The organism is Microbacterium sp. (assembly GCF_044340635.1).
GTDB lineage: Bacteria > Actinomycetota > Actinomycetes > Actinomycetales > Microbacteriaceae > Microbacterium.
This window is the reverse complement of the sequence record NZ_JBIITF010000011.1, coordinates 1-56355: the sequence shown is the minus strand read 5'-3', so window position 1 is coordinate 56355 and position 56355 is coordinate 1. Positions and strand designations below refer to the sequence as shown.

Annotated in this window: 55 protein-coding genes, 1 pseudogene, 1 riboswitch and 1 other annotated feature (1 of these 58 only partly in view); of the genes and pseudogenes, 30 read left to right on the top strand and 26 right to left on the bottom strand. The window is 67.4% G+C overall.

The features are described 5' to 3' along the window. Positions 1-665 carry the 5' portion of a mannose-1-phosphate guanylyltransferase gene (locus tag ACIQ0W_RS10870; RefSeq protein WP_396642794.1) on the bottom strand. Its footprint begins 448 nt before the window's first position, so only the first 665 of its 1113 coding nucleotides appear in the window; it begins with the start codon at positions 663-665; its stop codon lies beyond the left edge, outside the window. Positions 666-843: 178 nt separating this feature from the next. On the opposite strand from ACIQ0W_RS10870, the gene sdhC reads away from it, so the two are divergent. The 15 genes from sdhC to ACIQ0W_RS10795 all read left to right on the top strand — a co-directional run bounded on the left by sdhC (position 844) and on the right by ACIQ0W_RS10795 (position 14506). Next, positions 844-1272, top strand: coding sequence for a succinate dehydrogenase, cytochrome b556 subunit (gene sdhC / locus ACIQ0W_RS10865; RefSeq protein WP_081766302.1), 429 nt, complete (start codon positions 844-846; stop codon positions 1270-1272). Then, on the top strand, positions 1272-1727 hold the full coding sequence (locus tag ACIQ0W_RS10860) for a succinate dehydrogenase hydrophobic membrane anchor subunit (RefSeq protein WP_036298414.1): 456 nt from the start codon (positions 1272-1274) through the stop codon (positions 1725-1727). The genes sdhC and ACIQ0W_RS10860 overlap by 1 nt, the downstream gene beginning before the upstream one ends. A 41-nt stretch (positions 1728-1768) precedes the next feature. Then, a complete protein-coding gene (gene sdhA, locus ACIQ0W_RS10855) occupies positions 1769-3574 on the top strand; it encodes a succinate dehydrogenase flavoprotein subunit (RefSeq protein ID WP_396642793.1) in 1806 nt (601 codons plus the stop codon). Continuing rightward, entirely contained in the window at positions 3574-4356 is a 783-nt protein-coding gene (locus ACIQ0W_RS10850; RefSeq protein ID WP_396642792.1) for a succinate dehydrogenase iron-sulfur subunit, read from the top strand. Before sdhA ends, ACIQ0W_RS10850 begins: the two co-directional genes overlap by 1 nt. 7 nt (positions 4357-4363) lie before the next feature. After that, positions 4364-5578, top strand: a complete 1215-nt coding sequence (locus tag ACIQ0W_RS10845; protein ID WP_396642791.1) for an MFS transporter — start codon at positions 4364-4366, stop codon at positions 5576-5578. A 9-nt stretch (positions 5579-5587) separates the two neighbouring features. Beyond that, positions 5588-6832 carry a YihY/virulence factor BrkB family protein gene (locus ACIQ0W_RS10840; protein ID WP_232711649.1) on the top strand — a complete coding sequence of 415 codons (1245 nt, stop codon included), beginning with the start codon at positions 5588-5590 and terminating at the stop codon, positions 6830-6832. 52 nt (positions 6833-6884) lie between these two features. Beyond that, on the top strand, positions 6885-7733 hold the full coding sequence (locus tag ACIQ0W_RS10835; protein WP_396642790.1) for an exodeoxyribonuclease III: 849 nt from the start codon (positions 6885-6887) through the stop codon (positions 7731-7733). Between the two features lie 67 nt (positions 7734-7800). After that, positions 7801-8805, top strand: coding sequence for a tryptophan--tRNA ligase (gene trpS, locus ACIQ0W_RS10830; RefSeq protein ID WP_100814137.1), 1005 nt, complete (start codon positions 7801-7803; stop codon positions 8803-8805). Between the two features lie 37 nt (positions 8806-8842). Further along, complete coding sequence (locus tag ACIQ0W_RS10825) at positions 8843-9406, top strand: GNAT family N-acetyltransferase (RefSeq protein ID WP_396642789.1); 564 nt, start codon at positions 8843-8845, stop codon at positions 9404-9406. A 70-nt stretch (positions 9407-9476) separates the two neighbouring features. Beyond that, on the top strand, positions 9477-10352 hold the full coding sequence (locus ACIQ0W_RS10820) for a DNA-formamidopyrimidine glycosylase family protein (protein WP_396642787.1): 876 nt from the start codon (positions 9477-9479) through the stop codon (positions 10350-10352). 80 nt (positions 10353-10432) lie between these two features. Next, a riboswitch (FMN riboswitch) is annotated at positions 10433-10579 on the top strand. 68 nt (positions 10580-10647) lie between these two features. After that, on the top strand, positions 10648-11688 hold the full coding sequence (gene ribD, locus ACIQ0W_RS10815; protein WP_396642786.1) for a bifunctional diaminohydroxyphosphoribosylaminopyrimidine deaminase/5-amino-6-(5-phosphoribosylamino)uracil reductase RibD: 1041 nt from the start codon (positions 10648-10650) through the stop codon (positions 11686-11688). 1 nt (position 11689) lies between these two features. Continuing rightward, positions 11690-12337 carry a riboflavin synthase gene (locus tag ACIQ0W_RS10810; RefSeq protein WP_396642785.1) on the top strand — a complete coding sequence of 216 codons (648 nt, stop codon included), beginning with the start codon at positions 11690-11692 and terminating at the stop codon, positions 12335-12337. After that, positions 12334-13608 (top strand): bifunctional 3,4-dihydroxy-2-butanone-4-phosphate synthase/GTP cyclohydrolase II, encoded by a 1275-nt coding sequence (locus ACIQ0W_RS10805; protein ID WP_036299292.1) that lies wholly within the window; start codon positions 12334-12336, stop codon positions 13606-13608. The genes ACIQ0W_RS10810 and ACIQ0W_RS10805 overlap by 4 nt, the downstream gene beginning before the upstream one ends. Then, positions 13605-14087 (top strand): 6,7-dimethyl-8-ribityllumazine synthase, encoded by a 483-nt coding sequence (gene ribH, locus ACIQ0W_RS10800; protein WP_100814142.1) that lies wholly within the window; start codon positions 13605-13607, stop codon positions 14085-14087. The genes ACIQ0W_RS10805 and ribH overlap by 4 nt, the downstream gene beginning before the upstream one ends. Positions 14088-14152: 65 nt before the next feature. After that, on the top strand, positions 14153-14506 hold the full coding sequence (locus ACIQ0W_RS10795; RefSeq protein ID WP_036299296.1) for a hypothetical protein: 354 nt from the start codon (positions 14153-14155) through the stop codon (positions 14504-14506). 10 nt (positions 14507-14516) lie between these two features. Here ACIQ0W_RS10795 and ACIQ0W_RS10790 read toward each other — a convergent pair whose 3' ends face one another. The 7 genes from ACIQ0W_RS10790 to ACIQ0W_RS10760 all read right to left on the bottom strand — a co-directional run bounded on the left by ACIQ0W_RS10790 (position 14517) and on the right by ACIQ0W_RS10760 (position 20859). Then, on the bottom strand, positions 14517-15347 hold the full coding sequence (locus ACIQ0W_RS10790) for an ABC transporter permease (protein ID WP_036299298.1): 831 nt from the start codon (positions 15345-15347) through the stop codon (positions 14517-14519). Further along, positions 15344-16201 carry an ABC transporter permease gene (locus ACIQ0W_RS10785; RefSeq protein WP_036299300.1) on the bottom strand — a complete coding sequence of 286 codons (858 nt, stop codon included), beginning with the start codon at positions 16199-16201 and terminating at the stop codon, positions 15344-15346. The genes ACIQ0W_RS10790 and ACIQ0W_RS10785 overlap by 4 nt, the downstream gene beginning before the upstream one ends. After that, a complete protein-coding gene (locus tag ACIQ0W_RS10780) occupies positions 16198-17139 on the bottom strand; it encodes an ABC transporter ATP-binding protein (RefSeq protein ID WP_396642784.1) in 942 nt (313 codons plus the stop codon). Before ACIQ0W_RS10780 ends, ACIQ0W_RS10785 begins: the two co-directional genes overlap by 4 nt. Positions 17140-17301: 162 nt before the next feature. Continuing rightward, positions 17302-18300, bottom strand: coding sequence for a VOC family protein (locus ACIQ0W_RS10775; protein ID WP_396642783.1), 999 nt, complete (start codon positions 18298-18300; stop codon positions 17302-17304). Between the two features lie 33 nt (positions 18301-18333). Next, positions 18334-19395, bottom strand: coding sequence for a 4-oxalomesaconate tautomerase (locus tag ACIQ0W_RS10770; RefSeq protein WP_396642782.1), 1062 nt, complete (start codon positions 19393-19395; stop codon positions 18334-18336). Then, positions 19382-20107 (bottom strand): 4-carboxy-4-hydroxy-2-oxoadipate aldolase/oxaloacetate decarboxylase, encoded by a 726-nt coding sequence (locus ACIQ0W_RS10765; protein ID WP_396642781.1) that lies wholly within the window; start codon positions 20105-20107, stop codon positions 19382-19384. Before ACIQ0W_RS10765 ends, ACIQ0W_RS10770 begins: the two co-directional genes overlap by 14 nt. Further along, entirely contained in the window at positions 20104-20859 is a 756-nt protein-coding gene (locus ACIQ0W_RS10760) for a PIG-L deacetylase family protein (protein ID WP_304686007.1), read from the bottom strand. Before ACIQ0W_RS10760 ends, ACIQ0W_RS10765 begins: the two co-directional genes overlap by 4 nt. 154 nt (positions 20860-21013) lie before the next feature. Between ACIQ0W_RS10760 and ACIQ0W_RS10755 the strand changes: the two genes are divergently transcribed. Continuing rightward, positions 21014-22417: an aminomethyl transferase family protein gene (locus tag ACIQ0W_RS10755; protein ID WP_396642780.1), complete on the top strand. Its 1404-nt coding sequence runs from the start codon at positions 21014-21016 to the stop codon at positions 22415-22417. A gap of 87 nt (positions 22418-22504) precedes the next feature. Here ACIQ0W_RS10755 and ACIQ0W_RS10750 read toward each other — a convergent pair whose 3' ends face one another. The 3 genes from ACIQ0W_RS10750 to ACIQ0W_RS10740 form a co-directional block, all read right to left on the bottom strand. Then, positions 22505-22972 (bottom strand): HtaA domain-containing protein, encoded by a 468-nt coding sequence (locus tag ACIQ0W_RS10750; protein WP_396642779.1) that lies wholly within the window; start codon positions 22970-22972, stop codon positions 22505-22507. 6 nt (positions 22973-22978) lie between these two features. Beyond that, positions 22979-24463 (bottom strand): aldehyde dehydrogenase, encoded by a 1485-nt coding sequence (locus ACIQ0W_RS10745; protein ID WP_396642778.1) that lies wholly within the window; start codon positions 24461-24463, stop codon positions 22979-22981. A 151-nt stretch (positions 24464-24614) separates the two neighbouring features. Further along, complete coding sequence (locus tag ACIQ0W_RS10740) at positions 24615-25913, bottom strand: PucR family transcriptional regulator (protein WP_396642777.1); 1299 nt, start codon at positions 25911-25913, stop codon at positions 24615-24617. Between the two features lie 215 nt (positions 25914-26128). On the opposite strand from ACIQ0W_RS10740, the gene ACIQ0W_RS10735 reads away from it, so the two are divergent. Continuing rightward, the gene (locus ACIQ0W_RS10735) at positions 26129-27070 is read left to right on the top strand and encodes a hypothetical protein (protein ID WP_396642776.1); all 942 of its coding nucleotides are present in this window, start codon (positions 26129-26131) and stop codon (positions 27068-27070) included. Between the two features lie 61 nt (positions 27071-27131). Here the strand turns inward: ACIQ0W_RS10735 and ACIQ0W_RS10730 are convergent, their stop codons facing one another. The 3 genes from ACIQ0W_RS10730 to ACIQ0W_RS10720 all read right to left on the bottom strand — a co-directional run bounded on the left by ACIQ0W_RS10730 (position 27132) and on the right by ACIQ0W_RS10720 (position 29967). Next, entirely contained in the window at positions 27132-27662 is a 531-nt protein-coding gene (locus tag ACIQ0W_RS10730) for a flavin reductase family protein (RefSeq protein WP_396642775.1), read from the bottom strand. 13 nt (positions 27663-27675) lie between these two features. Continuing rightward, a complete protein-coding gene (locus tag ACIQ0W_RS10725; protein ID WP_396642774.1) occupies positions 27676-28878 on the bottom strand; it encodes an acyl-CoA dehydrogenase family protein in 1203 nt (400 codons plus the stop codon). A 123-nt stretch (positions 28879-29001) separates the two neighbouring features. Continuing rightward, the gene (locus ACIQ0W_RS10720) at positions 29002-29967 is read right to left on the bottom strand and encodes a LysR family transcriptional regulator (protein ID WP_396642773.1); all 966 of its coding nucleotides are present in this window, start codon (positions 29965-29967) and stop codon (positions 29002-29004) included. 206 nt (positions 29968-30173) lie between these two features. Here ACIQ0W_RS10720 and ACIQ0W_RS10715 point away from each other — a divergent pair, with 206 nt between their 5' ends. The 3 genes from ACIQ0W_RS10715 (at position 30174) to ACIQ0W_RS10705 (ending at position 34503) form a co-directional block, all read left to right on the top strand. After that, entirely contained in the window at positions 30174-31448 is a 1275-nt protein-coding gene (locus tag ACIQ0W_RS10715; RefSeq protein ID WP_396642771.1) for an ABC transporter substrate-binding protein, read from the top strand. A 178-nt stretch (positions 31449-31626) separates the two neighbouring features. Next, entirely contained in the window at positions 31627-33543 is a 1917-nt protein-coding gene (locus tag ACIQ0W_RS10710) for an FAD-dependent monooxygenase (RefSeq protein WP_396642770.1), read from the top strand. Positions 33544-33588: 45 nt separating this feature from the next. Continuing rightward, positions 33589-34503 (top strand): MarR family winged helix-turn-helix transcriptional regulator, encoded by a 915-nt coding sequence (locus ACIQ0W_RS10705; protein WP_396642769.1) that lies wholly within the window; start codon positions 33589-33591, stop codon positions 34501-34503. A 5-nt stretch (positions 34504-34508) separates the two neighbouring features. Here the strand turns inward: ACIQ0W_RS10705 and ACIQ0W_RS10700 are convergent, their stop codons facing one another. Next, on the bottom strand, positions 34509-34985 hold the full coding sequence (locus tag ACIQ0W_RS10700; RefSeq protein ID WP_396642768.1) for a MarR family winged helix-turn-helix transcriptional regulator: 477 nt from the start codon (positions 34983-34985) through the stop codon (positions 34509-34511). Positions 34986-35116: 131 nt separating this feature from the next. On the opposite strand from ACIQ0W_RS10700, the gene ACIQ0W_RS10695 reads away from it, so the two are divergent. Beyond that, the gene (locus ACIQ0W_RS10695; RefSeq protein WP_396642766.1) at positions 35117-36034 is read left to right on the top strand and encodes an SDR family NAD(P)-dependent oxidoreductase; all 918 of its coding nucleotides are present in this window, start codon (positions 35117-35119) and stop codon (positions 36032-36034) included. A gap of 5 nt (positions 36035-36039) precedes the next feature. Then, positions 36040-37677 carry an AMP-binding protein gene (locus tag ACIQ0W_RS10690; protein WP_396642765.1) on the top strand — a complete coding sequence of 546 codons (1638 nt, stop codon included), beginning with the start codon at positions 36040-36042 and terminating at the stop codon, positions 37675-37677. Positions 37678-37689: 12 nt separating this feature from the next. Here the strand turns inward: ACIQ0W_RS10690 and ACIQ0W_RS10685 are convergent, their stop codons facing one another. The 3 genes from ACIQ0W_RS10685 to ACIQ0W_RS10675 form a co-directional block, all read right to left on the bottom strand. Next, positions 37690-38472, bottom strand: coding sequence for an NAD(P)-binding domain-containing protein (locus ACIQ0W_RS10685; RefSeq protein ID WP_396642763.1), 783 nt, complete (start codon positions 38470-38472; stop codon positions 37690-37692). 37 nt (positions 38473-38509) lie between these two features. Beyond that, positions 38510-39391 (bottom strand): IclR family transcriptional regulator, encoded by an 882-nt coding sequence (locus ACIQ0W_RS10680; RefSeq protein ID WP_396642762.1) that lies wholly within the window; start codon positions 39389-39391, stop codon positions 38510-38512. Between the two features lie 88 nt (positions 39392-39479). Beyond that, entirely contained in the window at positions 39480-40850 is a 1371-nt protein-coding gene (locus ACIQ0W_RS10675) for an aminomethyl transferase family protein (RefSeq protein ID WP_396642760.1), read from the bottom strand. 241 nt (positions 40851-41091) lie between these two features. Between ACIQ0W_RS10675 and ACIQ0W_RS10670 the strand changes: the two genes are divergently transcribed. The 5 genes from ACIQ0W_RS10670 to ACIQ0W_RS10650 are packed head-to-tail and all read left to right on the top strand — an operon-like array spanning position 41092 to position 45767. Next, complete coding sequence (locus ACIQ0W_RS10670; RefSeq protein ID WP_396642759.1) at positions 41092-41874, top strand: ABC transporter ATP-binding protein; 783 nt, start codon at positions 41092-41094, stop codon at positions 41872-41874. Next, on the top strand, positions 41861-42571 hold the full coding sequence (locus tag ACIQ0W_RS10665; protein WP_396642758.1) for an ABC transporter ATP-binding protein: 711 nt from the start codon (positions 41861-41863) through the stop codon (positions 42569-42571). Before ACIQ0W_RS10670 ends, ACIQ0W_RS10665 begins: the two co-directional genes overlap by 14 nt. A 3-nt stretch (positions 42572-42574) precedes the next feature. Next, positions 42575-43456, top strand: coding sequence for a branched-chain amino acid ABC transporter permease (locus ACIQ0W_RS10660; RefSeq protein ID WP_396642757.1), 882 nt, complete (start codon positions 42575-42577; stop codon positions 43454-43456). Continuing rightward, positions 43456-44508 (top strand): branched-chain amino acid ABC transporter permease, encoded by a 1053-nt coding sequence (locus tag ACIQ0W_RS10655; protein WP_396642756.1) that lies wholly within the window; start codon positions 43456-43458, stop codon positions 44506-44508. Before ACIQ0W_RS10660 ends, ACIQ0W_RS10655 begins: the two co-directional genes overlap by 1 nt. Then, a complete protein-coding gene (locus tag ACIQ0W_RS10650; protein ID WP_396642755.1) occupies positions 44505-45767 on the top strand; it encodes an ABC transporter substrate-binding protein in 1263 nt (420 codons plus the stop codon). Before ACIQ0W_RS10655 ends, ACIQ0W_RS10650 begins: the two co-directional genes overlap by 4 nt. A gap of 81 nt (positions 45768-45848) precedes the next feature. On the opposite strand, the gene ACIQ0W_RS10645 is transcribed toward ACIQ0W_RS10650, so the two are convergent. Next, positions 45849-46508: a GntR family transcriptional regulator gene (locus ACIQ0W_RS10645; protein WP_396642754.1), complete on the bottom strand. Its 660-nt coding sequence runs from the start codon at positions 46506-46508 to the stop codon at positions 45849-45851. Between the two features lie 251 nt (positions 46509-46759). Here ACIQ0W_RS10645 and ACIQ0W_RS10640 point away from each other — a divergent pair, with 251 nt between their 5' ends. Next, the gene (locus ACIQ0W_RS10640; protein WP_396642753.1) at positions 46760-48712 is read left to right on the top strand and encodes an ABC transporter ATP-binding protein; all 1953 of its coding nucleotides are present in this window, start codon (positions 46760-46762) and stop codon (positions 48710-48712) included. A gap of 97 nt (positions 48713-48809) precedes the next feature. Here ACIQ0W_RS10640 and ACIQ0W_RS10635 read toward each other — a convergent pair whose 3' ends face one another. Next, complete coding sequence (locus tag ACIQ0W_RS10635; protein ID WP_396642837.1) at positions 48810-50624, bottom strand: phosphoenolpyruvate carboxykinase (GTP); 1815 nt, start codon at positions 50622-50624, stop codon at positions 48810-48812. Between the two features lie 154 nt (positions 50625-50778). Here ACIQ0W_RS10635 and ACIQ0W_RS10630 point away from each other — a divergent pair, with 154 nt between their 5' ends. Beyond that, a complete protein-coding gene (locus ACIQ0W_RS10630) occupies positions 50779-52218 on the top strand; it encodes a helix-turn-helix domain-containing protein (RefSeq protein ID WP_396642751.1) in 1440 nt (479 codons plus the stop codon). Between the two features lie 50 nt (positions 52219-52268). Here the strand turns inward: ACIQ0W_RS10630 and ACIQ0W_RS10625 are convergent, their stop codons facing one another. From ACIQ0W_RS10625 to ACIQ0W_RS10605, 5 genes are all read right to left on the bottom strand, one after another. Further along, positions 52269-53120, bottom strand: a complete 852-nt coding sequence (locus tag ACIQ0W_RS10625; RefSeq protein ID WP_396642750.1) for a DUF4436 family protein — start codon at positions 53118-53120, stop codon at positions 52269-52271. Positions 53121-53173: 53 nt separating this feature from the next. Continuing rightward, complete coding sequence (locus ACIQ0W_RS10620; RefSeq protein ID WP_396642749.1) at positions 53174-53740, bottom strand: isochorismatase family protein; 567 nt, start codon at positions 53738-53740, stop codon at positions 53174-53176. A gap of 38 nt (positions 53741-53778) precedes the next feature. Next, a complete protein-coding gene (locus ACIQ0W_RS10615; protein ID WP_396642748.1) occupies positions 53779-54078 on the bottom strand; it encodes a hypothetical protein in 300 nt (99 codons plus the stop codon). A 24-nt stretch (positions 54079-54102) separates the two neighbouring features. Continuing rightward, positions 54103-54498 (bottom strand): hypothetical protein, encoded by a 396-nt coding sequence (locus tag ACIQ0W_RS10610; protein WP_396642747.1) that lies wholly within the window; start codon positions 54496-54498, stop codon positions 54103-54105. 228 nt (positions 54499-54726) lie between these two features. Then, positions 54727-54858 (bottom strand): hypothetical protein, encoded by a 132-nt coding sequence (locus ACIQ0W_RS10605; RefSeq protein ID WP_396642745.1) that lies wholly within the window; start codon positions 54856-54858, stop codon positions 54727-54729. On the opposite strand from ACIQ0W_RS10605, the gene ACIQ0W_RS10600 reads away from it, so the two are divergent. Next, positions 54857-56121 (top strand): IS3 family transposase gene (locus ACIQ0W_RS10600; protein WP_396642744.1). Its coding sequence is split into 2 segments (ribosomal slippage): positions 54857-55148 and positions 55148-56121, totalling 1266 coding nucleotides; the frame shifts between segments, so codons are not numbered across the junction. The two genes, ACIQ0W_RS10605 and ACIQ0W_RS10600, sit on opposite strands and share 2 nt — an antisense overlap. After that, positions 55141-55269 (top strand) — a sequence feature (AL1L pseudoknot). (Overlaps the previous gene by 129 nt.) A 15-nt stretch (positions 56122-56136) precedes the next feature. On the opposite strand, the pseudogene ACIQ0W_RS10595 reads toward ACIQ0W_RS10600, so the two are convergent. Continuing rightward, a pseudogene (locus tag ACIQ0W_RS10595) lies at positions 56137-56355 on the bottom strand (IS110 family transposase); the annotation flags it as partial.

Below are 56355 nucleotides of genomic sequence, written 5' to 3'. Positions count from 1 at the left end.
GGCTCGTTGCGCTCGAGCTCGGCCAGCAGCACATCAGCGCGCGAAATGAACATGCCCGCGTTCCAGAGGTACGACCGGTCGGCGAAGTATTCCTTGGCGGTATCGAGGTCGGGCTTCTCGACGAATCGTTCGACAGCGGCGGCCTCGGGCGCGCCCTCGACGACGAGTTCGTCGCCCTTCTTGATGTAGCCGAAGCCGACGGATGCCTCGGACGGCTGAATTCCGATCGTGCAGATGTACCCGTCGCGCGCGACGGCGACGGCCTGCTGCACCGCGAACTCGAACGTGCGCATGCCACGGATCACGTGGTCGGCCGCGAACGAACCGATGATCACGTCGGGCTCACGGCGCGAGAGCACCGCCGCCGCGAGGCCGATCGCCGCTGCCGAATCCCGCGGCTCGGACTCGAGCAGAACGTTGGCGTCGGGTATGCCGGGCAGCTCGGCTTCCACGGCCGCACGGTGGGCGCGACCCGTGACGACCGCGATGCGGTCCTCGCCCGAGAGCGGCGCGAGCCGATCCCAGGTGTCGCGCAGAAGTGTCTGCCCCGAACCGGTCAGGTCGTGCAGAAACTTCGGGGCGTCAGCGCGCGAGAGCGGCCACAGTCTGCTTCCCACGCCGCCGGCCGGGATGACGGCGTAGAAGCCTTCTATCGGTTGTGCCATGCAGTCAGGGTAGCCGCGGCGCTCCCCCGCCATCGAACCCGCGCAAAGTCTCTCGATGTCGAGATAGTTAGGATGGCCTAATCGCCGCACCCGCGCAGAGCGGGAATAGGATGTTCGTAGCGCTCGAGCCGCGTCAGCCCGGCGCATCCGTACCTCGCACCGATCAGGGAGGACGACCGTGTCCGCAGACACCCGCCAGGCACTGTCGATCTCAGAGACCACCTCCAAGCGCCCGGCCGGCACGCTCTATCGCGGCCGTGAGGGCATGTGGTCCTGGGTTCTACACCGCATCACCGGCGTCGCCATTTTCTTCTTCCTCTTGGTGCACGTGCTCGACACGGCACTCATCCGCGTCTCGCCCGAGGCATACGACGCCGTCATCGGCTTCTACAAGAACCCGATCATGGGTCTTGGCGAGGTCGTCCTGGTCGCGGCGATCGCGTACCACGCGTTCAACGGCCTGCGCATCATCGCGATCGACTTCTGGTCGAAGGGCGCGAAGTACCAGCGCCAGATGTTCTGGATCGTCATCGGGGTCTGGGTCGTCACGATGGCCGCCTTCACACCCCGACATCTCATCAACGTCTTCGCGGGAGGTGGTGAGTGATGTCCAGCAACACCCTGGCCGCTCCCCGTTCGCCCTACGCTCGACCGAAGCGCCGCGGCGTCAACCTCGAGAAGTGGGGTTGGGTCTACATGCGTGTCTCCGGCGCGATCCTCGTCGTCCTGATTTTCGGGCACCTCTTCGCCAACCTGATGGTCGGCGATGGAATCCACGGAATCGACTTCGGATTCGTTGCGGGCAAGCTCGCAAACCCGCTCTGGCAGTGGTGGGACGTCGCGATGCTCTGGCTCGCGTTGATCCACGGCGGCAACGGCATGCGCACCATCGTCAACGACTACGTCACGCACCAGACCGCGCGCCGCGTGCTGGTGTGGGCGATCGGGCTATCGGCCGGATTCCTCATCATCCTCGGCACCCTCGTTGTCTTCACCTTCGACCCCTGCATCGGGGTCACCGAATCGAGCACCCTCTGGGAGACGTGCCAGGCCGCTGCCTGACGCACGATCCCCCAACGACCCCTCTCAGTAAGGCACCCCCTGTGACGACGACCGTGACCGGCACCGACCGCAAGACCGACGTGCACCACCATCAGTTCGACATCGTCATCGTCGGCGCCGGCGGTGCCGGCATGCGCGCGGCGATCGAGGCAGGGCCGCACGCGAAGACCGCGGTGATCTCGAAGCTCTACCCCACGCGCTCCCACACGGGCGCCGCGCAGGGCGGAATGGCCGCCGCGCTGGCGAACGTCGAAGAGGACTCGTGGGAGTGGCACACCTTCGACACCGTCAAGGGCGGCGACTACCTCGTCGACCAGGACGCGGCCGAGATCCTCGCGAAGGAGGCGATCGACGCGGTCATCGACCTCGAGAACATGGGCCTGCCCTTCAACCGCACGCCCGAGGGCAAGATCGACCAGCGTCGCTTCGGCGGCCACACTGCCGACCACGGCAAGACGCCGGTCCGCCGCGCCTGCTATGCCGCCGACCGCACGGGCCACATGATCCTGCAGACGCTGTTCCAGAACTGCGTCAAGCTCGGCATCAACTTCTTCAACGAGTTCTACGTGCTCGACCTGCTGACATCGAAAGACGCCGACGGCAAGACCCAGACATCCGGTGTCGTCGCTTACGAGCTCTCCACCGGCGACCTGCACATCTTCCACGCCAAGGCGGTCATCTTCGCGACCGGCGGCTTCGGCAAGATCTATAAGACGACCTCCAACGCGCACACCCTCACGGGCGACGGCGTCGGGATCGTCTGGCGCAAGGGCCTGCCCCTCGAGGACATGGAGTTCTTCCAGTTCCACCCGACAGGGCTCGCCGGCCTCGGCATCCTTCTGACGGAGGGCGCTCGAGGCGAGGGTGCGATCCTCCGAAATGCGAGCGGCGAGCGCTTCATGGAACGCTACGCGCCGACCATCAAGGACCTCGCCCCGCGAGACATCGTCAGCCGTTGTATGCAGCAGGAGGTCGCCGAAGGTCGTGGCGCGGGCCCGCACAAGGACTACGTCCTGCTCGACTGCACGCACCTGGGCGCTGAGGTTCTCGAGACGAAACTCCCCGACATCACCGAGTTCGCGCGCACGTACCTCGGCGTCGACCCGGTCGTCGAGCCGGTTCCCGTCATGCCGACCGCGCACTACGCGATGGGCGGCATCCCGACAAACGTCGCAGCCGAAGTGCTCGCCGATAACAACACCGTCGTTCCGGGGCTCTACGCCGCCGGCGAGTGCGCGTGCGTTTCGGTCCACGGCTCGAACCGGCTCGGCACGAACTCCCTGCTCGACATCAACGTCTTCGGCAAGCGCGCCGGCAAGAACGCGGTCGAGTACGTCAAGACCGCCGACTTCGTGCCGCTCCCGGAAAACCCCGCGGGCGCCGTTCGTGACCTGATCGAAGGTCTGCGCGCCGGAACGGGCACCGAGCGCATCTCTGTTCTGCGCAAGACGCTGCAGGAAGAGATGGACAAGAACGCCCAGGTGTTCCGCACCGAGGAGTCCCTCACCCATGTGCTCGGCGTCATCGAGGAGCTGCGCGAGCGCTTCTTGAACATCCACGTCGACGACAAGGGCAAGCGCTACAACACCGACCTGCTCGAGGCCGTCGAACTCGGCTTCCTCCTCGACATCGCCGAGGTCGTCGTCGTCACGGCCCGCAACCGCAAGGAAAGCCGCGGCGGGCACATGCGCGATGACTTCCCGAAGCGTGACGATGAGGTCTACATGAAGCACACGATGGCCTATCTCACCGGTGATCCGCACTCCTCGAAGGCGGACGACCACATCTCGCTCGATTGGAAACCCGTCGTGATCACGCGCTACCAGCCGATGGAGAGGAAGTACTGATGTCCTCCACGCTCGTCGTAGAGACGACCGACGCCCAGGCCGAAACCGAGGACGTGAACGACACGGGCATCCAGTCCTTCCTGGTGACCTTCATCGTCCGCCGCTTCGACCCCGAAGTGGACGACGAACCGCGCTGGGTCGACTACGACGTCGAGCTCTACTCGACCGACCGTGTGCTCGATGCCCTGCACAAGATCAAGTGGGAGGTCGACGGTTCGCTGTCGTTCCGCCGATCGTGCGCCCACGGCATCTGCGGATCCGACGCCATGCGCATCAACGGTCGCAACCGGCTGGCCTGCAAGACGCTCATCAAGGACCTCGACATCTCGCAGCCGATCTATGTCGAGGCGATCAAGGGCCTGCCGCTCGAGAAGGACCTGATCGTCGACATGGAGCCGTTCTTCGCGTCGTTCCGCGAGGTCAAGCCGTTCCTCATCTCGAACACCGCACCCGAGCCGGGCAAGGAGCGCGTGCAGTCGATCGTCAACCGCGAGATCTTCGACGACACCACCAAGTGCATCCTGTGCGCCGCGTGCACCTCGTCGTGCCCCGTCTTCTGGACCGACGGACAGTACTTCGGCCCGGCCGCGATCGTCAACGCGCACCGCTTCATCTTCGACTCGCGTGACGACGCGGGCGACATGCGCCTCGACATCCTGAACGACAAAGAGGGCGTGTGGCGCTGCCGCACGACCTTCAACTGCACGGATGCCTGCCCGCGCGGCATTCAGGTGACCCAGGCGATCGCCGAGGTCAAGCAGGCTATCCTCCGCGGCAAGTAGCCACCTCGTGACCGGCGCGCCTCTTCCCGAGATCCGCCGGTCACGTGTTGCGGTGACGGCCGCGTATGCAGCGCAGGGCTTCGGTTATGCCGTCGTCGTCACGTCCCTGCCGTCCTTCACGGGGCGTCTCGGCATCGACGACGTCGCTGTGTCGCTCATTGTGCTGCTGGTCTGCGCCACGGCGGCCGGCGGCTCGGTCGTCGCCGATCTGCTCGCGCGCTGGCGAGGAAGTCGGACGGCCCTCGCCGCGGGATTGATCGTCCAGGCCGCCGCGTTCGCCGTGGTCGCGCTCGGTCCGCCCTTGCCCGTTTTCGTGGCCGCCTTCGGTGTCTACGGGCTCGGTCTCGGCGCGGTCGACGCATCCGCCGCCATGCAGGGTGTGCTCATCCAGCGCCGCTACCGCCGCGACATCATGGGCGCCTTCTTCGCCGCGTACACCGCGGCCGCGATCGTTGGGGCACTCGTTGTGGCAGGATCCGCCGCGATCACGATCGGCCCCGCCCTGGCGCTCGCCGCCGCCGCCGTCGTCGCGGTCGCGGTTGCCGCCAACGGCACGCGAGCCTTCGACCGCGCCCGCGCCGCCGCACCGGTCGGTGAACGACCGCGCATCCCGCTCCCCCGTCGCGGAATCTGGCTGTTCGGATTTGTCATTCTGGTGGCATTCACCCTCGATTCCGGTGTCAGCACCTGGAGCACGATCTATCTCAACGACGATCTCGTCTCCGGTGCGGCGATCGCACCGCTCGGTTATGCCGCCTACCAGGTCGCGATCCTGGTGACGCGTCTCACGACGGACCGCGCGACCGGACGGTGGGGGCGCACCGCGGTCGTCGTGAGGGCGACGGCGGTCTCCATTGTGGGGCTGGTCCTGGTCGCGGCACTCCCGTGGACGATCGCGGCGATCGTCGGATTCGCTCTCGCGGGAGTTGCGGTCGGAGCGCTCGTGCCGCTGTCGTTCACGTCCGCGGGGGCGCTCGCACCCGCCCGGGGCGATGAGGTGATCGCGCGCGTCAACCTGTTCAACTATGCCGGCGCGGTCCTCGGGGCGGTTCTGCTGGGACTCCTCGCCGATGCCCCCGGACTCGGCGTCGCCTTCCTGCTTCCCGCCCTGATGCTGGTGCCGATCCTGTTCCTCGCTCGGCGTTTCGGTCGAGCGATTGCGGCGACCGAGCCATCCGCCGGCGCCTCGGCATATGCGGACGGCGCCGATCCGAGTCGCTAGCCTGGGGGCGTGAGTTCCCGACGATCGTCCGACCCCGAGGTGTATCCCGACGGCCCGGACGATGAGGGCGCGGCGGGCCGCACTGACGACGACGACGCCGGACGCTGGGAGTCCGCGCAGGAGACGCTCCGGCGCCACCTCGAAGAGCCGGTGCAACGCGCGACGCAACTGACCCGGCGGACGCTCGCCTGGTTTCCGATCCGGGTATGGCGGCACTTCCTGCGTCACAACGGGTTTCTGCTCGCGGCAGGGGTGAGTTACCAGTCGCTGTTCGCGATCTTCGGTGTTATCTACCTGGCGTTCGCGGTGGTCGGGCTGTGGATCGGTGCGAGTCCCGCGGCGATCGATCGGATGATCGACATCATCAACGAGTACATCCCGAACCTGATCAGCGAGAACGGGCTGGTCACCCCGGAACAGGTGGAGTCTGTCACCACCGCCACGGCGACGACCCTCGGCATCACGGGGGCCGTCGCGCTCGTCGTCGTCGTGTGGACGGCGATCGGATTCATCACCTACGCCCGCCGGGCCGTGCGAGATATCTTCGGCCTCCCCTTCGATACCCGCTCGTACGTCCTCTTGAAGGCCCGCGACTTCCTCGCGGCCGTGATCCTCGCCGTCGCACTTCTCGTCGGCTTCGCCGTCAGCGGCATCGCCACCTGGGCCCTGACGCTGCTGTTCACCCTTTTCGGGATCGGGGATCTGAGCGTGCTGTCGAACGTGACCGCGCGAACGGTGTCCCTGCTGGTCTCGTTCGCGATCAACGGGGCCGCGCTGGCCGCACTGTTCCGGTTCCTGACGGGGGCGGCACTCGCCTGGCACCGGATCTGGCCGGGCGCCCTGCTCGGCGGTGCAGCAATCACCGTGCTGCAGGTGGGCGCTGGTGTGCTCCTGATCTACACACCCTCGAACCCTCTCCTGGCCACCTTCGCTGTGCTGATCGGGTTTCTGCTGTGGTTCCGCCTGATCGGCATCGTCATCCTGGTCGCGGGGGCGTGGATCGCGGTCGGCGCCGCCGATCGAAACCTCGCACTGACGGAGCGCACGGAAGAAGAGGCGCGGCTCGACGAGTACCGGGCGCTGCTCGTGGCCGCGGAGGTCCGCCTACGCGAAGCACGGCTGACACGCGACACCGCGCCCTGGTATCGCTCCTGGCGCGCGGGCCGCGATGTGCGCCTGGCCGAAGATGAGCTCGCACGCCTCCGGGCTGATCCCCCGCCGGAGCCGAAAACCCGCGGCTTCCTGCTCGACTGAGCATCGGAGCGTAGCGCGGAGCGTGTCGGGGGCCGTGGCTACAGTAGAACGCGTGCCTCGACCCATCCGCATCGCATCTGTCAACGTCAACGGAATCCGGGCGGCGGTGCGCAACGGCATGGCTGGATGGCTCGACCAGGCAGACGTTGACATCCTGGCGCTGCAAGAGGTCCGCGCCGAGCTCTCGCACGTCGAGAGTGCGCTGCCCGGGTGGAACCTCGTCCACGACGAGTCGCTCACCAAGGGTCGCTCAGGTGTCGCCGTGGCCAGCCGACTGCCGATCGCGGCCTGGCGTGTCGAGCTCGGCGACGAGACGGTCGACTCGCGCGGCCGATGGATCGAAGCCGACATCGACGTCGATGGCGAGCGCCTGACCGTCGTCAGCGCCTACGTGCACTCCGGCGAAGACGGTACCCCCCGTCAGGACGCCAAGTACGGATTCCTCGACGCGATGGAGCGCCGGATGCCCGACCTCGCCGCCGACGGCTCACTCGCCGTCATCATGGGCGACCTGAACGTCGGCCACCGCACGCTCGACATCAAGAACTGGAAGGGCAACGTCAAGAAGGCCGGGTTCCTCCCGCGCGAACGGGCGTACTTCGATCGGTTCCTCGGCGACGCCGGCGAGCCCGTGACGGGCGTCGACGGTTCGGTCGGGACGGGGCTCGGATGGGTCGACGTGGGGCGCCGCTTCCACGGCGAGATGGACGGGCCATACACGTGGTGGTCGAATCGCGGTCAGGCCTTCGACAACGACACCGGCTGGCGCATCGACTATCAGCTGGCAGCACCCGCTCTCGCGGACCGAGTCACCGACTACCGAGTCGCCCGGGCGGCCGCCTACTCGGAGCGGTGGAGCGATCACGCGCCGGTCATCGTGGACTACCTGCTCGGCCGGTAGACCCGACAGCGCCGACCTCCGGGCGACGGCGACCGGGCTGAGGCATCCCGCAACCTAGAATCGACGAGTGAGCAAAGCGCGCCTGTACTCCGGAATGCAGCCCTCGGCCGATTCCCTCCAGATCGGCAACTACATCGGTGCGCTGCTGCAGTGGCGCGATCTGCAGGAGTCCTACGATGCGTTCTTCTCCGTCGTCGATCTGCACGCGCTGACCCAGCCCAACGACCCCGCCGAGCTACGCGAGAAGACCCGCCGCACGGCCGCGCAGTACATCGCCGCCGGCATCGAGCCCGCCAAGTCGACGCTGTACGTGCAGTCGCATGTGCCCGCTCATGCCGAGCTCGCGTGGATCCTCGGCACGCTGACGGGCTTCGGCGAGGCGGGTCGCATGACCCAGTTCAAGGACAAGTCGAGCCGGTACGGCCAGGATGCGACATCCGTCGGTCTCTTCACGTATCCCGTGTTGATGGCGGCCGACATCTTGCTGTACCAGACCGCGGTCGTGCCTGTCGGCGACGACCAGAAGCAGCACATCGAGCTGACGCGCGACCTCGCCGAGCGCTTCAACGCACGCTACGGCGAGACGTTCCGCGTGCCCATGCCGATGATCCAGCAGGAGTCCGCCCGCATCTACGACCTGCAGAATCCGCTGGCCAAGATGTCGAAGTCGGCGGAGTCGGATGCGGGTGTGCTCTGGTTGCTCGATGACCCGGCCGCGACCGCGAAGAAGGTCATGCGCGCGGTCACCGACAGCGACGGCACGGTGCGGTACGACCGCGAGAAGAAGCCGGGCGTCTCGAACCTGCTCGTGATCTACGCGGCGCTGACCGGGCGTCAGATCCCCTCGATCGAGGACGAGTACGCGGGGCGCGGGTACGGCGACTTCAAGAGGGGTCTCGCAGACGTCGTGGTGTCGGAGTTCGAGCCCGTCCGCGCGCGGGCGCTTGAGTTGCTCGACGACCCGGCAGAGCTCGACCGTGTGCTTGCGGCCAACGCCGACCGAGCGGAAGCCGTCGCCGACACGACCCTCGACGCCGTGTACGAGCGCGTCGGGCTGCTCCGCCGCCGCTGAGCCGGCCCGGGGCCGCGGGGCCGGGTAGGGTCGCGGGGTGGAACCCATCGTCCTGCACACCGAGCGCCTCGAACTGTCCATCCCGACGCACGCCGATGTCGACGCGATCACGCAGGCCGCGCAGGATCCCGAGGTGCCACGCTGGACGACGCTGCCCTCGCCGTACACGCGCGCCGACGCCGAAGACTTCATCGGGAAAGCCACGAGCTGGTGGGAGTCGACGAGCGAGTTGACCTGGGGCATCCGCGTGGACGGGGTCTGGATCGGGATGATCGGCTTGCACGGTACGAAGCCCGGCGGCGACGCCGAGATCGGATTCTGGATGGCGAAGGATGCCCGCGGCTTCGGGTACCTGACCGAGGCGGCCGCCCGCGTGATCGACTTCGCGTTCGCCGAGCCGCTCTCGATCGCACGCATCCAGTGGCGCGCCATCGTGGGCAACATCGCCTCGGCGCGCGCGGCTCGCGCCCTCGGCTTCCGGTACGAGGGCATCACCCGCCAGGGTCTGGCAGATCCGCGGGGACGGCACGACGGGTGGGTTGCGGGTCTGCTCGCGACCGACGATCGCGCACCCGCGCCCTGGCGAGGCGTCCTCGACTGACCCGTTTCGGTTCCTTCGACAGGCTCAGGGACCGGCGACAAGCCCCGTTCCCCGTGGCAGGATGGGCCCCATGCCGGAGATGCCCGAGGTCCAGGGACTCGTCGAGTTCGTGCGTGGACGCATCGTCGGCCTGCAGATCGTCAAGGCGTCCGTGGTGCAGATCGCCGCACTGAAGACCTTCGACCCGCAGATCACCGCGCTGCACGGGGCGTCCGTCGTCTCGGTCGATCGGGCCGGCAAGTTCGTGGACATCGGATGCCGCGGGCCCGCGGACGAACCCCTACACCTCGTGTTTCATCTGGCGAAGGCAGGGTGGCTCCGCTGGTACGACGCCGTGCCGACGACCCCGGTCAAACCGGGGCGCTCCCCGATCGCCATCCGTGTTTCGCAGAGCGATGGGTCGGGGTTCGATCTGACGGAGGCGGGCACGAAGAAGTCGCTCGCGGTGTACGTCGTGCGGGACCCCGCCGACGTGCCGGGGATCGCACGGCTGGGTCCCGACCCGCTCGATCCGACGTTCACGGTCGAGACCCTCGCGGGTCTGCTGGAGGGCCGACGGACGCAGATCAAGGGCGTGCTGCGCGATCAGTCGATCATCGCGGGCATCGGCAACGCCTACTCCGACGAGGTTCTGCACGTCGCACGCATGTCGCCCTACGCGCTGGCGGCATCGCTCAGCGCGGACGATGTGCAGGGACTGTACGACGCGATGCATGCAACGCTTCAGGATGCGGTCGCTACGGCATCCGGCAAACCACCCGCCGATCTGAAGGACGCCAAACGACGTGGGATGCGCGTGCACGGTCGACGCGGCGAGGCCTGTCCCGTCTGCGGCGACACCGTGCGAAGCGTCTTCTTCGCCGACAACTCGCTCGAATACTGTGCGACGTGCCAGACGGGCGGCAAGGTGCTCGCCGACCGTCGCCTCTCGCGGCTGCTCAAGTAGCGCGCGAGAGGCGGACTGCCGGTGCCGCCCAGCGGGAATGAATCGCGCATGGCGGCGTTGGGTAGGATCAGATAAGTAACAACGTGCTCCGGGGTCGGTGAGAATCCGAACCGGCGGTGACAGTCCGCGAGCTGCGGCGCTTTTGCGCTGTGGCTGATCCGGTGGAATTCCGGAACCGACGGTGATGCGTGGGAGACCACGCGAGTCCGGATGAGAGGCAGCACGCGGCGACCATCACGATGGCCGTCGATGCGCAATTCGTTGCGAGCACCCCGGACGAATCGAAGGATCCGGGATGACGTACAGCGACACCGAGTGGCAGGCCATGGGCCGCGCCACGGAGCTGGCGCTCCGGGGTCCACGGGGCATCAACCCTCAGGTGGGCGCCGTCGTCTTGAGCCCCACCGGCGAGGTCCTCGCCGAGGGATGGCATCACGGCGCGGGCAACCCGCACGCGGAGATCGAGGCGCTGTCGCGTCTGTCGCCGGAGGATGCCCGCGGTGCAACGATGGTCGTCACGCTGGAGCCCTGCAACCACACGGGTCGCACCGGGCCCTGCGCCGTAGCACTGCTCGAGGCCGGCGTTTCGCGCGTCGTGTACGCCGTCGCCGACCCGGCCGAGCCGTCGTCGGGTGGCGCCGAGCGGCTGCGCGCCCACGGCGTGGACGTCGAGTCGGGTGTCCGTGCCGACGAGGTCACCGAAATGCTCGACTCATGGCTGACGGTCGTGCGACTCGGCCGTCCGTTCGTGACCGTCAAGTGGGCGCAGAGCCTCGACGGCCGCGCCGCAGCGGACGACGGCACGAGCAAGTGGATCACCGGGCCCGACGCGCGGGTCGACGTGCACCGGCGCCGCGCCGCCGCGGATGCGATCGTCATCGGAACGGGAACGGTACTGGCCGACGATCCCGCCCTCACGGCCCGTCACGCCGACGGCGGGCTCGCCGAATCCCAGCCGCTGCCCGTCGTGGTCGGCAACCGTGCCGTGCCGCCGGATGCGGCGCTGCGGCGGCATCCGCGCGGCATGCTCGAGGCCCGCACCCAGAACCTGCACCAGGTACTCGATGACCTGCGCCAACGCGGTGTGCAGAGCGTATTCGTCGAGGGCGGACCGACCCTCGCGAGCGCATTCGTGCGCTCGGGTCTCGCCGACCGAGTGCTGACCTACGTCGCCCCTGTGCTCCTCGGCGGCGAGAAGACGGCGATCGGCGACATCGGAGTCTCGACGATGACGCAGGCCCGGCGTCTGACCCTCACCGGCATCGAACGGCTCGGCGATGACCTCCTGCTCATCGCCGAACCCGTGCGCATCTCCACCGACGAAAGGACCGACTGACGTGTTCACCGGAATCATCGAAGAGATCGGCGCCGTCACGGCGGTCGAGCCGTCGGGCGATGGGGTGCGGCTCAGCGTCCGCGCTCCCCTGGCGATATCGGATGCCTCGCACGGCGATTCGATCTCGGTCAACGGCGTCTGTCTGACCGTGGTCGCGAGCGACGAGTCGTCCTTCACGGCCGATGTGATGCGCCAGACACTCGACATGTCGACGCTCGCGGGCTTCGCCCCCGGGCGCCCCGTGAACATCGAGCGCGCGACGGCCGTCGGCACGCGCCTCGGCGGTCACGTCGTCCAGGGCCACGTCGACGGCACGGGCGTGATCCTCGAGGTCCGACCTGGCGAGCGCTGGCGTGTTGTGCGCGTTGGCGTGCCCGCAGCGCTCGCGCCCCTCGTCGTCGACAAGGGGTCGATCGCGATCGACGGCGTTTCGCTGACCATCAGCGCCGTGAGCGCTCCGGACGCCGCCGAACAGTGGCTCGAGGTCTCCCTCATCCCCGAGACGCTCGAGGCGACGACGCTCGCCGATCGCAATCCCGGGGATGCCGTCAACCTCGAGACAGACATCCTCGCCCGTCACGTACAGCGCATGCTCGCGTTCACCGCAACTCCGCCCGCAACACCCCCGAGTGAAGGAGGCTCACGATGAGCCTTTCCCCCATTTCCGTTGCCCTGGACGCGCTTCGCGCCGGGCGACCCGTGATCGTCGCCGACGACGAGAACCGCGAGAACGAGGGCGATGTCGTGCTCTCGGCCGAGCTCGCGACGCCCGAGTGGGTTGCGTGGACGGTCCGCTGGTCGTCGGGTTTCATCTGCGCCCCGATGCCGTCCGAGATCGCCGACACGCTCGATCTGCCACCCATGGTCGCCCACAACGAGGATGCTCGGGGCACGGCGTACACGGTCAGCGTGGACGCCGCCGACCGTATCTCGACCGGCATCAGCGCCGCGGACCGCGCGCACACCCTGAACGTTCTGGCGAACCCCGAGTCGACGGCGGCGAGCGTCACCCGCCCCGGGCACGTCCTTCCCCTCCGCGCCGTCGACGGGGGCGTGCGTGAGCGCGGCGGCCACACCGAAGCCGCCGTCGAACTGATGCGCCTCGCGGGCCTGCGGCCGGTGGGTGCGATCGCCGAGATCGTGGCCGAAGACGGCAGCATGATGCGCCTGCCCGGTCTGATGGAGCTCGGCGAGCGCGACGGGGTCCCCGTGATCACCATCGAGCAGCTGATCGCGTACCTCGAAGAACACGAGCCGCGCGAGGCCGAGACGCACAACGTGCACCGCCGTCGTGTCAGCCTGCGCGCCGAATCCCTCGTGCCGACGAATCACGGCACGTTCCGTTTTCTGGCGTACAAAGATCGCGTCACGGGCACCGACCACCTCGCGGTCGTATCGGGCGAGATCGCGGACGCACCGCTCGTACGCGTGCACTCGGAGTGCCTGACCGGCGAGGCGTTCGGGTCTCTCAAGTGCGAATGCGGCCCTCAGCTGGACGCCGCGCTCGACACGATCGCCGAGAAGGGCGGCGTCGTCGTCTACATGCGCGGTCACGAGGGCCGCGGCATCGGCCTCATCAACAAGCTCCGCGCATACAGCCTGCAGGAAGCGGGCCTCGACACGGTCGATGCGAACCTCGCCCTCGGGCTGCCCGCCGACGCCCGCGACTACGCCGCGGCAGCGGGCATCCTGTCCGATCTCGGCATCGAGCGTGTGCGGCTCATGACGAACAACCCTGACAAGGTCGACCAGCTGCGTGAGTTCGGCCTCGACATCGTGGAGCAGGTTCCCCTGCTGGTCGGCGTCGGCCCCAACAACCACCAGTACCTCGAGACGAAGCGTGACCGGATGGGTCACCTCATCGCCGAGCAAGAGCTCGCCGATGCATTCGCCGATATGAAGACGGGAAACGACGTATGAGCGGTAAGGGAGCGCCCGTCCTGCGGGCAGAGGACAAGCCGGATGCCTCGGGGCTGCGCGTCGTGATCGTCGCCGGCGAGTGGCACGAGCAGATCAGCGACGGCATGATCGCGGGCGCGACGCGTGCCCTGGACGAGTCCGGTGCGGACTACTCCCTCGTGCGCGTGCCCGGCTCGTTCGAGCTGCCCGTGGCGTGCAAAGTGGCGCTCGAGGCCGGAGCCGATGCCGTTGTCGCCCTCGGAGTCATCATCCGCGGCGGCACCCCGCACTTCGAATTCGTCTCTTCCGCGGCGACCGATGGTCTGACGCGCGTGGCGCTCGACACGGGCAAGCCGGTCGGTTTCGGTGTGCTCACGCTGGATGACGAGCAGCAGGGCATCGACCGGGCGGGCCTGCCGGGCTCACGCGAAGACAAGGGTTATGAGGCCGCGGATGCCGCGATCCGCACCGCCCTCGTTCTGAAGGCGCTGCGGGGCTGACCCGTTCACGCCGGTGAGGCCCACCTTGCTGGCGCAGTGGCACGAAGCACCCCTACCGTGGTGCCATGGAGATCCTGCGTCACATCGTCGTGTTCGTGCATATCACCGGCTTCGCGATCCTCTTCGGCGCGTGGGCCGCACAGGCCTGGGGCGGTAAGCGCCAGATCACCGGGCTGATGAACGTCGGCCTCGCGATCGCGGCCGTCGCCGGGCTCGTGCTCGCGGCCCCGTGGGGCATCGAGTACGACCTGAACTACGTGAAGATCGGCGTCAAGCTCGTCGTGCTGCTGATCATCGGTGCACTCATGGGCATCGGCCAGGCCCGTGGTCGGCGGAGCGGCTCTGTACCACCGCCGCTGTTCTGGTCGATCGGCGTACTGACCCTGCTGAACGCGGGCATCGCCGTCATCTGGCGCTAGCCCGGCAGGTTCAGTCCAGGAACAGGGCGCGCAGGCGCTTCGTCGTGAACACGAGGCCGATCGCGATCATCACGACGTAGTACAGCACGTGCCAGAGCATGCCCGGGTGCAGCGACCCCGTCGTGAGACCCCGCACCAGCTCGACGCCGTGCCAGAGCGGGAGCGCGCGCACGATCGCCTGCACCCACTCCGGATACACCGTGATCGGGTAGAACGTCGCCGAGAACAGGAACATCGGCAGCAGCACGAAGTTGATCCAGTCCATGTGCTGAAACGCCTTCATGTAGCTCGTCACGGCCATCCCGAGGCTCGCGAAGCCGAAGGCGATCAGCATGACCGCGGGCAGCGCAAGGATCGCGGTCCACGACAGGTTGAGGCCGGCGAACTGCATGATGATGAGGAATCCGGATGCGTAGAGCAGACCGCGCAGCAGCGCGTACAGGATCTCGCCGAGCGCGACGTCGAGCGGACCCAGCGAGGTGGCGAGCATGCCCTCGTAGAGCTTGCCGTAGTTGAGCTTGAAGAAGACGTTCCACGTCGAGTCGTAGATCGCCCCGTTCATCGCCGAGACGGCCAGCAGCGCGGGCGCGATGAACGCCGCGTACGACACCACGAGACCCGCGGATGTCTCAACCGAGCCGATCAGGGCACCGAGCCCGATGCCCATCGAGGCGAGGTAGAACACGGGCTCGAAGAAGCCCGAGAGCACCACGATCCAGCTCGACGAACGCGCGGCGAGCAGGCCGCGTTGCACGACCGCACCGGGGTTTCCGGCCCACAGCGCCCGCACCCCGCCGCCGCGGACCGGAGCGGCATCCGCCCTCATCGCCGACGCGCTCATCGTGCGAGCCTCCGCGTGAAGATCCGGCGTGCGAGCACGTACCCACCGACGGCCAGCACGGTGAGGTAGACGATGTGGACGACGATCATCACGACCGACTCGTCACGCCCGTATGTGAGGGCGCGGCCGAGCTCGGTGGCGTGCCAGAGCGGCGAGATCCAGCCGATCCACTGCAGCCACACGGGCAGGGTCGCCAAGGGGTAGAACGTGCCGGAGAACAGGAACATCGGCATGAACACGAAGCGCTGCACGAGCGCGAACTGGCCTCGATCATCCTGAATCGACGACGCATACGCCAACAGCGGGGCGCCGAACGCGAGCCCCGCGAGCAGGCTGACGAGGACGGCGATCGATCCCGTGGCGAGGTTCGGCACAGCGCCGAACACGCACAGGAACGCGAAGTAGGCAACCGCGACGACGACCATGCGCGCCGTCGCCCCCAACACCACGCCCGTGGCGATCTGCGAGCTGGAGAGCGGCGACGCATTGAAGCCGAAGAAGTAGCGCCGCCATTTGAACCCCGCCATGACCGGGTAGGTGAACTCTTCGCTCGCGACCGAGATCGTGGCGGTCATGAGCAGCGCCGGCGCCACGAACACGAGGTACGAAACTTCGCGCCCGCCGTCGACGATCGGCACGTCGATCAGCGCGGCGAGACCGACCGCGAGGCCGAGCAGATACAGGATCGGCTGACCGAGCGCGCCGACGACGATCGTCCAGCCGTAGGCGCGCATTGCGCGGACCATGTGTTCGGTGACGTACCAGGCACCGCGGGCGCGTGGGCGCCGGCCCCACTCGAGTGCCTCCTGGCGGAGCTCGTCGAGGGTCGGCGAGCTGATGGCCCGATCGCTCATTCGATCAGCGACCTTCCGGTGAGGCGCAGGAAGACGTCCTCGAGGCTCGATCGCCGCACGAGGGAGGTGATCGGCTCGAGCCCGAGCTGGGTGATCCGCTCGAGCGCATGCTCGCCGTTGTCTGCGTAGATCAGAACGCGGTCGGGCAGGACTTCGACCCGCTCGCCCATGCCCTCGAGCTGCGGCGCCACCTCGGCGTTGCGGTCGGATCCGAAGCGCACCTCGAGCACCTCGCGCGTCGAGTGCGCACGGATGAGGGACGCCGGGGTGCCCTCGGCCATGATGCGGCCCTTGTCGACCACGATCAGGCGGTCGCAGAGCTGCTCGGCCTCGTCCATGTAGTGCGTGGTGAGGACGAGCGTCGTGCCGGTCTCTTTGAGCCGGAAGAGGCGGTCCCAGAGGACATGCCGGGCCTGGGGGTCGAGCCCCGTCGTCGGCTCGTCGAGCAGCAGGATGCGCGGGTCGTTCACGAGCCCGCGCGCGATCGTGAGGCGCCGCTTCATGCCACCCGAGAGCTGATCGACCTTGCTCGTCGCCTTGTCTTCGAGCTGCGCGAAGGCGAGCAGCTCCTCGGCCTTCTGCCGGCAGACGCTCGCGGGCAGTCCGAAGTAGCGGCCGTAGATGAACAGGTTCTCGCGCGCGTTGAGTTCGCCGTCCAGGTTGTCCTGCTGCGGGACGACACCGAGGCGCGAACGGATGTCGGGGCCGTGGCGATCCGGGTCGAGCCCGAGGATCGAGAGGTCACCGCTCGTGCGGGTCGAGACCGCGCCGATCATCTTCATCGTCGTGGACTTGCCCGCACCGTTCGGGCCGAGAAGGCCGAACGACTCGCCCGGCGCGACCTCGAAGCTCAGCCCATCGACCGCGACGAAGTCGGGTTTGCCCTTCACCCGATAGGACTTGACGAGGGAGTCGGCGGAGATGACGGCTTCTGGCACCGCACCACCCTAGCCGCAGGCAACGACATCGCACGCGCTCGGACGAAGCTTGCGCCGACGCGAACATCTCGAAGGAGAATCCGTTCCCACGACCCCGGAAATCAGGCATTTCCGGGCGGTCCGAACGAGTTCTTCCTTCGAGATGTACGCCGGCGGGCTCCGTCAGTGCTTGCGACCCTCGAGGGCTGCGCGGTCGATCTCTTCCTGGTTCTCGACGTACGGCGTGCCGTGGGTGTGGAACGTCGCAACGGTCTTCATGCCCCAGGCCTGTCCCTTCGCACGCTCGGCGGCGGTCCATTCGACGACCGGCCAGTCCGGGTCGAGGATCAGGCGCGCACCGGCATTCGCGAACTCGATGCGGTTGCCGCCGGGCTCCCAGACGTACAGGAAGAAGGTCTGGTTGATGGCGTGCTTGTAGGGGCCGTACTCGATGTAGACCTTGTTCTCGAGGAAGATGTCGGCGGCCTTGAGGATGTCCTCGCGGGTGTCCGGGGCGAGCGCGAAGTGGTGGAATCGACCGCGCGTTCCGGTCCAGTCCTCGGAGTAGACGACGTCGTACGACTTCTGGGCGAAGCGGAACCACCACGCGGCGTACCCGCCCTCGTCCTTGACGACGCGCTCGGACTCGCGCGCACCCATTACGTCGCGCCAGAACTCACCGGACTTGGTGACATCCGCGGCGAGATAGTTGATGTGATCCATGCGCCGGACGTTCACACCACGGCCCGGGAACGCCGAGGCCTGGTTCTTCAGCGCCGGGGTGTCCTTCTCGTCCGGCACGTAGTGCTCGGTGTCGTAGTAGACCGCCATGAGGTGACCGTCCGGGTCTTCGAACTCGTACGAACGGCCGACGCCCACCTCGGGCTCGCGCCATCCGTGGCCGAGACCCGCCGCCTCGATGGCGGCGACCCGACGCTCGAGTGCCTCTTCGCTCGATGCGCGGTACAGCGAGCGGCCGACGCCGTTGGTGTCGGAGGCCGTGAGCTTGATCGTGTAGAGCTGGTACTCGTCCCAGCAGCGCAGATACGCCGAGTCGCCGATGCGGGCGACCTCACGCATCGCGAGCAGGTCGCGGAAGAACCACAGGCTCTCCTCGAACTTCGGGGTGAACAGCTCGACGGCGCCCAGATGGGCGATGTCGAAGTTCTCGGTACGGGCCATGGCGGTGTCCTCTCTGACGTTGGGTATTCAGGTTTACAGTCGCGGACGCGGAAAGACCGTGCCGTCGAAGATCTTGCGCGCCGTGCGCTCGGACACGGATGTGCCGTACCAGGCGCCGTCCGCCCGTTGCTCGACGGCGACCCGGGCGGGAAAAGCCCCGGTCGGGTGCTCGATCAGGCTGGGATCGCCGTCCGCGTCGACCGCGAGGTCGGACCCGACGGCCCCGGGGATCCGGATGCCGGCGGCAACGGATGCCGCCATCAGCACCCCGATCGAGGTGTGTACGCGCGAGGGAATGAAAGCGCGCGTCGAGATGGCACCGCCCGCGCGGGGTGTCGACAGGAGGAGCATCTTGGGCACGGTCTGCGCCGACACATCCCCGAGTCCCATCAACGAGCCCGCCTGCAGCCGGATCTCTTCGATCTCAGAGGTCAGGTCTGAGCGCCCCTCGAGCTCTTCGGGGCTCTCCGAGCCCGTCGCGCCGAACTCGTCGGCGCGCAGCAGCACCACGGGCATTCCGTTGTCGATCAGCGTGACACGGTGTCCGGCGATCTCGTCCGCAACGTTGCCGGTCGGAAGCAGCGGTGAATCTCCCCCGACCTCGAGCTCGATCGCGCACGCGATCCCGGGCACACCGTCGATCGCGAAGTCTCCGTCGTAGGCGACGACCCCACCGGGGGTGCGGATGCGTGTGCTCGCGACATCCCCCGTGTTCAGCATGCGGATCCGCACCGGCGTCTCGCCGTCCTGCGCTTCGATCAGACCACGCTCGATCGCGAACGGACCGACCCCTGCCAGCAGGTTGCCGCACGTCTGCGCGTCGCTGACGACCGGCTTGTCCACCACGACCTGCAAGAAGAGGTAGTCGACGTCTATGCCGGGTTCGCTCGACCGCGAGACGATCGCGACCTTGCTCGTGAGCGGATGCGCTCCCCCGAGTCCGTCGATCTGGGCGGGATCGGGGCTGCCCATCACGCGCAGCATGAGGTCGTTGCGCTCCACGGGGTCTTCCGGCACGTCGTCCGCGACGAAATAGGCACCCTTCGAGGTGCCGCCCCGCATCAGCATGCAGCGGATGCCCTCAGCGACCGCCATGCTCCGCCTCGAACTCCGACTCGCTGAGATAGCGTCCGCCCAGGTCCGCGAAGACCTGGCGCAGGCCCTTGCGGTCGAGGCTCAGTTCACCGCCCTGATAGGCGGCGCGGTCCGCCGCCTCCTTCTCGACACGGGTGTCGGATGCCGCCAAGACCCGCTCGGCATCGGCCCGCGGTACACACATGACACCGTCGTCATCGGCGATGACCACGTCGCCCGCCCGGACGACGACTCCCCCGACCACGATGGGGACGTTGACCGAGCCAGCCGTGGCCTTGACCGTACCCTGAGCGTTCATCGCGCTCGACCACACCGGAAAGCCCATCTCCCGCAGATCGACGACATCGCGCACACCGGTCGTCGTGACGAGTCCGCGCACCCCGCGCTGCGCGAGCGCCGTCGCGAACAGCTCACCGAATGCGCCGTCGACGGAGGGCGAGGTCGTGGAGACCACGAGGATGTCGCCGGGCTGGCACTGCTCGATCGCGACGTGGATCATGAGGTTGTCGCCGGGCCACGACAGCACGGTGACCGCGGATCCCGCGATGCGCGAGCCATCCTGAATCGGACGGATGTCCGCCCCGACGAGCCCGATGCGACCCATCGCCTCGTGCACCGTCGCGACGCCGTGCACACCGAGGGCGTCGATCGTCGCCGCGTCAGCGCGGGCGATGTCGGTGACGACCAGCCCCGTCTGCTGGGTGCCGGTCATCCGAGCACGTCCGTCACCTGCGGGTAGTAGCGCATGTACGCCTCACCCATGGTGTCGACGGGCAGACCGAGGTTCGGGCCGGCGTTCCGCTTGACCTGCACTCCCCGACGCACGGCGAGCGAGGTGTAGTACTCCCACATGTGCTTCTGCGCCGGCAGGCACTCCATGGCCTTCTGCTTGAGCGGGAACGCCGCCGTGATGTCGAGCAGCACGTTCGGTTTGAAGTCCGACTGCTCGGGCTGATGCGGCTCGAAGAAGAAGACGGGCGGAGCGCCGATGATGTCGTCCGTGCCGGGATACGAGCCATCCGAATTCGCCACGCCGATGGCCTGGGCGAGCACGCGCGCCTGCAGCGCCATCCGTGCCGCGGCGGGGTGGTCACCGTTGTAGGGGTCGGCGAGCGGATGCGTCAGCACCACGGTCGGCTGCGTGCGACGGAAGACGTCCACCAGCTTCTGCACCGCCTCGGGCGACTCGATCAAGGGGTAGTCGCCGAGGTCGAGGAACTCGATGTCGGCGCCCAGCGCCGTCGCCGCGGCCGTTGCCTCGTCGCGGCGGATCGCCTTGATCTCGTCGAGCGGCTTGCCCGCAAGCCACTGGCTCGCCGATTCGCCGCGCTCTCCATAAGAGAGGCACACGACGGTGGCTCGCTCGCCGCGCAGGGTCGCGGCGGCGATCGCGCCGCCCGCGCGCCAGACGAAATCGCCCGCGTGGGCGCTGACGACAAGAAGTGAAGGGGTGGTGTCTGCCATGGGAACTCCTGACTTGTAGGGACAGCGAATCACACGACTAGCGCGATGGTCAAGATTTTGGTTACAATTCTGGCGACGCTAATCACTCTGGACATAGTGATTTGTCCCCACGTACCATCAGGACCACACGACAAAGATGTTGAAAGGAACAACCATGGCCGGCAATCTGCAGGAAGTACTCGACGAGGCGGGAAACACCGTCGAGATGCTTCGCAACTCGAAGCTCGGCACTTACATCTACCCCGTGGTGCCGGCCGAGTTCTCCAACTGGCGCCGCGAGCAGATCGCCTGGCGCGAGGCGGCCGTGCTGTTCGATCAGACCCACCACATGGTGAACCTGTTCGTCTCGGGCCCCGATGCCCTCAAGCTGCTCGCCGAGACCGGCATCAACAGCTTCACGAACTTCCCGGTCAACACGGCCAAGCAGTTCGTCCCGACCGCCTCCAACGGTGGCGTGATCGGTGACGGCATCCTGTTCCGCGAGGGCGAGAACGACTACGTCTACGTCGGCCGTGCACCGGGTGCCAACTGGCTGCAGTACCACGCCGAAACCGGCGGCTATAAGGTCGACGTCACCTACGACGACCGCTCCAACTCGCGCCCGTACGGCGAAGCCGTGTCGCGCAAGTACTACCGCTTCCAGATCCAGGGTCCGAACGCCTGGCCGATCATCGAGAAGCTCAACGGCGGCGAGCTCGAGAAGGTCAAGTTCTTCCACATGGGCGAGCTGACGATCGCGGGCGAGAAGGTTCACACCCTCCGTCACGGCATGGCCGGCGCACCCGGCCTCGAGCTGTGGGGCCCCTACGAGCAGCACGGCAAGATCCGTCAGGCCATCCTCGAGGCCGGAGCCGAGTTCGGCATCGAGCCCTGTGGCTCGCGCGCCTACTCCTCGAACACGCTGGAGTCGGGCTGGATCCCCTCGCCGCTGCCCGCCATCTACTCGAGCGAGGCCGAGCGTGGCTACCGCGAGTGGCTTCCCGCGAACAGCTACGAGGCCATCAACGCCCTCGCCGGCTCGTTCGTCTCGGACAACATCGAGGACTACTACCTCAGCCCCTGGGAGCTCGGTTACGGTTCGTTCGTGAAGTTCGACCACGACTTCATCGGTCGCGACGCGCTCGAGAAGATCGACCCCGAGACCCAGCGCAAGAAGGTCACGCTCGCCTGGAACGACGAGGATCTGAAGAAGATCCTCACGAGCGTGATCGACCGCGAGGGCGTCGGCTACCAGTTCTTCGACCTGCCGAACGCGAACTACGGATCGTCCAACTACGACGCCGTGATCGACGCCGACGGCAACACCGTCGGCCTGTCGCTCTTCACCGGCGTCACGGCGAACGAGAAGCGTGGACTGTCGCTCGCTACCGTCGACCGCGACGTGCCGATCGGCACCGAACTGCAGGTCGTCTGGGGCGAGCCCAACGGCGGCTCTGGCAAGACCACGGTCCAGCCGCACGAGCAGATCGCAGTCCGCGCGGTCGTCAGCCCGGTCCCGTACGCCGAGACCGCCCGCCAGGAATACCAGGGCGGATGGCGCTCGACCGGTCAGCTCTGATCTGATCTGATCCTCCACCGCAGATGGCCCGCACCCTTTCGGGGGCGCGGGCCATCTGCGGTGGAAATCGCGCAACGACGACCCCGCTCACGTCGATATCGGCACGTACGCGACGACGGATGCCTCGTCGGCCTCCGAGTACTGGGGTCCGAGCCAGGCGGCTCCCTCCGCGGTCAGCTGCGCTCCCACCGCCTCGATGGGCTCCCCCTCGACCGCCGGCAGCACCGCAACGACGACGCGGGCTGAGCCCTCGCTCGGGACGACGCTCAGGAACGCGCGACCGTCACCGAATGCGAGCCACGGGTCACACGCGGTGATCCGCAGCATCCCCCGATGACCGATGATCTGGACCGTTCCCGCGAACCGCACCTCGCCGCGCGCGCGGGACACCTCGGGGAAGAAGAACCGTGGCGGGTGCGCGCCGTCGACGAGGTCCGCGACCCCGTCGACGGCGACGACGCCGTCAGGCAGATGCGCGACATAGCTGGTCAGGCTCTCGCGAATCCCCCATTCGAGACCGGAAGGACGTCGACTCTTGGTCCGACGAAACAACATCGGCGCTCACGCGAAGTGATAGATCGACTTGACCTGCTGGTACGCAGCGAGACCCTCGGCTCCGAACTCCTTGCCATAGCCGCTCTGCTTGACCCCACCGAACGGCGCCCCGATGTCGGGGATGTAGCCGTTGATGCCGATCGTTCCGGTCTGCACGCCGCGGGCGACCGCCATAGCCCGGTCGTCATCGGTCGACCAGACCGAACCTCCCAGGCCGTAGTCGGAGTCGCTCGCGATGCGGATGGCATCCGCATCGTCGTCGTAACCGATGACCGTGAGCACCGGTCCGAAGATCTCTTCCTGCGCGATCCGCGCGGTGTTGTCGAGGCCGGCGAACAGGGTGGGGCGCACAAAGTGGCCGCGGTCCCAGCCATCCGGTCGTCCGCTGCCCCCGACGACGACGCGTCCGCCTTCGCTCTTTCCGATCTCGATGTAGTTCGCCACGCGCTCCTGCTGGTTCTTGCTCGCCATCGGCCCGATCAGCGTCGCGTCGTCGAGCGGGTCACCGACGGGCGAGAACCGCATGAGGGTCGCCAGCACGTCGACGACCTCGTCGTACCGACGCCGCGGCGCGAGAACCCGCGTGCCGAGGAAGCAGACCTGCCCGTTGTTGGCGAGGGTCGACGCAAAGAAGCTCTGACCCATCTTCTCCAGATCGAGGTCGGCATCGTCGAGAATGATCGCCGCCGACTTTCCGCCGAGCTCGAGGCTGACGGGGCGCAGCAGTTCGGCGCAGGCTTTGGCGACCGCGCGCCCCCCGGTTGTCGAGCCCGTGAACGCGACTTTGTCGACACCCGGGTGCGACACGATGTAGGCACCGAGGTCGCGACCACCGGGCAAGATACTGACGACGCCCTCGGGCACACCCGCGGCCTCGATCGCGTCGGCAAGAATGAACGCGTCGAGGACTGTCTCGGGTGAGGGCTTGAGGATGATCGTGTTGCCCGCCGCGAGCGCGGGGGCGAGCTTGGTCATCGTGAGCGACTGCGGCACGTTCCACGGCACGATCCCGGCAACGACGCCGATGGGCATGCGGCGCACCGTCGTGCGGGCGACGAAGATACCGGGGCGCTCTTCTTCCACGGCCTGCTTGCGCGCAAGGTCGGCGTAGAAACGCAGCGTGGCGGCCGGGTAAGGGGCCTCGAGAGCACGAGCGATCGTGATGGGCATGCCGTTCTGCATCGAGATCACGCGCACGGTCTCGTCGGCACGTGCCTGGACCTCGTCGGCGAGCTTCTCGACGACCGCTGCACGCTCGGCCGGGTCCCACGTCGACCAGCCCTGCGGGTCATCGAACGCACGACGTGCCGCCGCGACCGCGCGGTCGACGTCGGCCTCCGTCGCTTCGGGAACGGACCCGATGATTTCTTCGGTCGTCGCGGAGCGCACCGTGATGCGCCGGGCCGATGCGGGCTTCTGCCAGGCACCACCGATGAACAGGTCGGTGTGATCGACGTCGGTCGACAGGTTCGTGGGCATCGTGAGGCTCATGATCTCTCCTTCGGGATCAGCGGCGGAATGGTTGCCGTAATACATCTGGCCACACGGCCGGCGTGTCAGGCACCGTCCGCGAGTCCAGAGAATCCGATCGGTCCTGGTACTGCGGTACGGCGCCCCGTCCCAGGGTGCAAGATCACGGGCTTCAGGACTCGGACTGCTCCAGCAGGAGAGCAAGCAGCGCCGCGGCGTAGAGCTCGTGACGACGCGAGGCGATCGGACGACCGATCGCCTGTTCGATGCGCTTGAGCCGGTAGACGACCGTGTTCCGGTGGATCCGCAAACGCTCGGCCGTGTCCGCCAGGGATTGCCCCGTCTCGAGGTAGAGCCGCAGCGTCTCGCGGTTCTCTCGATCCGAGACCGCCCCGGTTGCGAGCGCCCCGAGTTCGGTCGCGACGAACCATTCGGCACGCTCGGGATCGCGCAGCAGCAGGCTCAGGTAAGACATCGTCTCGGTATCGGCAATATCCGGGGCGATGCCGAGCGGCAGACGACTGGCGACCGCCGCGTATTCGCGGGCCAGAAGATGGCTCCTCCGGAAGCCCTGCACGCCACGGGCTACGGGCCCGATGGCCACGCCGACCCGTGCTGGGTCACGGCGGATCGAGCGAACGCGCTTCAACGTCGCGGGAGGCGGGTCGTCGGCGAAGGACAGCCAGACCCACAGGGTCCGATCATCGCCCGGCACAATGGTGACGGCGTTCGCGAAGGCGCTCATGCCGATCTGCCGGGCTGCGGTGTCGAGGTGCGGCCCGATCCCTGCGGTGGGATGCCAGAGCACGACGGCGACGTGGTGGCCGGACAGGTCGACGCCCAGGTCGTCGAAACCCTTCGCGTCCCGAACTCCGGGCTTGAGGAGGGCGTCGATCAACGCGCGCTTCATGGCGAGCACCTCACCGTCCAGCTGTGCCTGGGCGACGACGTAGTCGGTGACGAAGCTGTCGACGACCGCGTCGTAGATGGCCGCGCTCGCGCTCAGAACGCTGTGCGCGACATCCCCCGCGCGCTCCCCGGCCGCGGTGAGGAGCTGATCGACCCAGCGCCGCTCGGTGACGCGCACCGCTTGGATGACGAGCGAGGACTCGATTCCGAGGCGAGCTGCCGGAGCGGCGAAGCGGAAGGGAAGGTCGAGGAAGTGTCGCTCCGGGGCGTCGTGCATGAGCCGATAGGAGAACTCCAGCAGCATCCGCGCCGCGGCACGCGCGACCTCCCGGTACGGCACCCGCGAATCGCCCTCGTTCTGATCGCTCACGATGGTCTGAGCGACACGCGCCTCGGCCGCCAACCATCCGAAGAACGACGGGGGAAGCGCCGCCCGCGCGGTTCGTTCTTCGCGCTCGTCGAGCAGAGTGGATACGTCCGCGTCGACATAGCCAGCCGTGACGGCTTCGATCAGCCAGGCAAGGGGCACGCCGGACGCTTCGCGGGATCGCAGCGCGGCCATGGATGCTCCCTCGTTGCGGACTTCTGTGTCGCCTGCGCCCGACTTTACCCACACCGCGCGACAGCATCGCCTGTTCTTTCCGTTCATATTGCGCGGCTGGACCGTGGTACCAAGTCGACCGGTCCCTTTCGTATCGCGCACCGATGTGCGCGCGCTCCGCCCGGGCGCAGTGTGGATCAGCACTTATCGGCCACCGACGCCCGAGGAATGAACGCATGCGCACCAAACCACGCAAATGGATCGAAGCAGAACTCGAGCAGCTCGATCCCCATGTCGACTACGAGCGAATCGTCGCGCTCGGAACGAGCTACTACGTGAGCGACTTCCTGATGGACTACATCTACGCGTTGACGTTTCCGAACTTCATCGCGCCGGCTCGTGGTGCCGAGGCCGTCCTGCGCGCCGGGACGGGCAAGATCTACACGGCCCCGAACAAGCGCATGGACGACACCGGTCGCCACATGTTGATCTGGTGGGAGAACGGCCCGTCACACCCCGCGACCCAGCGGTCCGTCGAGTCCCTCAACCGCCTACACGAACACTGGGCGAAACAGTATCCGGGCAACTTCTCGCATAACGAAGACTACGTTTACACCCTCTGCTACGAGGCGGCCTTCATGCATCGAATGCGCCTGAGGATCGGTCTGCCGGGCTTCCCCGAGAAGGTCCAGATGGCCTCGGTCGAGTTCTGGAGCCGGATGGCAAAGCTGTTCCGCAACGCAGGCACGGGCGAACCGCTCCACGGCTTTCCGGCGGATTTCGCGGGGATCATGGCGTACATGGACGACTACGAGGCCCGCGACTGGGGCGACAACTCGCACGGAGGGGCCGTCATGGAGCGGATGCTGACGCCGTTCGCCGAACGCCACTTCCCCCGTCTCCTGCACCCGGTGGCGCGAGCCATGGTCCTGGGGATGTATCCGGACCACATCTTCCGCACCTACGGCATCGCCCGACCCGGACCCATCACCCGGTGGTTCGCCCAGTCCTTCATGAAGGTCGGCTTGACGATGAGTGAGCGCTACCTACCGGACCCCGAGGTCACTCTCGCTGAGAAGCACCGCCAGGCGCGCGCGGCCAAGGCACAGACGCACGTGCGTCATGCCGACCGGCCCCGTGCGATTCGAGAAGCCGAGGACGTCGCGGCGACCAGCTGATCGGGGGGACGGCGCACGCCTGATCCGGGGCGATGACCACCGGATCGGGCGTGCGCCGCATTCACGACCGGGATTGGGCGACGAGTTCGGTCGGCTGGGCGACGGACTCGGCGTTGAGCCGATGCCAGGTGCGGTTCTGATAGACCAGGCCGTCGGGTAGCTCAGCTCCGTGGTCAAGACGCGACTCCACGGCAGTCGCGACGAAAACCGTCGATCCGCCTGCGTCGATCCGGTGCAGGATGCGCGCACGCAGCCATGTGTGCGCGTCGTCGAAGACGGGTTCGCCCGTGTCGAGTCGCCTCCAGCGCGTCGTGTCGGCGAACCGATCGATGCCACTCGTCGCGCCCAAGACGGCCAGATCGAGATTCTCTGCCGAGAGAAGGTGGACCACGACCGTATCGGCCAGTCGGAGCACGACGGCGCTGGAACTGTGCACCGAAACCGAGAACATCAGCAGGGGCGGGTCGGCACTGACGGCCGACACGGAAGACGCGGTCAGCGCAATCGGGACGCCGTGCGCGTCGGCGGTGATCAGGGCGACCCCCGCCGGATGCGAACGAAAGGCGGCCTTGAAGTCATCGGGGCTGATCATCGTCCGTCCGCTCTCATGAGACCGAGGCAAGGTACCGGATGGCGCCCTGGCGCCAGTTCAGGGTCACGTGATGCGAGATCATCTCGACATCGCGCTTGGCGCGCGAGATCGGGTGCTCCGCATTACCCGCCCGTGCGCCGACGAGCGAGAAGATCTGCTGTACCGAGCGCAGAGCCGTGCGCGTGACGAGCGCATTGTCACGGGCTTCTCGGGCGGTATCGGCCTCGCTGGACTCCTCGCGCAGGCGCGCCCGCTCGGATGCCTCGAAGCTCCGCTTCTCAATCAGCAGGCGTGCCATCTGAATGTCACCCTGCGCCTGGGCGAATTCGCTGGCCACGTACTCCTGCTCGGAGAGGCTCACGGAGCCGCCGAGCGCGTTGGCGACACGGGTAGACGACCCGACCGTCTCGGCGAAGTGCTCGGCAGCACCCCACGCGGCACCGACGGCACATGACGCGAACGGGAAACGACCGTGGGAGGGCCATGTCGCGTACATCGTGTCGAACGTGGGATGCATCGACCGGCGCTCCTTCAGCTTTCGCACGGTGTCCGCGGTCCGCTGGACACGGTGCTCGGGAACGAAGACGTCGGTCACCGACATCGAACGACTGCCCGTGCCGCGCATGCCGGTCGGGTGCCAATCGTCGATCGTCTCCGCATCGTCGTGCGGCACGAGGAACATGTGACCCTCGCCGTCGTCACCGACGGGGGCGTTGAAAATGAGCCACTCGGAGAAGTCAGACCCGCTGCAGAATCCCCACTTACCGGTCAACAGGTATCCGCCGTCCACTTTCTTCACGACGGCCTTCGGATTGAGGTTGGTGTTGCCGGCGAGAGTGGCATACGTATCGGATCCCCAGATCTCGTCTTGGACCTCTTCGGGGTAGGCGAGGATCGCCATGTTGTCGGAGCTGAGGATCGAGAACACCCACGCCGTGGAGGCGCATCCGCGCGCCAGGTTCATCGCGATGCGCGCGTGCTCGTGCTCGCTGAGTTCGAGCCCACCGTACTTCTTGGGCTTGAGCACGTGCAGCAGGCCGGCATCGCCCAGACGACGATAGGTGTCGTCGGGAATTCGCCGATCACGGTCGACATCGGCGGCCCGCTCACGCAGGAGGGGAATCAGCCCCTCGGCAGCGGCGACGACGTCGTCAGCCGTCAGGTGGGACGAGGGAGCGGCGCGCCGCTCGGTGGTCGGGATCAACGTCGTGGACATGGTGGCCGCCTCTCCCGCAGCGTCGATGCTGCGGTGGTCTGGTGAGTGATAAGACCATCCTCACCAGGGCCCTATTATGCGGTCAAACAGAACAATTCGACGATAAAGCTCACGAAAATCGCTTTAATCAGTGCCCGTGTAGGCGTCTCCGCGCGCGTACTGTCGGCGTACCAGGTCGGCCAGCGCCCGCGCCCGGCTCGAGAGAGCCACTCCCCGAGCCCAGGCGAAGACTACCGATACCGATGGCGGCGGCGGCACGATCTCGCGTTCGAGGATCGGCAGCCCTTCGTAGCTCAGCTTGTTGGCCGGACGTTGCACCAATACGGCGTAGGCGGAGTCGGAGCGGGCCACGATCGAGCGAGTCAGCTCGAACGCGTGCGTGAGGTGCCGTACGCGCGGAGTCAGCCCCCGCGCCTCGAAGATCGACATGGCGTAGCGGGTGCTGGGCGTCTGATCGAACAGGACGAAGGGAAGGTCGGCCAGCTCCTCGAGCGCCACGACCTTCTTGTTCGCGAGCGGGTTGCCGGCGCCGAAGAGGGCGTATCCGCGCGCCGCGTACAACTCGAACGTCTCGAGCGCCTCGAACCCGCCCATGTCATACATGATCGCCACGTCGATCGCCCCCGAACGCAGCGCGGCGGTGAGCTCGTCCTGCGCTCCCACGACGAAGTCGATGGAGACCTGTGGATGCAGCGTCTCGTACTCCTCGAGGATGCGTGGGAGCACGGCGGGCGCGAGCGTAGCGAAACACCCCAGCACGACGGGCCCGACCAATTCCGACCCGCCGCCCTGCACCGCGTAGTTCAGCTCAGCGACATCGTTCAGCAGGCGCCGCGCTTTCTCGAGGACGAGAGTTCCCGTGGAGGTGAGCGTGACACCCTGAGCACGACGGCGAACGCAGAGCTCAGCCCCCAGCGCACGCTCGAGCTCGGTGATCGAGGCCGAGATGGCGGACGGCGAGAACCGCAGCGTCTTCGCGGCACCGCTGATCGTGCCGGCGTCCGCTGCGGCGACGAAGTGGGCGAGTTGACGGAAGGTGAGCTCACCACGGGTGAGCTGACCCTCGAGGGTGGGATCGACATTGACCATGTGCTCACTGTATAACCCAGCAAAACCGTGCTTCATCCTCGCATTGTTCTGTTTGACCGTCGAAAGAGCGCCCGCACAGGATGGTCACGGATTCACATCCCGGTCAGGCGCCCACTCAGGTCGCGGCCGCGACGCCATCACCAGACCGCCGAGTTCAGCGACGACCCCGGCGGGATGAGCGTCACCATCACGGGAGGCACAGCTCGATGAAGATCTCAGGTTCCTCGCGTCGCGCGTACGCGACGCTCGCAACGATTAGCGTCATCGCCTTGGCGATGACCGGATGCGCTCGAGGGGGTGGGGGCTCGGGCGATGCGAGCGACGGCGCGGTCGAGGCGAGCCCTGGCATAACCGACACATCCATCACGATCGGCACAACGGCGCCGCTCACGGGCAACGCGGCCGGTGTCGGCAACTGCGCCGTCGACGGCGGGCTCGCCTACTTCGGCGCGAAGAACGCCGAGGGCGGTATCGAGTTCGGCGACGGCAAGACCCGCACGGTGGAGTTCACGGCCTACGACGACGGCTACGACCCGCAGCGCGCGCTCGCGAACTTCCAACAGATGCAGGCGGACGGCGCGTTCGCGGCGGCACTGAGTCTCGGCACGCCGACGAACCGCGCGTGGCGCGAGGCCGCCATAGACGCCGAGTTCCCGCAGGTTCTTCTGCAAACGGGCGACCCGCTGTTCAGCGACCGCGAAGAAAGTCCGTGGCAGTTGGGCCTGCTTCCGGTTTACCAGCAGGAGGGCGAGGCTTTCGGCGAACTGCTCGCCAATTCCCCCGACGACCACAAGGTCGCCATCCTGTTCCAGAACGACGACTTCGGTCAGGGCTACGTCGAGGGCTTCATGGCGGCTATCGAGGACGCTGACAACGTCGAAGTCGTCAAGGAGCTGGGCTACGAGGCCACCTCGACCGACGTGAACGCCCAGATCACCGACCTCGCGTCGACGGGTGCCGACGTATTCCTCAACGCCATGTCTTCGCTGGCACCGCTCGTGATCGGCTCGCTGCAGCAGGCCGACACCATCGGGTGGCACCCCAGCATCTTCCTCCCCTCGGTCTCTGCGAGCCCCGCAGCGTTCCTCATCCCCTCCGGAGTGGCCGACACCTTCCCGGGTATCTACACCACGGCATCGTCAATGACCGTGGGCTCGCCGCTGTTCACGGAGGACCCGAACAGCACGGTGTTCCTCGACGCGCTCGCGGAATACACGACGCAGCCGGGTGAGCCCAGTTTCCCGCAGTGCCTCTGGAGCTGGATCGGAGCATCGGTGCTCGAGCAGGCGTTCATGAAGATGGAGGAACCGACGCGGGAGAGCTTCATGGAGGCCCTCCGCTCGATCAGCGATTACTCGGCGCCGTTCCTCCTCGACGGCGGCGTGATCGACACGACGACCGATGACCGACCGGCCATGAGCACCGTCGTCGTCCAGAAGTACAACGGGGCTGGCTTCACGATCGTCGACGCGCTCGACTGATCGACTCCCCACCGAAGGGCGCACGAACGAGTGGTTCGTGCGCCCTTCGTCATGACCGCCTCGTGACGCGGATGCTCCGAACGAGCACGGTCGTGCACAAGGTGGGTATACGGTGATATTGTACGTATACGGACGATCTTTCATGATCGACGCTGCCGCGCATCGAAGGAGATATGACATGCAGTTCTACCGTGACGGGTATCGGCCCGGCGATCCCGACGAGCTTCCGGCCCGGGGCTACGGACTCACCCGATCCGTCGACATGCCCAGCGAGGTCGATGTGCTGATCGTCGGAACCGGTCCCGCCGGCTGCGTCCTGGGCGCCCAACTGGCGGCCTTCCCCGACATCGACACCCGAATCGTCGAGCGCCGGAACGGCCCCCTACAGGTCGGGCAGGCAGATGGAGTCGCATGCCGCACGGTCGAGATGTTCCAGAGCTTCGGTCTTGCCGAGGCTCTCGTGCGCGAGGCCTACTGGGTCAACGAAACGCGCTTCTGGGGGCCATCTGATGAGGACCGCTCGCGCATCGTTCGCACGGGATGGGTCGACGACACCCCCGAGGGACTCAGTGAGTTCCCGCACGTCATCGTGAACCAAGCACGCATGCAGGAGTACCTGCTCGATCACATGGAGTCCTCGGCCAGCAAGCTGGTTCCGGATTACGGCATCGAATTCGTGGACCTGACGGTTCTCGACGGCGACTATCCGGTCGAGGTGCGGCTGCGTCGAGCCGACACAACGGGCGAGAGCGAGTTCACGATCCGCGCCCGATACGTCGTCGGTTGCGACGGGGCCCGCAGCTCCGTCCGTCAGGCGATCGGCCTCGAACTGAAGGGTGACGCCGCCAACCATGCCTGGGGCGTGATGGATGTGCTGGCCACGACCGACTTTCCGGATTGGCGCACGAAGAACGTGATCCAGTCCGCGGGGCGCGGCAGCCTCATCATGATCCCCCGCGAGGGTGGGAACATGGTGCGCTGCTACGTTGATCTCGGCGCCGTACCCGCCGGAGACAGCCGCGTTCGGCAGACCACGGTCGAGCAGCTCACCGCCGTCACCAACTCGATCCTGCATCCCTATTCCATAGCCGTCCGCTCGGTCGCCTGGTCTTCCGTCTACGAGGTCGGCCAACGACTCAGCGATCGTTTCGACAACGCCGATACCGCGCCCGAGCCGAGCGTGTTCATCGCGGGTGACGCGTGCCACACCCATTCAGCAAAGGCCGGACAGGGCATGAACGTGTCGATGCAGGATGCCTTCAATCTGGGCTGGAAGCTCGCCGCGGTCTTGCAGGGGCGCTCCCCCGTCGAGCTTCTTCGGACGTACTCGGCCGAGCGCCAATCCGTGGCCAAGGACCTGATCGAGTTCGATCGGTTCTGGTCGGCGTTCGTCGCGCAGCCGACATTCGACCCGGATCACCCCGAGGAAGGCGGCGTGACGGCGACCGAACTGCGAGACGAGTTCGCCCGGCAGGGCCGGTACACCGCCGGACTCGCCACGACCTATCAACCCTCGACGCTGACGGGCACGAGCCAGTACCAGTCACTGGCCTCTGGCTTCGTCATCGGTACGAGATTCCACTCGACCCCTGTCGTGCGTCTCGCCGACGCCAAGCCGATGGAGCTCGGGCACGCTCATCGAGCCGACGGACGATGGCGAATCTACGCATTCGCTTCGGGTGACGATGCGGAACTCCTGAGCACCGCTTCGTGGCTGTCCGACGCTCCGGACTCGCCCTTGCGGGTTTTCGCCGCGGACGCGGACGACCTCGACGCGGTCATCGATGTGCACGGCGTCTTCCGATCCGGGCACCACGAAATCGACGTAACCCGCCTTCCCGCAGCGCTGATCCCGCGCACGGGCCCGTTGCATCTCCAGGACTGGGAGAAGGCGTGGGCAAAGCATCCGAAGCGCGACATATTCGCCGAGCGTGGGATCGCCGATGCGGGAGCGCTTGTCATCGTGCGACCCGATCAGTACGTCGCTCACGTCCTTCCCCTCGACGCCCGCGCCGAACTGACGGACTTCTTCGCCGGGTTCCTCACCGCACAACCCACCACATCGATCGGGACGGCCCGCCATCCGGGAACCTGACACAGGGGACGAGGCGCATTCCCGTTCGTGACATGATGGGCGGCGATGGTCGACTCGCATCCCGCCGATGGTGGAGCGCCCCTCGGGGGCGTCCCGATGCACGCGATCTGTGGCCATCTTCTGCGACGCGCTCAGCAGGTCCATACCGCGATCTGGACGGAATCGTTCGGAACGGATCTGACCAGTCCGCAATATGCCGTGCTCACCGCGCTCGCCGCGCACCCGCGGATCGACCAGCATCGCCTCGGGCAGCTCGTCTCCCTCGACAAGTCCTCCGTGGCGGACGTCGTGGCTCGGCTGACGGACCGGGCATGGATCGTCCGCGAGGGCGACCCCCAAGACGCCCGCCGCAATGTGTTGACACTCGCGCCGGGCGTCGGAGCTACGCTCGATCGCTTGACGAGCATCGCCCAGTCCGTGCAAGATCGGCTGCTCGAAATCGTACCGATGGCGCAGCGACCACATCTTGTGTCCGGGTTGCGCCAGATAGCTTCGTTGGATCCGCGAAACTGGGCAGCGTTCGTTGTGAGCCCGATCTCGACGCTACGGAGCGACGCGCCCGGAGCGCTGCTGCGCCGCGCACAGCAGATGCACACGGCTCTCTGGACCGAAACGTTCGGGCAGACGATAACCGGGCCCCAGTTCGCCGCCGTTCAGACGCTCGCGCAACATCCCGGTATCAGTCAGCGCAACCTGGGTGAGCGAGCGGCGCTCGACAAGTCCACGGCCGCCGACATCATCGCCCGCCTCGCACGGAGAGGATGGGTCGAGCGAGAGAATGACCCGTTCGATCGCCGCCTGAGGCTTCTGACGTTGACGACGACCGGGAGAGAGACGGCGGAGTCGACTTTCAAGCCGGTCATGCAGATACAAGAACGGCTGCTGGAGCCTGTGCCCGCATCGGAGAGGGAGCGCTTCCTCGAGGCGCTCGCCGTATTGGCATACTCACGCAACACGTGAGATGTTCACGGGTCAGCCGGAGCAAGATCCGTTTCCGGCGGGACGGGCACACGATGCCCTGCCCGATCGAGTGCGTTCCGCGCCCGGCGCAGATAATCGCCGAACTGCTCGCGCTCACTATCCGACAGATCCGACACCAGAAGATCCTCGAGCGCCTCGACCTGCGGCGTCAGACCCGCAACGGCCTCCGCGCCGCTTCCGGTCAGGAAGAGCAGGATGCGGCGACGGTGAAGCGGATCGCTTTCGCGTCGGACGAACCCTGCTTCGAACAGCGGGTCCATCGTCGCGGCCATGGTCTGCGCGCGAACGAACGAGCGCCGCGCGAGTTCCGAGCTCGTGATTCCGGGCCGCCTGGCGAGCACCGTCATCGCCGTGTACTGGGCCGCGGTCATCCCGGCCGCCGCGCAGGCCTCGAACAACCGTGGACGCAGAGCCAGGTCGAGTTGTTTGATGATGTAGACGAGTCCACGACTGCTCTCCACGCGCTCCTCCTCTCGCCGCGGTTCAGGGTAGCGCGTTCGGGTCGCTTCGTCCCGGTCATGAGTTTCAGTTATCCTGAATATGAATCGTTGCGAAGTCGCGCGGGTCCACGCTCATGCTCAAAGGAGAAGCCATGACGCCATCTACCGAAGCCGTCCGCCTGGATGGACGTGTCGCGATCGTCACCGGCAGCGGTCGAAGCCTCGGGCGCGCCTATGCCCTCGCGCTTGCAGACGCGGGTGCTGCCGTCGTCGTCAACGATGTGGACGCCGTGACGGCGGCCGAGACGGTGGCCGCCATCACCAGCACGGGCGGACGAGCCGTCGCCGTGGTCGCGCCCGTCGGTCCTGCGAGTACCGCCGAGGCGCTCGTCGACGCGGCGCTCACGCAATTCGGGCGCCTGGACGTCTTGATCGCCAACGCGGGTGTGCTGCGCGACCGCGTTGTGTGGAAGATGGCGGACGAGGACTTCGACGCCGTCGTCGACACACACCTGCGCGGCACCTTCACCTGCGGTCGCGCGGCCGCGATCGCCATGCGCGAGCAGGGGGACGGCGGACGGATCGTCGTGATCGGGTCACCCGCGGGCCAGTTCGGCAGCTTCGGACAGACGAATTACGCCGCGGTGAAGGCGGGCCTCGTCGCGATGGCACGCACCTGGTCGCTCGAACTCGCGCGCGCCGGGATCACCGCGAACGCCGTGATCCCCACAGCGCTGTCGCCGATGACGGCGACGATCCCCGCGTACACCCAGGTCTATGAGGACTTCCTCGAGACGGGCGAGATCCCCCGCGAATTCCGAAGCGGCCACGCCCTGGGTACACCCGAGGACGTCGCGCCGCTGCTGGTCTGGCTCGCCTCCGAGCGATCGGCACACGTGACGGGCCAGGCGATCGGGATCGGCGGCGACCGACTTACCCTGTATGCGCACCCGTCAGCGCTTCGCACGCTCGACCACGACGGCGGCTGGAGCGCCGAGGGAATCGATGCGGCATGGCGAGACGATCTGTCCGCGCTGGCCCAGACATCTGGTCCGCCGGACCTCTCCTGAAGCGCATGACGATGAAGGGGTACTACAGCGACGTCTGGCAGGCGCTCGGACGCACCATGCCGGACCGCACCGCGATCGTCGCCCGCGACGAGCGCATCAGTTATCGACAGCTCACGGATGCAGCGGGGTCCCTCGCGCACCATCTGACCGAACGGGGCCTCGGCCCGGGCGACGGCCTCGGGATCCTGCTCTACAACCGCCCCGAGTATCTCGTCGCGTTCTACACCGGCTTCGCGACGGGGATCGCTCCGACGCCCATCAACTACCGGTTCCGTCCCGCCGAGGTCGCCGGGCTGCTCAACGACAGCAGCGCGGGCGCCCTGCTCTACCCGGCCTCGCTCGCCGATGTCGTCGCGGAGGCCGTGCTGCTGTGCACCATCCCTCCCGCGCTCATCGAAATCGACGACGTGGGTCAGGGCAGCGCCCCGGCGGGCACGGGGCCCGTGCTCTCCGGGGCGACGAGCTACGCCGATGTCATCGCGACCCCCGGCGGGCGGTTGCCCGAGACGCCGCCGCCCGGCGGCGAGTTGCGCCTCTATACGGGCGGCACCACGGGCCGACCGAAGGCGGTGCTCTGGGGCGCGGAGGACATCCTGGACGTCCAGTTGTACTCGATCTACGACTCGGTCGGTGTCCGCCCACCGACCGATATGACGCAGGCCGTCGACATCGCCCTCTCCTCCGAGACACCCCGCGTCGTCACCCTGCCACTCGCCCCGTTCATGCACGGCACGGCGCTCTTCACCTCCATCAACACCTTGATCCTCGGCGGCACGGTCGTCGTCACCTCCTCCCCCCGCCTCGACGCCGACGACGCGGTGCGCCTGAGCATCGACGAGGGCGTCACGCGGCTGATCGTGGCGGGTGACGCGATCGCCCTGCCGCTCGCCGCCGCCGCGGAGCAGGCAGGCATCACCCGGCTCGGGCGCGTCTCGTCGGCGATCAGTTCGGGGATGCGCTTCGGAGACGCGGCCAAACGTCGCCTGCACGATCTCGGGCTCACATCGATCATCGACCTGCTGGCGGCGACCGAGGGCGGGCCCTTCGCCGTGAATGTCACGACATCGGCCGAGGATGTGCCGGGCACATTCCGGCTCATGCCGGGCGCCGTCGTGTTGGACGAGCAGCAGCACGAGGTGCAGCACACCGTCGGAGCCCGCGGCATCCTCGCGTTCCGGGGAACCCTGCCCCGCGGCTACCTGGGCGATGAAGAGAAGACGCGTGCGACCTTTCCCGAGATCCGCGGGGTGCGTCACGTCGTGCCCGGCGACTGGGTGCGCGTGCTGCCCGAGGGAGCCGTCGAGCTGCTGGGTCGTGGCAGCGCCGTCGTGAACACCGGAGGCGAGAAGGTCTACCCGGTCGAGGTGGAAGAAGCACTGCTGACCCACGCATCCGTCGCGGACGCCGTGGTCTTCGGCATGCCCGACGCCCGCTTCGGCGAGGTCGTGACAGCCGTCGTCGTGCCCGCGCCGGGCGCGACAGTGGACACCGAGCAGCTGCGCGATCACGTGGGCACGCGTCTGGCCGGCTACAAGAAGCCGCGCAACGTCTTCGTCCGCAGGAGCCTCGAACGCACACCGCACGGCAAGGTCGACATGCGTCGGCTGAAGGAGAGCGTGGCGGCTGAACGCGACGTGGAGTGAAGCGCCGGGGGCTCAGTCTCGTTCGCCCAGGATCCGCTCGAACCATGCGAGAGTCGCCCGCGTCATATCGGCGGGTTGACCGGATGCCTCGAGTTCGGCGAGTGACGCTCGCACCTCTTGTTCACGGCGCGACGCGTGCTCGTAGGAGCCGGAGACGAGCCGCTCCACGAGCGCTGCACCACCCTCGCCGAGCTCTTGCGCTATGCGGTCACGCAACCAGCCCTCGGAACCGGATACCCGCGCGGCCCCCAGACTCTCGATCACGAGCGCCGCGAGCCCCTTCATGAAGATGCTCCGCAGCAGCTTCATGCGCGCCGCTTCCCCGGCCGCGCCCGGCACCACCGTGAGCGGCATTCCGAACGGCGCCATGAGCGCCACAAAGCCTTCGGCGCCGTCGCCGCTCGCGAGAAGCGCGGTGCGGTGGCCGTCGCGCGGAACCGGTGCGAGCACGGCCACGTCGACCATCCGCACCCCGGTGCGCTCAGCCCGCTGCGCGATCTGCTGCTTGGTCTCCGGCGCGGTCGTGTTGAGGTCGGCGTAGATCGTCTGTGCGTCGAGAAGCGGGAGGGTCTCGATCGCAACGTCGACGGCCGCCGACGCGCCGACCAGACTCAGCACGATATCCGCGCCGTCGATGCCATCGGCCAGTTCGTCGCGCTGGTCGACCACGGGACCGCGTGTCGTGCGTGTGTCCTGGTAGGGGTCGAAGCCCCGCACCTCGGCGCCGGCCCCGGCAAGCCCCGCCGCGTAGAGCCGGCCGGCTTCACCCAGGCCGATGATCGCGATTCTCGTCATGACACCCGTCACGATACCCGTGGCGTCACGTTGCCCGTCACGATACCCGCGGCGGTGCGGGCGGATCGTGCGGGTCGTGCGCGAGCCGTTCCAGGTACTCGATCGAGCGTCGCGAGGATCCCACGAGAGAGCGGATGCCCCGGGATCCGTCTCCCTCGTCCGGAAGGTAGGCCTGCGCGAGGTCGTGCGAAACGCCGACCGCGGCGCGGCGCAACAGGTCGATCAACGACTGCGGAGAAGCTCCATCGTTCGGCACGACCACGCCGAGCGCCGCATACACCGAGCCGTCCGGCCCCTTCACGGGCACGGCGATCCCTGTCGACTCGGTATGGATGTGCCCCGCGGTGACGGCGTAGCCTTCCGCGCGCACGTGCCGGACTTCGCGGCGGAGCTCGTCCGGATCGACGATGGTCCGATCCGTGTAGGCGCGGAGCCCCCCGGCGATGACGTCCTCGACGACGGACGGATCACCGTAGGCGGCGAGGACGAGGCCGCTGGACGAAGCGAAGAGCGGGATGCGTCCTCCGATCAGGGTCGCGTTCAGCACGGCGTCCTGAGCCGACATCCGCTCGATGAACAGCACATCGCGACCCGCGCGCACCCCGAGCTGAACGTGCTGGCGGACGCGCTCGTGGACCGCCCCGAGCCAGGGCCGCGCGATCTCGCGCAGACCGACCGCGCCCGGCGTGCGGCTCGCGAACTCCCAGAGCCGCACGCCGAGGCGATACGTTCGGTCGGGCTGCCGCTCGAGGAGTCCCTCGCGCTCGAGCTCGGCGATCAGACGGTGCGCGCTCGACGGCGCGAGCCCTGTGGCATCCGCGATCTCGGTCAGGGTGAGAAACGGATGCCACGCGTCGAACGACTCCAGGATGCGCAGGTGCTTGTGCAGCACCGACTCCCCCGCGGATCCGCGAGCCATGGCATCCTCCTCGACGCATCCCGAGGGATGTCGGGCGCCATGCTAGCCGACGGATCGCGCGACGCGCGTTCGAGTGGGAGGTCGAGGGTCAGTCGTTCGCGCGGTACACCGTGCGGGCCCAGTCGTGGAAGGGTGCCGGCGCCACGGTCGCCCGAATCCGCACCTGGCGGTGCTCGGCATCGACCGAGTGCTTCTGCGAGATCGGATCCTCGCCCCAGACCACCTCGACGACGGATCCGTCGGCGATGTCGACGTCGAGCGTCGCGAGCGACATGTACAGCTGGTCGTACGCGACATACCCGGCGTCGGTCGAGATGCCGACCGGCTTGTCGTCCTGGCGCACCTCGTCCATCTGGTACAGGCCGTAGCGCCCCTTCGGGAAGTCGAGGAACTTGGCGGGGATCCCCGGCTCGACCTGCGAGCGGACGACATCCGCGACATCCTCCGCATTCCAGAGCAGCGTGACCTTATGGCGCTTCTGGGTCTCTTTGTGGCGCTCGAGCGCGGCGCGGCCGTGGAAGTCGTGGTCGAAGCGCACCGAGCGGCCGAGACCCAGGTCGTAGGGCGTCATGTAGTAGTCGTGGATGTCGTCCGAGAAGAGCGACCCGGCGATCGATCCGGCCCGGTCCGCGGGCAACCATTCGCGGTACTCGGCCAGGTCGTCGTCGAAGATCGCCGGGAAGGGCGTGGGCACCCACCCCGCCTCGAGCGGCGTGGCCGAGTAGGCCTTGGCCCCGACGCGGCGGATGCCGAACTCCGCGCCGGCCTCGAGGATCGCGTCGAGCACGACCTGGTTGTCGTCCCAGGGCCCGAAGAATTCGAACCCGGGCTGGCCCGCCATGCCGTGGCGCAGGCCCTTGACGGCACGGCCCGCGATCGTGAAGTCTCCGATGTGGAAGAACTTGACCTCGGGCACCGGGCCGCCGAACAGCTTCTCCATGACCTCGTTGGCCGCGGGCCCCTGCAGCTCGTAGCGATAGAAGGTCGGCGGGCCCTGGCGCATGTGCGAGTTGCCCTCGAGGCGGTGATGCACGTCCTTGCCCGCGGCCTCGGCCTTTTCGACGTTGAATCGCACCCAGTCGATCAGCAGGTGGTGCCCGATCAGCACCAGCCCCTCGCGCTCCTCGGAGTTGTAGAACAGGATGCCGTCACCGATCAGGTAGCCGTCCTGGTTGACCGAGATCAGCTGCTTCGCGATGCCCGGCCGGAAGGTGGCGAACGTGTTGGGAGAGATCGACTCGAGCAGCGGGATCAGGTCGGTGCCGCCGAGGAAGAGCTGCGTCATGTGGTGGGACTGGTCCATGAGGGCGACCGTCGTGTTCCACGCGCGCTGCTCGTCACGCCAGTTGGTGAACTCGGGAGCGACGGGGAACGTGAACGCGGGCCAGTTCTGGTTGCGCAGCAGTTCGACGGCGCCGCCGGCGCGGGTGATCGCTTGGGCGAGGGATTCGGATGTCATCTTCGACCTTCCTGGGGAGCGGAAACTCATGGTGACACGACTCGACGGAGAACCTCGACGCCGTTTCCGTTCAACAGAACTCCCCGCGCGCCACCCGGATTCCATCGGAAAGAATCACGATCACGACACAGGATGCAGGACTCACACCAAGATCGTTGACAATCCGCAGGCGCATCCGTAACGTCCCTCAGGCGGGGCCCGACCCGCGCAGTGCAATGGTGCGACGACAAGGACGGTAGCGATGGCAGCTCAGCTGACCTTGAACGAGGTGAATCTACGCTTCGGTGGTGTACGCGTTCTCGAAGACGTCGGGTTCACCGTGGAGCCCGGCCAGATCTTCGGACTGGTGGGCCCGAACGGTGCCGGAAAGACTTCACTGTTCAACTGCATCAGCGGGCACTACCGTCCCACGTCCGGCTCGATCAAGATCGACGATACCGAGATCCTCGGTACCCGGCCGTCGAGCCTCGCGGCGCTCGGTCTGGCTCGCACATTCCAGCACCCCGCGCTTCAGCTTCACTCGAGCGTGCTCGAGAACGTCCTGCTCGGTGGCCACTCGCGCCTCCCGGGTGGTCCCGTCGCGTGGTCCCTGCGGCTCCCGCCCAGCCCTCGGGCAGAGCGCGACCTGCGCACCGAGGCGCGTGCGCTGCTCGAGCGCAATGGACTCGGCTGGGCCGCGGACCTGCCCGCGGACGAGCTCTCCCACGGGCTCCACAAGGGCGTTGAGCTCTGCCGGGCGCTGATTTCGCGTCCGCGACTCCTGCTCCTCGACGAACCGGCCGCCGGGCTCTCCCACGGCGAGGTCGAGCAGTTCATCGCCACGATCCGGCGCCTGCGCGACGAAGAGGACATCACGGTCATCATCGTCGAGCACCACATGGGCCTGATCTCGGCGCTGACCGATCGGGTCGTCGTACTCGACCACGGTCGCAAGCTCATGGAGGGTACGGCCGCCGAAGCGCAGTCGGACCCCCGGGTCATCGAGGCCTACATCGGAAAGGAGCCCGCGGATGACGCTGCTTGAGCTTGTCGACGTCACGGCGTCGTACGGGTCCGTCCAGGTGCTGGAGGGCGTGTCGCTCAGCGTGCCCGACGGCGGCGCGGTCGGCATCCTGGGCGCCAACGGTGCGGGCAAGACCACGACGCTCCGCGCGATCACCGGGGTCGTCCGCACGGGCGGCAGCATCCGATTCGACGGGCGCGAGATCAGCGGCATGCGCCCCGACCAGGTCGCAGCCCTCGGAATCGCACATGTTCCTGAGGGACGCGGCACGCTCGGGCAGCTCTCCGTGCGCGACAACCTGCGCGTCGGGTCGTACCTGCGGAAGGACCGCAAGGCGATCGCGGAAGACATCGACTACTGTCTGGATCTGTTTCCGCAGCTGAAGGACCGCATCGGATCGCACGCCGCGGCACTCTCGGGCGGTGAGCAGCAGATGCTCGCCGTCGGGCGGGCATTCATGGCCCGGCCACGGCTGCTGCTGCTCGACGAGGCGTCGCTCGGGCTCGCCCCGAGCACCGCTCGCAACGTCTACGACGCGATCGGGCGCCTGCGCCGCGAGTCCGGCATCGCGATGCTCGTCGTCGAGCAGAACGCCAACCTCGCATTCAGCCTCGTCGAATCGGCCACCGTGCTCGAGACCGGCAGGAACGTCCTCACCGGAACATCGGCCGAGCTCAAGGGCATGGACGAGATCCGCCGCGCCTACCTGGGAGGGTGAGTGATGGGTACCTTCGTCCAACTCGTCATCGACGGCCTGTCGGTCGGCTCGATCTACGCGGCGCTCGCGCTGGCCATCGTGCTCGTCAACCAGGCGACCGGGCTGATCAACTTCGCACAGGGCGGGATGGCCGTGCTGTCGGCCTACCTGGCCTACGCGTTCCTGCAGCTCGGACTGCCGTTGATCGTCGCGATCATCTTCTCGGTCATCCTGTCGTTCGCGCTCGGAGCGATCATCGAACGATTCGTCATGCGCCGATTCGAGGGCGGTGAGCCCGACACCGCCATCGTCGTCACCGTGGGTCTGCTCACCCTCATCACCGGCATCTGCGGGTGGATCTGGAGCTACAACAACCTCCAGTTCCCCTCGCTGTTCCCGCTCGACAGCATCAGTGTGCTCGGCGCCGTCGTGAGTGTCCGCTCCATCGGCACCACACTCGTGATCGTCGGCATCATGCTGCTGCTTCAGCTGCTGTTCCTGCGCACCAAGCTGGGACTGGCGCTGCGTGCCGTTGCGAGCAATCCCCAGTCGGCGTCGTTCTCGGGCCTGCCCGTCGGCCGGCTCCTCATGACCGGCTGGGGCCTGGCGGCCGTGCTCGGCGCGGTGGCGGGCGCGCTCATCGCACCCCAGCTGACACTCACCCCCGGAATGATGGACACCGCGCTCGTCTACGCTCTCGCCGCCGTCATCCTCGGCGGCATGTCCAGCCCGATCGGTGTCGTGATCGCCGCGTGGGCGATCGGCATCCTCGAGAACCTTGCGGCCGTGTATGTGCCGTTCATCGGTTACGACCTGAAGATCGCGGTGCCGTTCATCCTGATCTTCGTCGTCCTGATCGTCCGCCCCCAGGGCCTCTTCGGCCGGAAAGATGTGGTGCGAGTGTGATGGCGCAAGCAGCGAGTCTGAAGAACAACACGTGGGTCCGGTGGGGCGGCATCCTGCTCGTCGTGGTCATCCTCGCGGTGGCTCCGCTGATCCTGCCGGAATTCGCCAACCAGACGGTCGCCCGCATCGGCGTCTTCGCCGTCGCGGTGCTCGGGTTGAACGTGGTGATGGGCTACACCGGCCAGGTGTCTCTGGGCCAGATCTTCTTCGTGGGCGTCGGCGCCTACGTGACCGCCTATGGGGTGAACAACGACTGGAACATCATCCTGATCTTCGTGCTCGCCGTCCTCATCCCCGGCATCGCGGGTCTCCTCGTCGCCCTGGCTGCGGCCCGGCTCGGCGGACTGGCCATCGCGATGGTCACGATCGCTCTGCCGATCGTCGGAGTACCGCTTGCCAAGCGGCTGTCGGAGTTCACCGGTGGTTCGCAGGGAACGTCCGCACGATTCTCCGATGCTCCGGAATGGACCGGCCTGTTCGACGACCAGTGGCAGCTCTACATCGTCATCGTCATCGGGGCGGCGACGTTCCTTCTCACCCGCAACCTCGTCCGCGGCAAGTACGGCCGGGCGTTCGGAATCGTGAAGAGCAACGAGGCCGTGGCATCGTCGATGGGTATCTCGCCCTACCGCTACAAGGTGCTCGCGTTCACGATCGCGTCGCTGATCGGCGGCGTCGCCGGCTTCCTCTACATGGTGGTCGTGCAGTACACGTCCCCCGAGACGATGAGCTTCGGACACTCCATTACCCTGCTCGCCTCGATGGTCATCGGCGGAGCGGGAAGCATCATCGGGTCGCTCCTGGGCGGCGCGTACTACGTGCTCGGACCCCAGCTGACGAACCTGATCGATCCGAACCTGACCGCGGCCCTCCAGGGCGCGCTCCTGCTGCTGATCCTCTTCATCCTCCCCGGCGGGCTCGTCTCGCTCCCCCGCCTCTGGCGCCGCCGCCGCGGCGGCCATCGCCCGGGCGATCCAGCCGCCCCGGGTACCCAATCCCCCTCCCCCGCACCACAACAATCACAGTCAGAAGAAAAGAGGAACGTGACATGAGCACGCTTCGTAACAAGGCGCGGATCACCTCGGTCGTGGCGGGAATCGGCATCGTCGCCGTCCTGGCCGCCGGATGCTCCCGCGGAGGCGACGGAGGCGGATCCAGCGATGGACCCGTCGAGGCCAGCCCCGGAATCACCGACACGAGCATCACACTCGGTATCACCACCCCCCTGAGCGGCGCGACGGCCGGCCCCGGCACCTGCACGGTCGCCGGGATCACGGCCTGGTTCGGCGCGAAGAACGCCGAAGGCGGCATCGAGTTCGGCGATGGCATGACCCGCACGGTCGAGATCGATGCGCTCGATGACGCCTACGACCCGCAGAAGGCGCTCGCCAACTTCCAGCAGCTCGAGAGCAGCGCCTTCCTGATGACGTCGGGGCTCGGCACACCGACCAACCGCGCCTATCGCGAAGCGGCGATCGCGGACGAGGTTCCCCAGGTGCTGATCCAGACGGGCGACCCGATCTTCAGCAACACGGAAGAGAGCCCCTGGCAGCTCGGGTTCGTGCCGATCTACCAGAACGAGGGCGCCGCGTTCGGCGAACTGCTCGCCAGCTCGAGCGAAGACCACAAGGTCGCCATCCTGGCTCAGAACGACGACTATGGCGAGGGCTACGTCGAGGGCTTCAAGGAGGCCATCGAGGGCGCCGACAACATCGAGATCGTCGACGAGCTGACCTACGAGGCGACCGACACCGACGTCAACGCGCAGCTCACCGAGCTCGCGGCCACCGACGCGGACGTGTTCTTCAACGCCATGTCGATCACCCCGCTCGTCATCTCGTCGCTGCTCAAGACGCAGGAGCTCGGCTGGCTGCCCAGCTGGTTCCTGCCCTCGAACACCTCGAGCCCGGGCGCGATCCTCACGCCCGGTAACGCCGTGGCCTTCCCCGGCATCTACACGGTGGCGTTCGCGCAGTCTGCTGCCTCTCCGACCTTCGCGGACAGCGAAGAAGGCGCGGCCTTCCTGTCGAACCTCGCGGAGTACGCGGACTACCCGGATGTCCCGGCGTTCCCGCACTGCGTGTGGAGCTACCAGATCGGCGCGACGCTCGAGCAGGTCTTCGCCAAGATGACCGAGCCGACGCGTGAGGACTTCATGGAGCAGCTGCGCACGATCACCGACTTCACCGCTCCCCTGATGCTCGAGGGTGCGTCGATCGACACGACGGAGGACGGACAGCCCGCTATCTCGGGTGTCACGGTCCAGAAGTACAACGGCGCGGGCTACGCGACGGCCGAGACCTTCGGATAACTCCACCGCTTCGGCAAACAGAACGGCCCGGTCGGGAAATCGACCGGGCCGTTTCTGTTTGTGTGCGGTGTGTGTGGTGCTTCAGTCGAGGCGGCGGAGCACACCCACGATGCCCTCGAGGTGCGCCCGGGTGGCCGCCTCCGCGGCATCCGCGTCGCGCGCCAGCACCGCGTCGATGATCGCCACGTGCTCGGGCGCGGACTCGGCCGCCCTGCCGGGGTGGAAAGCCAGACGAAACTGGTGCCGCGCGGATTGCGCCCGCAGACGCTCCAGCAGTTGCCGGGCGGTGTCGTGGCCGCTGATGTCCCGGATGCGCCGATCCATCTCTTGATTCAGACGCGCGTACTCGACGAGATCACCACCGGCCACAGCGGCGCGGATGCGCTCGCGCAGAGCTCTGAGCTGCTCGGCATCTTCGTCCGTCAGCCGCTCCGCTGCTTTTCGCGCGCAGAGGGCCTCGAGGCCCATCCGCACCTCGACGATCTCGACGGCCTCCTGAACGCTGATGGCCCGTACACGGGCGCCGCGGTTGGGCAGTCGCTCGACGAGCCCCTCCCCGGTCAGGTTGAGCAGGGCCGTGCGGACTGCCGCACGGGTGGCATCGAACCGCTCGCTGATGTCGGCCTCGATCAGACGCTGATGCGGGGCGAACTCACCGCCCAGGATGGCCTCACGGATCTGCTGGGTGAGATCGGGACGCCTACCCGGCGCGGGTTCGACCGCGGCTGCAACAGAAACCACGACCGACCTCCTGTTCTTCGGCGGCGACGACCCTGTCGCCGCAAAGCTGGTTCACGACATGCTGGTTCACGACATGCTTGTTCACAACAGTGCCTCGACAGTACCGCACGTGCGCAGATTGGCGCCGACATTCGCGCCAATCTCGGTCGCTGGGGGGAGGTCGGAGTACCGCACAAGAAGTACGGTCGAAGGTAGCGCGAGCCGCAACGTCCCGTCCCCGTCCCTTCAGCGCAATCAACACGAGGTAGACCATGTCCGACACCACCCGCACCCGTGGTCGCGGCCGCCGATCCGAGCCCGAGGGCCCACGCGCGACGATGCGCCAGCTCCTCCCCTTCCTCTTCGAACACAAGCGGGTGCTGATCGTCGTCGCGATCCTCAGCGTGCTCGGCGCAGGCGCGACCCTGGTCCAGCCGCTCCTTGTGGGCCAGATCATCGAGCGCGTGCAGACCGAGGTCTCTCTCGGCGCGCTCGTCTGGCTGCTCGTGGGATTCGTCATCGTGTCGTCGATCATCTCGGGCTACCAGCACTACCTGCTGCAGCGCACGGGAACGGCGGTCGTCTACTCGAGCCGCCGCAAGCTGATCTCACGCATCCTGCACCTGCCCATCAGCGAGTTCGACGCCCGGCGCACGGGCGACCTCGTCTCGCGCGTCGGCACCGATACGACCCTGCTCTACGCCGTCCTGACGCAGGGCCTCGCGGACGCCATCGGCAGCGCGCTCATCTTCGTGGGCGCGCTCATCGCGATGGCGATCATCGATCCGCTTCTGCTCGCGCTGATCGTCGTGGTGATCGGAGTATCGGTGACCGTCGTCGTGCTGCTGAGCGGACGCATCCGCACCGCCTCCACCGAGCAGCAGGTCAAGGTGGGCGAACTCGCCTCGGGCGTCGAGCGCGCCGTCGGGTCGATCCGCACCGTGCGCGCCTCGGGCGCGACCGAGCGCGAGGTCGCGCAGGTATCGTCGCTCGCCACCGAGGCCTACGGCGTGGGAGTGCGGATCGCCAAGGTCTCGGCCCTCGTCGTGCCGATCGCCGGCATCGCGCTGCAGGTTTCGCTGCTCGTCGTGCTCGGCGTCGGCGGCTTCCGCGTCGCATCCGGAGCGATCGGCATCGCGAGCCTCGTGACGTTCATCATCTTCCTCTTCATGCTGATCGGTCCGCTCGGCTCGACGTTCGGTGCGATCACGAGCGTGAACCAGGCACTCGGTGCCCTCGGGCGCATCCAAGAGGTGCTCGACCTGCCGACCGAGGACCAGGAAGACGCCACTCTCGCTGCCGGGGTCGCCGCGCGCGTGCGGTCCGCGGACGTCTCGGCATCCGGGTCCTCCAGCTCGGTTCCCGCCCCAGCCCTGGCCTTCCGCGACGTGCACTTCCGCTACCCGGACGACGTGGTCGCGGCCCGTGCCGCCGCCGCGGCGGCCGCCCGGAGCCTGCTCGAAGAGGTCCACCTCGAAAAGCCCGCGCAGGAAAGCGCCGCGTTCACAAGCGAGGCCGAGCACGAGGCCGAACAGGAGACCGCGCGCGAGGTGCTCCGCGGCGTCTCGTTCGACGTGCCTCACGGCTCACGCGTCGCCCTCGTCGGGCCGAGCGGCGCCGGAAAGAGCACCGTCCTGTCGCTGCTCGAGCGGTTCTACGACCCCACCGCCGGGTCGATCGAGCTCGACGGAGCGGACATCCGCACCCTTCCGCGCGACGAGCTGCGCGCCCGATTCGGATACGTCGAACAGGATGCTCCGACGCTGGCCGGCACGATCGCCGACAACCTGCGGCTGGCCTCGCCCGATGCGAGCGACGCCGAGTGCGAAGCGGTGTTGCGTGCCGTGAACCTCGGCGATGTGCTCGAGCGCAGCCCGCTCGGGCTCCAGGCACCCGTGGGCGAGGACGGCGTGATGCTCTCGGGTGGAGAGCGCCAACGGCTCGCCATCGCGCGAGCCCTGCTGTCCGCTCCCCCGATCCTGCTGCTGGACGAGTCGACGTCATCGCTCGACGGGGTCAACGAGCAGCGGATGCGGGACGCCATCGATGCCGTCGCCACAGGCCGGACGCTGCTCGTGATCGCGCACCGCCTCTCGACGGTCGTCGACAGCGACCTGATCGTGGTGCTCGACCAGGGCCGCGTCGTCGGTCAGGGCACCCACTCCGAGCTGGTCGCTTCAACGCCGCTCTACCGCGAGCTCGCGAAGCACCAGCTCCTCGTGTGACGCGCTCGCGCGGTCGCACGGCTGCGAACGCGAACGGACGCAACATGCCGCGCCACCGGGGGGTCGCACGGCATGTTGCGTCGTTTCGTTACGGGCGTCAGGTGCGGAGGCGGTACCGCAGGGCCGACAGCTCGGACTGCAGGGCCGCGGGTACCCGACCCTCGAACGTCGCGTAGAAGGCCTCGGTATTGTCGGCCTCGGCCTGCCACGTCGCCGGGTCCACCGAGAAGAGCTCTTCGAGGTCCGCCTCGGGTACATCGATACCGTCGAGGTTCAGGTCCTCGATGCGCGGGAGTCGGCCGATCGGGCTGTCGACGGCGCCGACGTCACCCTGGATGCGACGGACGACCCACTCGATGACGCGCGAGTTGTCGCCGAAGCCGGGCCACAGGAACCGGCCGTCCGAGCCGCGGCGGAACCAGTTGACCTGGAAGATGCGCGGGGCACGATCGAACCGCAGCTTCTGGCCGACCTTCAACCAGTGGCCGAAGTAGTCCGCCATGTTGTAGCCGCAGAAGGGCAGCATGGCGAAGGGATCGCGGCGCAGCTCGCCGAGGGTTCCTTCGGCGGCTGCCGTGCGCTCGGACGAGATGTTCGAGCCGATGAAGACGCCGTGCGTCCAGTCGGTCGCTTCGACGACCAGCGGCACGTTGGTGGCACGTCGTCCACCGAACAGGATCGCGTCGAGAGGCACACCCTCGGCGGCATCCCAGTCCGGTGCGATCTGCGGGCACTGACCGGCACTCACCGTGAACCGGGAGTTCGGGTGTGCGGCGGGACGACCGGATGCCGGTGTCCACGGGTTGCCCTCCCAGTCGGTCAGGTGCGGCGGGGCCTCATCGGTCAGGCCCTCCCACCAGACATCACCGTCGGGTCGGAGCGCGACGTTCGTGAAGATCGTGTTGCCCCAGAGGGTCTCGACCGCCGTGACGTTCGTCGACTCGCCCGTGCCGGGTGCGACGCCGAAGAATCCGGCCTCGGGGTTGATCGCCCAGAGTCGTCCATCCTCGCCGGGGCGGATCCACGCGATGTCGTCGCCGAGGGTTTCGACGCGCCAGCCGGGAATGGTCGGGCGGAGCATCGCCAGGTTCGTCTTGCCGCACGCCGAGGGGAAGGCCGCGGCGATGTGGTACTTCCGGCCCTGCGGGTCGATGACGCGGATGAGCAGCATGTGCTCGGCGAGCCATCCTTCGTCGCGTCCGATGACCGAGGCGATCCGCAACGCGAAGCATTTCTTGGCGAGGATGGCGTTGCCGCCGTACCCCGATCCGTACGACCAGACCTCGAGGGTGTCGGGAAAGTGGACGATGTACTTCTCGTCATTGCACGGCCACGCGACATCCTTCTCGCCGGGCGCGAGCGGTGCACCCACGGAGTGGACGGTGCGCACCCACGGCGCTCCGTTCGCGATCAGGTCGGTCACGTCGGCGCCGACGCGCGTCATGATGCCGATGCTGGTGACGGCGTAGGGGCTGTCCGTGATCTGCACGCCGATGTGCGAGAGCGGGCCACCGACGGCGCCCATCGAGAACGGGACGACGTACATCGTGCGGCCGCGCATGCTGCCGGCGAAGATCTGCGACATCGTGCCGCGCATCTCGGTCGGGTCGGCCCAGTTGTTGGTGGGGCCGGCGTCCTCTTCGCGGTCGGATGCGATGAACGTGCGACCCTCGGTGCGGGCGACGTCCTTCGGGTGCGAACGCGCGAGGTACGACCCCGGGCGCCACTCGGGGTTCAGGCGGATGAGCGTGCCGTCGTCGACCATCTGGCGCAGCAGTGCCTCGTTCTCGGCACGCGATCCATCGATCCAGTGCACGCGGGCGGGCTGCGTCAGCGCGGCGACCTCGTCTACCCAGGCGAGCAGCTCGGTCAGGCCGGCCTCGTCGGCGGGACGCTGCCCGAAGTCGGTCACGCGACGGGGGACGGCGATGCGGGTGCTCAGGGATTCGGCAAGTGCCACGATGCGCTCCTACTTTCTCGGCTCTCCTCCATTTGACCGCGCTCGTGCCACGATTTGCCAAAGTTTGCGGTCGAAAGAAACCCGATTCTTTCCCTATACTCAAGGAATGGTCGGCTCCGCTCTCGAACTCACGACCCTCGGTCACCGCATTCGGCATCACCGGCTGCGGAAAGGGCTGACGCTGGATGAGCTCGGCGCTCTGGTGGGGGTCGCCGGCAGCCAGCTGAGCCTGGTGGAGAACGGAAAGCGCGAGCCGAAGCTCTCGCTGTTGCAGGCCGTCGCTGCAGCGACCGACACCGAAGTGTCGGACCTGATCTCCGGCGAGCCCCCCAACCGTCGAGCGGCACTGGAGATCGAACTCGAACGCGCACAGGCCAGCCCCGCCTTCCGTCGCCTCGGAGTTGCTCCGGTGCGGGTGGCGAAGACGATGTCGGATGAGACGATCGAGTCGCTGTTGGGGCTCCATCGGGAACTCCAGCGACGCGAACGTGAGGCCATCGCGACGCCGGAAGAGGCGCGGCGTGCCAACACCGAGCTGCGCCTGCGGATGCGCGAGCACGACAATTACCTGCCCGACATCGAACGCCTCGCCGAGAGGCAGCTCAAGGCGGCGGGGCATGTCACCGGCGCCCTGACGCACCGCACGGTCAGCATCATGGCCGAACGGCTCGGCTTCGAGCTGATCTACGTCAACGATCTGCCGAGCTCGACCCGATCGATCACCGATCTCGAGCACGGACGGATCTACCTGCCTCCCGCGTCGATTCCGGGAGGCCACGGCCTGCGGTCGATGGCGTTGCAGGCCATGGCCCACCGCCTGCTCGGTCACACCCGGCCGACGGACTACGCGGACTTCTTGCAGCAGCGCCTCGAGATCAACTACTTCGCGGCGTGCTGCCTCATGCCCGAGACGGCCGCGGTCGCGTTCCTGCAGCAGGCCAAAAAGGATCGGAACCTGGCCGTCGAGGACTTTCGTGACGCGTTCGGGGTGACGCATGAGGCCGCCGGAATGCGCCTGACGAACCTTGTCACCAAGCATCTCGGCATTTCGCTGCACTTCTTGCGGGTGGGTCACACCGGATCTCTCCAGCGCGTGTACGAGAACGACGGACTTCCCCTGCCGATGGACGTTACGGGTTCGGTCGAAGGTCAGATCGTGTGCCGCAAGTTCTCGGCGCGCGGCGCATTCGACCAGCAGAACCGCGCGACCGAGCACTACCAGTACACGGACACGCCCGCCGGCACGTTCTGGTGCTCGACGCAGACGGGAAACACCACCGACGGCGAGTTCTCGATCACCGTCGGCGTGCCCTTCGACGACGCCCGCTGGTTCCGCGGGCGCGAGACGGCGAGCCGCGCCGTTTCGACCTGCCCCGACGACGCGTGCTGTCGGCGCCCGGCCCCCGAGATCGCCGACCGGTGGGAGGGCAAGTCATGGCCCTCGGCGCGCGTGCACATGCAGATGTTCTCCCCGCTCCCCCGTGGTGCCTTCCCCGGCGTGGACGACTCCGAGGTCTATTCGTTCCTCGAGCGCCACGCCGACTGACGCGGCAGGCCGGCTGACGCGGCAAGCCGGCAAGCTAGTGAGCCGGCAAGCTAGTGAGCGTCCTGGCGTGGTGACCAGCGGAACCACGCCGCGACGTAGATCGCGAGCCCTCCGATGAGTCCGACGATCACCCAGAGCACGATCAGGAAGTCGATCCACGATCCGATCGGCGGCGAACCGGGCAAGAAGGTGCGCAGCGGAATGGTCGCGAACAGCATCGCACCCATCCAGCTCATGAAGGATGCCTCGACGCGGCGTCGCCCGCGATAGACGGTGATCGCGACGCTCAGCACGAGCACCGGCATCACGATCATGAGCCCGAGCAGCACCGCGCCGAACGCAATCGTGCTACCCGACCGCGTCGCGGTGATCTCGATCGCGGGAACCGGGTACCGCCGGCCGTCGTCGAATTCGGCTTCCGCGCCGACATCGACCTCACGGGTCTGAATGTTCCAGCCCGGCACGCGTCCCGCCGCTTCGGCGCCGGTCCGGAGCGCTTGGGGCCCGCCATCGGTTTCCACGTAGGCGAGCAGCGTCGTGAGCGACGTGTGCGTATCGAAGGGCCACTGCTCGATGACCCCGTCGGCGAGCAGATCCACACTCACGGGTGACGGCACGTCGTCCGCAGGAAACTCGATCACGCGAGAACCGGCCGCCCCCGTCACCAGGACCTTGATGGTCTGATCGACACCGATCCCGTTCTCGGACTCGAAGTCGGGGGCATCTGCGAGGTCGATGTTCAGGGTTATCCGGCCGCTAGCCGCCTGCACCGCACTCGGTTCGATGTGCAGGAGCACATCCACGTCGGGTGGCTCTTCTTCGGTCTCGGACACCTGACCGCTACCGGCATACAGCGCGATGACGCCCACGTAGACCACCGCGATCGTAACGAAGGCGGTCATGATCCAGAGAATGCGGCGTCGCCTTCCGGCCGCGGGCGTGCGGGTGTCCGCACTCACGCCAGTTCGGCTCCGGCGCGCTGCAGCTCGGTGAGGGCGGCTGCGCTCGTCTCCTGTGCGACGCCGGCGACAAGGTCGGTCAGGATCCGTACCCGACGTCCGTGCGCGATCGCGTCGAGCGCCGAGGCCCGCACGCAGTAGTCGGTCGCGAGCCCTGCGACATCCACCTCGGTCACCCCGTGCGCCTCGATGAGTTCGGCGACGCGGCTCCCGTCGTCGGTCGTCCCCTCGTAGAGCGAGTAGGCCGGGATGCCCTGGCCCTTCTTGACGTGGTGAGTAACCCGCGAGGTGTCGAACTCGGGATCGTATTCGGCACCCGCTGTGCCGGATACGCAGTGCACCGGCCAGGTGTCGATGTAGTCGGGCTCGGTGTGGAAGTGTCCGCCGTTGTCGTTATGCGGATCGTGCCAGTCGCGCGAAGCGACGATCAGGTCATAGTCGTCACCGTGCGCGTCGAGATACTCCGAGATCTTCGCGGCGACGGCGTCACCCCCGTCCACGCCGAGGGCACCCCCCTCGGTGAAGTCGTTCTGGACATCGACGATGAACAGCGCCTTGGTCATCCCCCGAGCGTAGCGCCGAGTACTTCTCCGGCGGGGACTCAGGCCAGGGCCTCCACGAAGCCCACCTTGCTCACCGCGACACGCTGCGGCACACCCGCGAATGCCTCGGCACGACCCTGAGATGCCATGTAGCTGCTCTCGAGCTCGAGGAAAGCCGCCTCATCGCCCTCGACGCTCACAGCCCACACGAACTGGTTCGACTCGCGCACCGCGTAGGCGAACTCGATCGCGAACCCGGCAGCGGGCCGCACCCGGGGCATCCATTCCTTCCACCACTCGAGGAAGGCGTCGAACTCTCCGTCGACGATCGTGTACGTGCGCAGCTGGATGGTCTTCACCACCCCAGCTTGGCACGCGTCCGCTCATCCCTCGATGATCAGCGCGATCCAGCCCGCCGCGAAGGCGAGCGCCGCCACACCGACCATCAGGAAGGTCAGGCGCACGAGCGCACGGACCAGGGGCGACCCCTTCGACAGTCGCATGCGGTTGTGCCATCCCACGCGGTACTCGATGTCGGCCATGTCCCTCTGACCGATGCTCTCCAGGTCGTGCGCGGTCAGCGCGGCCTCGTTGATCGCCCCCTGATCGTCGAACCACCGCACGACCGAACCCTCGTCGGTGTGCTCCACGACGGCGCGGGTGGGAGCCCAGCTCCCGTCCGCGATGCGTGCGACGAGGGCGAGAAATGCCAGGCCGATCGCACCGAGCGCGCCGATCCACGTGAAGACCTCAGCGATGAGCCCCACCACGTCAGCCATTCGTTCAGGCTACCGGGCGCGGCTCAGCCGCCCGGCGCTCCCGACGTAGACCAGTCAGTGCCGAAACACCTCTCGCGCGACGAAGCACCCCCTGGCGAGGGGTTCGTCGTCGCCGCAGGGGTGTTTCGCCGGAAGCGGCAGCCCGGGGCAGTGCCGCCCGCCGTGCCTTCCCGGAAGCAGACAGAGCCGCCCGGAGGGTCACTTCGACACGCTCAGTGACCGGGACGCCTAGAACGGGGGTGGATCCGTGTTCGGGACGAAGTGGATGGCCGGGGGTGGTTTGTCGATGTAGACGTGACCGCCGGGTGAATCGCCCCGGGTCTCGTGGAGGGTCTGATTCCCCGAGAGGATGATGATCATGCCAGCACCGAGGAAGTATCCGCCGGAGCTTCGTGAGCGTGCGATGCGGCTTGTCGCTGAGGCCAGGAAAGAGGATCCGGAGTTGTCGTTGAACGCGGCAGTGATCCGGATCGGGCAGCGTGTTGGGGTGAATGCCGACACGTTGCGGGGCTGGTGCAAGCAGGCCGCGATCGACGCGGGCGAGCGTCCCGGGACTACGACGAGCGAAGCGCAGCGCATCAAGGCGCTCGAGGCCGAAGTGCGGGAGCTGAAGCGTGCGAACGAGATCTTGTTGGCGGCATCCTCGTTCTTCGCGCGGGAGCTCGACCCGCGACTGCCGTGGTAGTTCAGTTCATCGACGATCATCGTGACCGGTTCGGGGTCGAGCCGATCTGCCGCGTGCTGACCGAGCATGCCGTGCCGATCGCCCCGTCCGGTTACTACGCGTTCAAGAAACGCCCGCTCTCAGCGCGGGCGGAGAGCGACGCGGAGTTGGTCGTGCAGATCGAGCGGGTGTTCTGGGACCGCAAGCTCGGTCGAGGGATCAGCGGTGCCCGCAAAGTCTGGCGGTTGCTGCGACGTGAAGGGATCGTGGTGGCTCGCTGCACGGTCGAACGGCTGATGCGGCAGCAAGGGCTGCGCGGCATCCGACGCGGCAAGCAGTTCGTCACGACGCGCCCAGAACCTTCGTCGACGCGCCCGCCGGATCACGTGAAGCGCGACTTCACCGCGGACCGCCCCAACGAGCTCTGGGTGGTCGACTTCACGTATGTTCCGACGTGGTCCGGGATGGCATTCACCGCGTTCGTCACCGACGTGTTCTCGCGTCGGATCGTGGGCTGGCGGACGATGGACCGGATGCCGACCGCGTTGCCGTTGGACGCGCTCGAGATGGCGCTCTGGGTGCGTGATCGGGCGGGTGAGGACGTCACCGGCGTCATTCAACATTCGGACGCCGGGTCGCAATACACCGCGATTCGCTACGCGGAGCGGCTCGCTGACGTCGGCGCGATCGCGTCGATCGGGACCGTCGGCGACTCGTATGACAACGCCCTCGCAGAGAGCGTCGTGGGGCTTTACAAGACCGAGTGCGTGAAGATCGACGGCCCATTCCGCACCGCCGACGAGCTTGAACTCGCGACGCTCTCCTGGGTGCACTGGTTCAACGAGAACCGGCTGCACTCATCGATCGGATACCTCACACCCATCGAGAAGGAGAACGAGTACTACCGTGAGATCAACCCCCAGAGCCAGCCGGCGCTGGGAGAACTCGCCCTCCACTAAACCCGGGGCGATTCACCCGTCCCGATCTTTCGGGACCGTGGTTGCTGTTTCGCTGAGTGTGGCGCGGGCGGCGTTGATCGCATCGATCGGATCTGACTTGCCTCGAGCGCGACGTTCTTGACGGTTCTGGCGTGCGACTTCGATCACGGTGACGTTATGGGCTTGCAGATGTCGTTGCAACCCCGCGCCGTATGAGCCGGTTCCTTCGATCCCGATCCTCGCGATCGTCCCATG

Coding starts and splice junctions, on each gene's coding strand:
- ACIQ0W_RS10860 (WP_036298414.1), top strand. CDS start 1,272: ATGTCCAGCAACACCCTGGCCGCTCCCCGTTCGCCCTACGCTCGACCG.
- ACIQ0W_RS10850 (WP_396642792.1), top strand. CDS start 3,574: ATGTCCTCCACGCTCGTCGTAGAGACGACCGACGCCCAGGCCGAAACC.
- ACIQ0W_RS10820 (WP_396642787.1), top strand. CDS start 9,477: ATGCCGGAGATGCCCGAGGTCCAGGGACTCGTCGAGTTCGTGCGTGGA.
- ribD (WP_396642786.1), top strand. CDS start 10,648: ATGACGTACAGCGACACCGAGTGGCAGGCCATGGGCCGCGCCACGGAG.
- ACIQ0W_RS10805 (WP_036299292.1), top strand. CDS start 12,334: ATGAGCCTTTCCCCCATTTCCGTTGCCCTGGACGCGCTTCGCGCCGGG.
- ribH (WP_100814142.1), top strand. CDS start 13,605: ATGAGCGGTAAGGGAGCGCCCGTCCTGCGGGCAGAGGACAAGCCGGAT.
- ACIQ0W_RS10795 (WP_036299296.1), top strand. CDS start 14,153: ATGGAGATCCTGCGTCACATCGTCGTGTTCGTGCATATCACCGGCTTC.
- ACIQ0W_RS10790 (WP_036299298.1), bottom strand. CDS start 15,347: ATGAGCGCGTCGGCGATGAGGGCGGATGCCGCTCCGGTCCGCGGCGGC.
- ACIQ0W_RS10785 (WP_036299300.1), bottom strand. CDS start 16,201: ATGAGCGATCGGGCCATCAGCTCGCCGACCCTCGACGAGCTCCGCCAG.
- ACIQ0W_RS10775 (WP_396642783.1), bottom strand. CDS start 18,300: ATGGCCCGTACCGAGAACTTCGACATCGCCCATCTGGGCGCCGTCGAG.
- ACIQ0W_RS10770 (WP_396642782.1), bottom strand. CDS start 19,395: ATGGCGGTCGCTGAGGGCATCCGCTGCATGCTGATGCGGGGCGGCACC.
- ACIQ0W_RS10765 (WP_396642781.1), bottom strand. CDS start 20,107: ATGACCGGCACCCAGCAGACGGGGCTGGTCGTCACCGACATCGCCCGC.
- ACIQ0W_RS10760 (WP_304686007.1), bottom strand. CDS start 20,859: ATGGCAGACACCACCCCTTCACTTCTTGTCGTCAGCGCCCACGCGGGC.
- ACIQ0W_RS10755 (WP_396642780.1), top strand. CDS start 21,014: ATGGCCGGCAATCTGCAGGAAGTACTCGACGAGGCGGGAAACACCGTC.
- ACIQ0W_RS10750 (WP_396642779.1), bottom strand. CDS start 22,972: ATGTTGTTTCGTCGGACCAAGAGTCGACGTCCTTCCGGTCTCGAATGG.
- ACIQ0W_RS10745 (WP_396642778.1), bottom strand. CDS start 24,463: ATGAGCCTCACGATGCCCACGAACCTGTCGACCGACGTCGATCACACC.
- ACIQ0W_RS10740 (WP_396642777.1), bottom strand. CDS start 25,913: ATGGCCGCGCTGCGATCCCGCGAAGCGTCCGGCGTGCCCCTTGCCTGG.
- ACIQ0W_RS10735 (WP_396642776.1), top strand. CDS start 26,129: ATGCGCACCAAACCACGCAAATGGATCGAAGCAGAACTCGAGCAGCTC.
- ACIQ0W_RS10730 (WP_396642775.1), bottom strand. CDS start 27,662: ATGATCAGCCCCGATGACTTCAAGGCCGCCTTTCGTTCGCATCCGGCG.
- ACIQ0W_RS10725 (WP_396642774.1), bottom strand. CDS start 28,878: ATGTCCACGACGTTGATCCCGACCACCGAGCGGCGCGCCGCTCCCTCG.
- ACIQ0W_RS10720 (WP_396642773.1), bottom strand. CDS start 29,967: ATGGTCAATGTCGATCCCACCCTCGAGGGTCAGCTCACCCGTGGTGAG.
- ACIQ0W_RS10715 (WP_396642771.1), top strand. CDS start 30,174: ATGAAGATCTCAGGTTCCTCGCGTCGCGCGTACGCGACGCTCGCAACG.
- ACIQ0W_RS10710 (WP_396642770.1), top strand. CDS start 31,627: ATGCAGTTCTACCGTGACGGGTATCGGCCCGGCGATCCCGACGAGCTT.
- ACIQ0W_RS10705 (WP_396642769.1), top strand. CDS start 33,589: ATGGTCGACTCGCATCCCGCCGATGGTGGAGCGCCCCTCGGGGGCGTC.
- ACIQ0W_RS10695 (WP_396642766.1), top strand. CDS start 35,117: ATGACGCCATCTACCGAAGCCGTCCGCCTGGATGGACGTGTCGCGATC.
- ACIQ0W_RS10690 (WP_396642765.1), top strand. CDS start 36,040: ATGACGATGAAGGGGTACTACAGCGACGTCTGGCAGGCGCTCGGACGC.
- ACIQ0W_RS10685 (WP_396642763.1), bottom strand. CDS start 38,472: ATGACGAGAATCGCGATCATCGGCCTGGGTGAAGCCGGCCGGCTCTAC.
- ACIQ0W_RS10680 (WP_396642762.1), bottom strand. CDS start 39,391: ATGGCTCGCGGATCCGCGGGGGAGTCGGTGCTGCACAAGCACCTGCGC.
- ACIQ0W_RS10675 (WP_396642760.1), bottom strand. CDS start 40,850: ATGACATCCGAATCCCTCGCCCAAGCGATCACCCGCGCCGGCGGCGCC.
- ACIQ0W_RS10670 (WP_396642759.1), top strand. CDS start 41,092: ATGGCAGCTCAGCTGACCTTGAACGAGGTGAATCTACGCTTCGGTGGT.
- ACIQ0W_RS10665 (WP_396642758.1), top strand. CDS start 41,861: ATGACGCTGCTTGAGCTTGTCGACGTCACGGCGTCGTACGGGTCCGTC.
- ACIQ0W_RS10660 (WP_396642757.1), top strand. CDS start 42,575: ATGGGTACCTTCGTCCAACTCGTCATCGACGGCCTGTCGGTCGGCTCG.
- ACIQ0W_RS10655 (WP_396642756.1), top strand. CDS start 43,456: ATGGCGCAAGCAGCGAGTCTGAAGAACAACACGTGGGTCCGGTGGGGC.
- ACIQ0W_RS10650 (WP_396642755.1), top strand. CDS start 44,505: ATGAGCACGCTTCGTAACAAGGCGCGGATCACCTCGGTCGTGGCGGGA.
- ACIQ0W_RS10640 (WP_396642753.1), top strand. CDS start 46,760: ATGTCCGACACCACCCGCACCCGTGGTCGCGGCCGCCGATCCGAGCCC.
- ACIQ0W_RS10630 (WP_396642751.1), top strand. CDS start 50,779: ATGGTCGGCTCCGCTCTCGAACTCACGACCCTCGGTCACCGCATTCGG.
- ACIQ0W_RS10625 (WP_396642750.1), bottom strand. CDS start 53,120: ATGACCGCCTTCGTTACGATCGCGGTGGTCTACGTGGGCGTCATCGCG.
- ACIQ0W_RS10620 (WP_396642749.1), bottom strand. CDS start 53,740: ATGACCAAGGCGCTGTTCATCGTCGATGTCCAGAACGACTTCACCGAG.
- ACIQ0W_RS10610 (WP_396642747.1), bottom strand. CDS start 54,498: ATGGCTGACGTGGTGGGGCTCATCGCTGAGGTCTTCACGTGGATCGGC.
- ACIQ0W_RS10605 (WP_396642745.1), bottom strand. CDS start 54,858: ATGATCATCATCCTCTCGGGGAATCAGACCCTCCACGAGACCCGGGGC.